The organism is Variovorax endophyticus (assembly GCF_025376855.1).
Taxonomy (GTDB): Bacteria; Pseudomonadota; Gammaproteobacteria; order Burkholderiales; family Burkholderiaceae_C; genus Variovorax.
The window spans coordinates 96,383-137,617 of record NZ_JAHUTH010000025.1 but is presented as its reverse complement, the minus strand read 5'-3'; the positions used below and the strand labels follow the sequence as shown (position 1 = coordinate 137,617).

The 41,235-nt window shown below is 70.3% G+C and carries 41 protein-coding genes; 26 read left to right on the top strand and 15 right to left on the bottom strand.

The features are described 5' to 3' along the window. The 13 genes from KV106_RS28510 to alkB form a co-directional block, all read left to right on the top strand. A partial coding sequence (locus KV106_RS28510) for an aminotransferase class III-fold pyridoxal phosphate-dependent enzyme (RefSeq protein ID WP_261214082.1) occupies window positions 1-523 on the top strand: 523 nt, incomplete at its 5' end. A 39-nt stretch (window positions 524-562) separates the two neighbouring features. Continuing rightward, window positions 563-1,705 carry an ABC transporter ATP-binding protein gene (locus KV106_RS28505; RefSeq protein WP_057591381.1) on the top strand — a complete coding sequence of 381 codons (1,143 nt, stop codon included), beginning with the start codon at window positions 563-565 and terminating at the stop codon, window positions 1,703-1,705. Then, complete coding sequence (locus KV106_RS28500) at window positions 1,702-2,589, top strand: ABC transporter permease (RefSeq protein ID WP_261214080.1); 888 nt, start codon at window positions 1,702-1,704, stop codon at window positions 2,587-2,589. The genes KV106_RS28505 and KV106_RS28500 overlap by 4 nt, the downstream gene beginning before the upstream one ends. Next, on the top strand, window positions 2,586-3,416 hold the full coding sequence (locus KV106_RS28495; RefSeq protein ID WP_261214078.1) for an ABC transporter permease: 831 nt from the start codon (window positions 2,586-2,588) through the stop codon (window positions 3,414-3,416). The genes KV106_RS28500 and KV106_RS28495 overlap by 4 nt, the downstream gene beginning before the upstream one ends. 43 nt (window positions 3,417-3,459) lie before the next feature. After that, window positions 3,460-4,530, top strand: a complete 1,071-nt coding sequence (locus tag KV106_RS28490; RefSeq protein WP_093341086.1) for an extracellular solute-binding protein — start codon at window positions 3,460-3,462, stop codon at window positions 4,528-4,530. Window positions 4,531-4,627: 97 nt separating this feature from the next. Then, entirely contained in the window at window positions 4,628-5,377 is a 750-nt protein-coding gene (locus tag KV106_RS28485) for a GntR family transcriptional regulator (protein ID WP_057591378.1), read from the top strand. Further along, a complete protein-coding gene (locus KV106_RS28480) occupies window positions 5,374-5,712 on the top strand; it encodes a hypothetical protein (protein ID WP_057591377.1) in 339 nt (112 codons plus the stop codon). The genes KV106_RS28485 and KV106_RS28480 overlap by 4 nt, the downstream gene beginning before the upstream one ends. A 22-nt stretch (window positions 5,713-5,734) precedes the next feature. After that, a complete protein-coding gene (locus KV106_RS28475) occupies window positions 5,735-7,984 on the top strand; it encodes a N,N-dimethylformamidase beta subunit family domain-containing protein (RefSeq protein ID WP_261214075.1) in 2,250 nt (749 codons plus the stop codon). An 8-nt stretch (window positions 7,985-7,992) separates the two neighbouring features. Then, window positions 7,993-8,805, top strand: coding sequence for a shikimate dehydrogenase family protein (locus KV106_RS28470; RefSeq protein ID WP_261214073.1), 813 nt, complete (start codon window positions 7,993-7,995; stop codon window positions 8,803-8,805). A gap of 145 nt (window positions 8,806-8,950) precedes the next feature. After that, entirely contained in the window at window positions 8,951-9,511 is a 561-nt protein-coding gene (locus tag KV106_RS28465; protein WP_057591375.1) for a TetR/AcrR family transcriptional regulator, read from the top strand. Window positions 9,512-9,629: 118 nt separating this feature from the next. Further along, entirely contained in the window at window positions 9,630-10,370 is a 741-nt protein-coding gene (locus KV106_RS28460) for an SDR family oxidoreductase (RefSeq protein ID WP_261214070.1), read from the top strand. Between the two features lie 46 nt (window positions 10,371-10,416). Next, on the top strand, window positions 10,417-11,397 hold the full coding sequence (locus tag KV106_RS28455) for an NAD(P)H-dependent flavin oxidoreductase (RefSeq protein WP_261214069.1): 981 nt from the start codon (window positions 10,417-10,419) through the stop codon (window positions 11,395-11,397). An 83-nt stretch (window positions 11,398-11,480) separates the two neighbouring features. Further along, a complete protein-coding gene (alkB, locus tag KV106_RS28450) occupies window positions 11,481-12,134 on the top strand; it encodes a DNA oxidative demethylase AlkB (RefSeq protein WP_261214068.1) in 654 nt (217 codons plus the stop codon). 9 nt (window positions 12,135-12,143) lie between these two features. On the opposite strand, the gene KV106_RS28445 is transcribed toward alkB, so the two are convergent. After that, on the bottom strand, window positions 12,144-12,941 hold the full coding sequence (locus KV106_RS28445; protein ID WP_261214066.1) for a 2-keto-4-pentenoate hydratase: 798 nt from the start codon (window positions 12,939-12,941) through the stop codon (window positions 12,144-12,146). Between the two features lie 115 nt (window positions 12,942-13,056). On the opposite strand from KV106_RS28445, the gene KV106_RS28440 reads away from it, so the two are divergent. After that, the gene (locus KV106_RS28440; protein ID WP_057591370.1) at window positions 13,057-13,578 is read left to right on the top strand and encodes a hypothetical protein; all 522 of its coding nucleotides are present in this window, start codon (window positions 13,057-13,059) and stop codon (window positions 13,576-13,578) included. Between the two features lie 18 nt (window positions 13,579-13,596). Here KV106_RS28440 and ureG read toward each other — a convergent pair whose 3' ends face one another. The 8 genes from ureG to KV106_RS28400 all read right to left on the bottom strand — a co-directional run bounded on the left by ureG (window position 13,597) and on the right by KV106_RS28400 (window position 19,645). After that, window positions 13,597-14,247, bottom strand: a complete 651-nt coding sequence (ureG, locus tag KV106_RS28435) for an urease accessory protein UreG (RefSeq protein ID WP_057591369.1) — start codon at window positions 14,245-14,247, stop codon at window positions 13,597-13,599. 23 nt (window positions 14,248-14,270) lie between these two features. Continuing rightward, window positions 14,271-14,942: an urease accessory protein UreF gene (locus KV106_RS28430; protein WP_261214062.1), complete on the bottom strand. Its 672-nt coding sequence runs from the start codon at window positions 14,940-14,942 to the stop codon at window positions 14,271-14,273. Window positions 14,943-15,274: 332 nt separating this feature from the next. Continuing rightward, window positions 15,275-15,871: an urease accessory protein UreE gene (gene ureE, locus KV106_RS28425; RefSeq protein WP_261214060.1), complete on the bottom strand. Its 597-nt coding sequence runs from the start codon at window positions 15,869-15,871 to the stop codon at window positions 15,275-15,277. 101 nt (window positions 15,872-15,972) lie between these two features. Further along, window positions 15,973-17,691, bottom strand: coding sequence for an urease subunit alpha (ureC, locus tag KV106_RS28420; RefSeq protein ID WP_057591398.1), 1,719 nt, complete (start codon window positions 17,689-17,691; stop codon window positions 15,973-15,975). Continuing rightward, window positions 17,679-18,362 (bottom strand): LysE family translocator, encoded by a 684-nt coding sequence (locus tag KV106_RS28415; RefSeq protein ID WP_261214057.1) that lies wholly within the window; start codon window positions 18,360-18,362, stop codon window positions 17,679-17,681. Before KV106_RS28415 ends, ureC begins: the two co-directional genes overlap by 13 nt. Before the next feature lie 12 nt (window positions 18,363-18,374). Further along, on the bottom strand, window positions 18,375-18,680 hold the full coding sequence (locus KV106_RS28410; protein WP_209541777.1) for an urease subunit beta: 306 nt from the start codon (window positions 18,678-18,680) through the stop codon (window positions 18,375-18,377). 16 nt (window positions 18,681-18,696) lie between these two features. Beyond that, window positions 18,697-19,305: a HupE/UreJ family protein gene (locus KV106_RS28405; RefSeq protein ID WP_261214055.1), complete on the bottom strand. Its 609-nt coding sequence runs from the start codon at window positions 19,303-19,305 to the stop codon at window positions 18,697-18,699. A gap of 37 nt (window positions 19,306-19,342) precedes the next feature. Continuing rightward, the gene (locus KV106_RS28400) at window positions 19,343-19,645 is read right to left on the bottom strand and encodes an urease subunit gamma (RefSeq protein ID WP_203202679.1); all 303 of its coding nucleotides are present in this window, start codon (window positions 19,643-19,645) and stop codon (window positions 19,343-19,345) included. Window positions 19,646-19,770: 125 nt separating this feature from the next. Here KV106_RS28400 and KV106_RS28395 point away from each other — a divergent pair, with 125 nt between their 5' ends. From KV106_RS28395 to KV106_RS28385, 3 genes are all read left to right on the top strand, one after another. After that, window positions 19,771-23,379 carry a hybrid sensor histidine kinase/response regulator gene (locus KV106_RS28395; RefSeq protein WP_261214052.1) on the top strand — a complete coding sequence of 1,203 codons (3,609 nt, stop codon included), beginning with the start codon at window positions 19,771-19,773 and terminating at the stop codon, window positions 23,377-23,379. A gap of 7 nt (window positions 23,380-23,386) precedes the next feature. Continuing rightward, window positions 23,387-24,412: a response regulator transcription factor gene (locus KV106_RS28390; RefSeq protein ID WP_261214051.1), complete on the top strand. Its 1,026-nt coding sequence runs from the start codon at window positions 23,387-23,389 to the stop codon at window positions 24,410-24,412. Window positions 24,413-24,495: 83 nt separating this feature from the next. Further along, complete coding sequence (locus tag KV106_RS28385; RefSeq protein ID WP_261214050.1) at window positions 24,496-25,197, top strand: hypothetical protein; 702 nt, start codon at window positions 24,496-24,498, stop codon at window positions 25,195-25,197. Here the strand turns inward: KV106_RS28385 and KV106_RS28380 are convergent. Beyond that, window positions 25,184-25,816 carry a CGNR zinc finger domain-containing protein gene (locus KV106_RS28380; RefSeq protein WP_261214049.1) on the bottom strand — a complete coding sequence of 211 codons (633 nt, stop codon included), beginning with the start codon at window positions 25,814-25,816 and terminating at the stop codon, window positions 25,184-25,186. The genes KV106_RS28385 and KV106_RS28380 overlap by 14 nt on opposite strands. A gap of 144 nt (window positions 25,817-25,960) precedes the next feature. Here KV106_RS28380 and KV106_RS28375 point away from each other — a divergent pair, with 144 nt between their 5' ends. After that, window positions 25,961-26,827, top strand: coding sequence for an alpha/beta fold hydrolase (locus KV106_RS28375; protein ID WP_261214048.1), 867 nt, complete (start codon window positions 25,961-25,963; stop codon window positions 26,825-26,827). A 4-nt stretch (window positions 26,828-26,831) separates the two neighbouring features. Here the strand turns inward: KV106_RS28375 and KV106_RS28370 are convergent, their stop codons facing one another. After that, entirely contained in the window at window positions 26,832-27,752 is a 921-nt protein-coding gene (locus KV106_RS28370; protein ID WP_261214046.1) for a LysR substrate-binding domain-containing protein, read from the bottom strand. A gap of 74 nt (window positions 27,753-27,826) precedes the next feature. Here KV106_RS28370 and KV106_RS28365 point away from each other — a divergent pair, with 74 nt between their 5' ends. Beyond that, entirely contained in the window at window positions 27,827-29,032 is a 1,206-nt protein-coding gene (locus KV106_RS28365) for a pyridoxal-phosphate dependent enzyme (protein WP_261214044.1), read from the top strand. 43 nt (window positions 29,033-29,075) lie between these two features. Continuing rightward, window positions 29,076-30,053, top strand: coding sequence for a Bug family tripartite tricarboxylate transporter substrate binding protein (locus tag KV106_RS28360; protein ID WP_057591407.1), 978 nt, complete (start codon window positions 29,076-29,078; stop codon window positions 30,051-30,053). Window positions 30,054-30,056: 3 nt separating this feature from the next. Here KV106_RS28360 and KV106_RS28355 read toward each other — a convergent pair whose 3' ends face one another. Next, window positions 30,057-30,683: a helix-turn-helix transcriptional regulator gene (locus KV106_RS28355; protein ID WP_093341052.1), complete on the bottom strand. Its 627-nt coding sequence runs from the start codon at window positions 30,681-30,683 to the stop codon at window positions 30,057-30,059. A gap of 164 nt (window positions 30,684-30,847) precedes the next feature. Between KV106_RS28355 and KV106_RS28350 the strand changes: the two genes are divergently transcribed. Both KV106_RS28350 and KV106_RS28345 read left to right on the top strand, forming a co-directional pair. After that, entirely contained in the window at window positions 30,848-31,756 is a 909-nt protein-coding gene (locus KV106_RS28350; RefSeq protein WP_057591409.1) for an amino acid ABC transporter substrate-binding protein, read from the top strand. 32 nt (window positions 31,757-31,788) lie between these two features. Beyond that, complete coding sequence (locus KV106_RS28345; RefSeq protein WP_057591410.1) at window positions 31,789-32,931, top strand: threonine synthase; 1,143 nt, start codon at window positions 31,789-31,791, stop codon at window positions 32,929-32,931. A 36-nt stretch (window positions 32,932-32,967) separates the two neighbouring features. Here the strand turns inward: KV106_RS28345 and KV106_RS28340 are convergent, their stop codons facing one another. From KV106_RS28340 to KV106_RS28330, 3 genes are all read right to left on the bottom strand, one after another. Beyond that, on the bottom strand, window positions 32,968-34,110 hold the full coding sequence (locus KV106_RS28340; RefSeq protein WP_261214038.1) for a DSD1 family PLP-dependent enzyme: 1,143 nt from the start codon (window positions 34,108-34,110) through the stop codon (window positions 32,968-32,970). Between the two features lie 23 nt (window positions 34,111-34,133). After that, window positions 34,134-35,123 (bottom strand): ornithine cyclodeaminase family protein, encoded by a 990-nt coding sequence (locus KV106_RS28335; protein WP_261214037.1) that lies wholly within the window; start codon window positions 35,121-35,123, stop codon window positions 34,134-34,136. Window positions 35,124-35,189: 66 nt separating this feature from the next. After that, a complete protein-coding gene (locus KV106_RS28330; RefSeq protein ID WP_057592112.1) occupies window positions 35,190-35,498 on the bottom strand; it encodes a hypothetical protein in 309 nt (102 codons plus the stop codon). A gap of 221 nt (window positions 35,499-35,719) precedes the next feature. Here KV106_RS28330 and secA point away from each other — a divergent pair, with 221 nt between their 5' ends. From secA to KV106_RS28310, 4 genes are read left to right on the top strand one after another with little or no spacing between them, the layout of a single operon-like run. Further along, on the top strand, window positions 35,720-38,506 hold the full coding sequence (secA, locus tag KV106_RS28325; RefSeq protein ID WP_261214034.1) for a preprotein translocase subunit SecA: 2,787 nt from the start codon (window positions 35,720-35,722) through the stop codon (window positions 38,504-38,506). A 25-nt stretch (window positions 38,507-38,531) separates the two neighbouring features. Beyond that, window positions 38,532-39,761, top strand: a complete 1,230-nt coding sequence (argJ, locus tag KV106_RS28320) for a bifunctional glutamate N-acetyltransferase/amino-acid acetyltransferase ArgJ (RefSeq protein ID WP_261214032.1) — start codon at window positions 38,532-38,534, stop codon at window positions 39,759-39,761. Window positions 39,762-39,768: 7 nt separating this feature from the next. Beyond that, a complete protein-coding gene (locus KV106_RS28315; protein ID WP_057592109.1) occupies window positions 39,769-40,644 on the top strand; it encodes an ATP-binding protein in 876 nt (291 codons plus the stop codon). After that, on the top strand, window positions 40,641-41,099 hold the full coding sequence (locus KV106_RS28310; protein WP_261214030.1) for an NUDIX domain-containing protein: 459 nt from the start codon (window positions 40,641-40,643) through the stop codon (window positions 41,097-41,099). The genes KV106_RS28315 and KV106_RS28310 overlap by 4 nt, the downstream gene beginning before the upstream one ends. The last annotated feature ends 136 nt before the right edge of the window (window positions 41,100-41,235 follow it).

The window sequence follows — 41,235 nt, the reverse complement described above, 5'->3', positions numbered from 1 at the left end:
CGTGCATGCGGGCGGCAGCTGGGAGACCGTGGGCGTGCGCCCCGACCTCAGTGCCTGGAGCAAGTCGATCGCCAACGGCTACGCGCTCGCGGCCGTGACCGGTGTCGATGCGCTGCGCGAAGCGGCGACGCGCATCTACACCACGGGCTCGTTCTGGTCGGGCGGCGTGGCGATGGCCGCGGGCCTGGCGACGATCGAGGTGGCCGATGCGCAGGACGTGGTGGGCCATGTGCAGGCCATGGGCCAGCGTTTCCGCGACGGCATCGCCGCGCAGGCCGCGAGCCATGGCGTGCCGGTGCGCCAGACGGGCCCGGCGGCGCTGCCGCTGATCCTGTTCGACGAGGACCCGGGCTTCGACAAGGGGGCGGTGTTCACGGTCGAGGCGCTGCGCCGCGGCGTCTACCTGCATCCCAGGCACAACATGTTCCTGTCGCTGGCACACACCGTGCAAGACATCGATCGGGCCCTGCAGGCCACCGACGCGGCCTTCGCCGCCGTCGCAGCGCGCTTCGGCCGGCGCTGACGTCCCCATCTCCCGCACGCACGAAGAGGAATCCGCAGCATGGCATCCACGGCAACCCAACCGCCCGTTGCGGGCTCCGAACGCGTCGGCGGTGCCGGCATCGAGATCCGCGGCCTCGCCAAGCGCTTCGGCGCGGTGCGCGCGGTCGACGATGTGTCGCTGAGCGTGCAACCCGGCGAATTCCTCGCGCTGCTCGGGCCCAGTGGCTCGGGCAAGACCTCGATCCTCATGAGCATCGCGGGCTTCGAGCTGCCCGATGCCGGCAGCATCGCCATCGACGGCCGCGACGTCACCTACCTGCCCGCGAGCCAGCGCAACCTCGGCATGGTGTTCCAGAAGTACACGCTGTTCCCGCATCTCTCGGTGCTCGACAACGTGGCCTTCGGCCTCAAGATGCGCGGCGTGGCGCGCGCCGAGCGGCACCGCCTGGCCGAGCAGGCGCTGGCCACGGTGCGACTCGAAGGCTACGGCAAGCGCATGCCGGCGCAGCTCTCGGGCGGCCAGCAGCAGCGCGTGGCGCTGGCGCGCGCCATCGTCTACAAGCCGAAGGTGCTGCTGATGGACGAGCCGCTGAGCGCGCTCGACAAGAACCTGCGCGAGGAGATGCAGCTCGAGATCAAGCGGCTGCAGTCGCAGCTCGGCATCACGGTGGTCTTCGTCACGCACGACCAGGGCGAGGCGCTGACCATGGCCGACCGCGTGGCGATCCTCAACCAGGGCCGCATCCAGCAGCTCGACGCGCCCAAGGCGCTGTACGAGCGGCCGCGCACGCGCTTCGTCGCGGGCTTCATCGGCGAGACCAACTTCATGCCGGCCGAGATCGGCCCGCTGCGCACCCAGGGCGCGCTGGTGCAACTGCCCGGCGGCGCGAGCCCGCGCGAGGTGCGCACCGATGCGCTGGTGGGCCGCGTCGCCGCCGGCGGCCGCGCGGTGGCCGCGCTGCGCCCCGAGCAGATCGTGATCGGCAGCCCCGAGGATCCGGCCGCGCTGCGCGCCACCGTGAGCGGCGTGATCTACAGCGGCTCCACCGTGCTGTGCATCGCGCAACTGTCCGACGGCACCGAGCTGCGCGCACGGCTGCCCGACCCGAGCCGCGTCGCGCTCGCGGCCGGCGACCGCGTCGGCTTGCTGTGGCCGGCCGATGCGCTGCGCATCTATGGCGAAGAGGTGGCCGCGGCATGAGCACGGCGACATCGCCCTCGGCGTTCTCGCGCCTGTGGCTCGGCGGCCGGCAGCTCAGTGTGGCGGCCTCGGCCGTGCTGCTCGCGCCCTTCTTCGCGCTGCTGCTGCTGGTGTTCCTCTATCCGCTGCTGAGCCTGCTGTCGCTCAGCGTGCTCGAGCCGCATCCCACGCTCGCGAACTACGCGCGCGTGTTCGACAACCCGGTCTACGTGCGCGTGATGCTGCGCACCGGCTGGATCAGCCTGCTGACGACCGTGCTGGCGCTGGTGCTGGGCTTTCCGATCGCCTACATGATGACGCGCGTGAAGGGCGCGGTGGCCGCGCTGCTCACGGCCTGCGTGCTGCTGCCGCTGTGGTCCAGCGTGCTGGTGCGCACGGCGGCCTGGATCGTGCTGCTGCGCCGCGACGGCATCGTCAACAACGCGCTGCAGTGGCTGGGCCTCACGGGCGAGCCCGTGAAGCTGCTCTACACCGAGGGCGCGGTGGTGCTCGCGATGGCGCACGTGCTGCTGCCTTTCCTGATCCTGCCGATCTACTCGGCGCTCAAGAACATCCCCGACGACTACATGCGCGCGGCCGCCATGCTCGGCGCCAACCGACGGCGCGCCTTCTTCGAGGTGCTGCTGCCGATGAGCCGCGCGGGCGTGTGGAGCGGCTGCCTGATGGTCTTCCTCTCGGCGCTGGGCTTCTTCGTCACGCCGGCGCTGGTCGGCAGCCCGCAGGAGCTGATGATCGCCACGCTGGTCTCGCAGCAGGTGCGCGAGATGCTCGACTGGCCCTTCGCGGCCGCGCTGATCGGCGTGCTGATGGTGGTGGTGGCCACGCTGACCATGGTCTTCAACAAGGCCGTGAGCTTCAACCGGCTGATCGGAGGCGGCGCATGAGCAAGAACGAGAACTCCGTGCGCCACCGCGCGCCCTTCGACCTCGGCGCCTTCTCGCTGCGCGCCTACGTCTGGCTGGTGGTGCTGTTCATCATGGTGCCCACGCTGATCATCGTGCCGATGTCCTTCAGCCCGGCCGACTTCCTGGAGTTCCCGCCCAGCGGCTTCACGCTGCACTGGTACCAGGAGTTCTTCGGCGATCCGCAGTGGCAGAAGGCGGCGTTGCTGAGCCTGCAGGTGGCCGCGCTGACCATGGTCTGCTCGGTGGTCATCGGCACCATGGTGTCGTACGCCATCGTGCGCGGCACCGATCGCTTCCGCTCGGCCACGCAGCTGATGGTGATCGGCCCGGTGATCGCGCCGCACATCGCGGTGGCGGTGGCCTGCTACCTGTTCTACCAGCGCCTGGGCGTGGTCGGTTCGCTGGCCGGCTTCGTGGCGGCGCACACGGTGCTGGCGCTGCCCTTCGTGGTGTTCACGGTCTCGGCCGCGCTGTCGCGCGTCGACCCCGACCTCGAATCGGCCGCCATGAGCTGCGGCGCGAGCCGCGCGCGCGCCTTCTTCCATGTGACCCTGCCGCTGATCGTGCCGGGCCTGCTGAGCGGCGCGCTGTTCGCCTTCATCATTTCCTTCGACGAGCCCGTGGTCTCGTTCTTCGTCTCGAGCGTGCGCCAGCGCACGCTGCCGCGGCGCATGTTCGAGGACATCGAGCAGAACCTCACGCCCGTGATCCCGGCCATCGCCACCCTGCTCACGCTGTTGTCGATCGCGGTGCTGATCGCCGTGGCGCTGCTGCGCGTGCTCGAGCGCCGGCGCCGCGCCGAATGAGCGCCCCTCTTTTTTCCTGGTCCTCACTCACAAGGAGTTCGCGATGATGAAATGTCTGGCTCGAAGCAAGGGTGCCGCCCTCGCGCTGCTCGCCTGCGCGGCGTTCACCGGTGCCTCGGCGCAGGGGCTCGAGAAGGAGCTCGTGATCGCCACCACCGGCGGCCTGATGGAGAAGACGCTGGTGCAGTACTTCTACACCCCGTTCTCCAAGGCCAAGGGCGTGGAGGTGGTGCCCGCCGCGATCGAGGTGCCCGACCAGTGGGCCAAGGTGCAGGCCATGTCGCGCAGCGGCGGCATGGAGTTCGACATCGTGACCGCCACCCCGCCCGACCTGGTGCAGAAGAAGGAACTGCTGCAGGCCATCGACTGCAGCAAGCTGCCCAACGTCACCGCCAACGGCGTGAAGGGCGCCTGCACCACCTACGGCGTGATGCGCACCGTGGGCGGCATGCAGATCGGCTACAGCACCGAGGCCTTCAAGGGCGCCAACGTGCCCAAGACCTGGGCCGACTTCTGGGACACGGCCAAGTTCCCCGGCCCGCGCGGCCTGCCAGATACCGGTGACCGCGAATGGTGGGTGCCGGTGGCGGCGCTGCTGGCCGACGGCGTCGCGCCCGACAAGCTGTTCCCGCTCGACCTCGACCGCGCCTACAAGAAGCTCGACAAGCTGCGCCCCAACGTCGCCGTCTGGTGGAAGAGCGGCGACCAGCTGCAGCAGATCATGCGCAACAAGGAAGTGGTCATGAGCATGGGCTACTCGGGCCGCCTGATCTCGCTGATGAACGCCAAGGTGCCGATCGCCGTGTCGTGGGACGGCGCCGTGCGCGACGTCGGCTACATGTCGATCCCCAAGGGCGCGCCGCATCCGAAGGCGGCCATGGCGTACCTCGACTTCTTCTATGCCTCGGCACCCGAGCAGCACGTGAACTTCGTCAATGCCGTGAACTACGACACCGGCAACGGCAAGACCGCGAGCCTGTTCCCGCCCGAGCGCCGCGCCATGCTCGCGACCTCGGCCGAGAACTTCGACAAGCTGATCGTGGCCGACTACGAGTGGATCGGCAATAACCGCCAGATGCTGCGCGACCGCTGGATCGCCTGGCTGGGACGCTGATCCCGATCGCGTGAGTGCCGCTCGCGGGGCCACGGCAGGGCCACAATACGCCGCCGCGCGATTCCCGGCACACACGCAATCAAGGAGAGAGAAGCCCATGGCAACCCCGGTCATCAACGTGGTCGAACGCACCAATCTGGCGAGCCAGATCTACGAGCACCTGCGCGAGCAGCTGATGTCGGCCACCTTCCAGCCGGGCCAGCGCCTGAAGATCCGCGAGCTGGCCAAGACCATGGGCACCAGCGAGACGCCGGTGCGCGAAGCCCTGATCCAGCTCGTGCGCGACCGCGCGCTCGAGATGAAGGAGGGCTACTTCATCCGCGTGCGCCAGCTCACGCTGGCCGAGTACCTCGAGCTGCGCGACATCCGCCTCGCGCTCGAGCCGCTGGCGGCCGAGCGTGCCGTGCCCCTGCTCGACAACGCCACCATCAAGCAGCTCACCGAGAGCCACCGGCTGCTGGTGCGCGCGGAGAAGACCAAGGACTACCGCGCCGCGCTGCAGCACAACTTCGACTTCCACTTCGGCATCTACCGCCATTCGGGCATGCCGCAGCTCACCGAGCTGCTGGACCGCATCTGGGTGCAGGTGGGGCCGATGATGAACTTCCTCTATCCCCACGGCCACCCGACCTACGACACCGAGCACCAGCACGTGAACGTGCTGCGCGGGCTGCAGCAGCGCGACACCGCGATGGTGCGCCACGCCATCGAGCAGGACCTGATCGAGGGCGGCCGCGACTTCGTGCGCGTGCTCGGGGAGATCGATGCCAATCCCGCGCGCGCCGAAGAACTGCTCGCGCTGCGCAACCAGCCGCCACCGACCGGCAGAAAGCCTCCCACCCCATGATGGACCACACCAGCGACCCGAACGCGGCGCGCTACGTACTCGACCCCCAGCGCACCGACCTCGCGCGCGAATTCCGCGGCTGCATCCGCGGCCCGCACAGCGAGGAACTGAAGAAGCTCCTGCATCGCATGCGCTGGGGCGCCTTCCCCGGCCGCTATCTGCTGGTGATGGTCGAGCCGGGCCGCCGCTGGGCGCTGGCGCAGATGCCCGACGAGCGCGGCCAGAAGGTCAAGGTGTTCCACGACGTGGTGTTCGAGTCGCTCGACGACGCCGAGTGGCATGTGTTCGGCCTGCGCTGGAAGGCGCTGACCGGCACCGAGCTGAAGCTGGATTGAAGAAGAACACCGCGAGACGACCATGAGTGCCCCCATCGACACCAATGCCTTCGTCGGCTACCCCGACACCCTCAGCGTGCGCGCCGGCGAACGCATCCGATTCCACCTCAGCAGCGAAGCGAAGCAGCAGGCCGACGTGAAGTTCGTGCGCGTGCGCTGCGCCGACGCCGACGCCACCGGCCCCGGCATCAAGTACCGCGAGCTCGCATCGCCGATCGACGGCGTGCACGCGGTCGCGTTCCACGAGGCGCCCTGCGGCTCCTTCATGTCGGTGCCGGCCGATGCGCGCCTCGCGCCCGAGGGTGCGTTCTCGTTCGGCTGCTACGTCTGGCCGACCCGGCTGCTGGCCACGCCGCAGACCGTGCTCGCGCGCTGGGGCGAGGACAGCGGCCGCGGCTGGGCGCTGCAGCTGTCGCGCGAGGGCCTGAGCCTGCGCGTGGGCGGTGCCGATGGCGCGATCGAGCTGAAGACCGATGCGCCGCTCGAGCAGCGCCGCTGGTACTGGGTGCAGGGCGCGCTCGATGCGACGACCGGCGAGATGGTGCTGTCGCAATGCCGGCTGGCCGATGGCGCGCTGCCCGAGCAGCGCCGCGAGGCCCGCGCGACGAAGCCCGGCGGCTGGCGCCTCGACTCGCAAGGCCCGCTGACCGTGGCCGCGCATGCGCTGTCGGCCACCGGCGGCCGCTGCGGCGCGCACTACGACGGCAAGATCGAGGCACCGCGCATCGCCGAAGGCTTGCTGGGCGTGGATGCACTGCGCCGCTGCGACGACCTCGCGCGCCCGGGCCTGGCCGATGCCGCGCTGATCGCCTGCTGGGACTTCTCGCACGGCATCGACACGCTCGAGGTGCTCGACCGCTCGCCCAACCGCCTCGACGGCCGGCTGCACCAGCTGCCCTGCCGCGGCATGACCGGCGTGCACTGGACCGGCGACGTGCACGACTGGCGGCTGGCGCCGCGCGAGTACGGCGCGATCCATTTCCACAGCGACGACATCTACGACTGCGGCTGGCCCGCGACGCTCGAGCTCGACGTGCCGGCCGACTGGAAGTCGGGCTTCCATGCGCTGCGCCTGCGGCCCGTGGACGGCAGCGCGGCCGAGACCTTCATCACCTTCTTCGTGACGCCCGCGGCCGATGCGAAGCGCGCGCCGCTCGCGGTGCTGGCCGCGAGCATGACCTACATGGCCTACGCCAACAGCGCGCTGCGGCTGCATGCGGTGCACTTCGAGGTGCTGACCGAGCGCCTCCTGATGCTGACCGGCGACGACATCTACCTGCAGGAGCATCCCGAGGTCGGCCAGTCGACCTACGACCACCACATCGACGGCAGCGGCCGCGCCTACAGCTCGTGGCTGCGCCCGGTGCTCAACATGCGGCCGCGCTCGCAGCCCGGCAACCTCGCGATCGACAGCCACTTCCTCGACTGGCTCGAGGAGAAGGGCATCGACTACGACGTGGTGACCGACGTCGAGCTCGACCGCCAGGGCGCGGGCGCGCTCGCGGGCTACCGCGTGCTGGCGACGCTGTCGCATCCCGAGTACTACAGCGAGGCGATGATGAACGGCATCATGGCCTTCCAGAACGCGGGCGGGCGCCACCTCGCGCTCGGCGCCAACGGCTTCTACTGGCGCTGCGCCTTCCATCCGAAGGCGCCGGCCGCGGTCGAGGTGCGGCGCGGCATGGCCGGCACGCGGACCTGGGAATCGCAGCCCGGCGAGGTGCACCTGGCCGGTACCGGCGAGCCCGGCGCGCTGTGGCGCCACAGCGGCTTCGCGCCGCAGAAGCTGATCGGCGTGGGCTTCTCGGCCATGGTCTACGACCACGCGGGCTACTACCTGCTGACGCCCGATGCGGCCGACGCGCGCGTGGCCTTCGCGGTCGAGGGCATCGCGCAGGGCGAGCGCATCGGCGACTACGGCGTGCGCATCGGCGGCGCGGTCGGCATCGAGATCGACCGCTTCGACGTCGGCCTCGGTTCGCCGCCGCATGCCGTGATGCTCGCGACCTCGCACGGCCTGGGCCCGGGCGCGCTGCCCACGCCCGAGGAGTACCGCACCACGGTGCACGGCCTCGACGGCGAGCAGAACGCGCTGGTGCGCGCCGACATGGTGTTCTTCGAGACCGCGAAGGGCGGCGCGGTGTTCTCCACCGGCTCGATCTCCTATGTGCTCTCGCTGAGCCACAACGGCTACGACAACAACGTGAGCCGCATCACCGGCAACGTGCTGCGGCGCTTCCTCGATCCGGCCCCGTTCGAGCTGCCTGCCTGAGCCTCGCCATGACCGAGATGCGCATCACCGGCCGCACCGGCATCATGCTGATGCTGGCCGATCCCGTGGCCCACGTGGTGGGCTCGCTGCGGCTCAACGACCGCTTCGCGGCCGAGGGCCTCGACATCGCGGTGTCGCCGCTGCACGTGGCGCCCGCCGACCTCGCGACCGTGGTCGACGCGCTGCGCCGCATGCGCAACGTGCTCGGCTTCGGCGTGACCATCCCGCACAAGATCGCGGTGCTGCCGCTGCTCGACGCGACCACGCCGCGCGCGGCGCGCATCGGCGCTGTCAACTTCGTGCGGCGCGACGCCGAGGGCCGGCTCACGGGCGACAACCTCGATGGCCGCGGCTTCGTCGACGGGCTCGCGGGGCAGGGCATCGCGCTGCGCGGGCGCCGCGTGCTGCAGCTCGGCGCGGGTGGCGCGGGGCGCGCGGTGGCCTTCGGCATCGCCGAGGCGGGCGCGCGCGAACTGGTGATCCACAACCGCACGAGCGAGCGGGCCGAGGCGCTGGCGGCCGACGTGGCCGCCGCGTACCCGGGCTGCAGCGCACGCGCGGGCACGAACGATCCGAGCGGCTTCGACCTCGTGGTCAACACCACCTCGATGGGCATGCACGAGGGCGATGCGCTGCCGCTCGACGCGGCGCACCTGGAGGCAGGCACCGACGTGGCCGAGATCATCATGACGCCCGCGATCACGCCGCTGCTGGCCGCGGCGCGCTCGCGCGGCTGCCGCGTCTCGCTGGGCACCTCGATGCTCGATGCGCAGTACGTGCTGGTGAAGGAACTGCTCGCGATCGGTGCGCCGGCGGCCTGAAAGAGCCTGCTGCGGCGGGCGCGGGCCTTGCAAGGGACAAGGGAAAACGAGCAGCGATCGGCCACCCGGTGTCAGGATGGCTGAACGATCGTATGTTATTTTTCCCTTCGTCCTGTCCACCGGAATCCCGCGCCGAGGAACCGCCATGCGCTACGCCCCCAACCACAAGGAAGAGACCCGCGAGAAGCTGCTCGAGAGCAGCCGAGCGATCGCCAAGAAGGGGGGCTTCAGCAGCACCGGCGTCGATGCGCTGATGTCGGCCATCGGCCTCACGGGCGGCGCCTTCTACAGCCACTTCGGTTCCAAGGGCGAGCTGTTCGCGGCGCTGATCGAGCGCGAGATGGAAAACAGCGCCGAGATGCTCGCGGGCACGCCCGACTCGCCGCCCGACCACGTGGCGCGCTGCCTCAAGGGCTACCTCAGCAGCGCGCATGCCCTGCACCCCGAGACCGGCTGCGCGCTGCCCGCGCTGGGCGCCGAGATCGCGCGCTCCGACCCGGCCGTGCGCGCGGCGGTCGAGCGCGGCCTGAAGAAGCTGCACAAGGCCTGGAGCCAGCGCCTGGCGGGCGACGACGATGCGGCCTGGGCCGTGATGGCGCAGTGCGTGGGCGCGCTGCTGATGGCGCGCGTGGTCGAGAACGACCGCACGCGCCAGGACATCCTGAACTCGACCCGCCGCGACATCGAGCGCAACCACCTGGACTGAACCGCGCCGCGCGCATGCGCCGCATGCACCGCCGGAATGCTGTCGCGCGCTCGATTGACAGCCCGATGCCTCTCCTTTACCGTGCTTTGGTCCACGAGCGTTCAATCAAGGAGACGACATGAGCCAGGGCAATGCGGGCGCCGGTGTGGCGCTGATCATCGGCGCCGGCGATTCCACCGGCGGGGCGATCGCGAGGCGCTTCGCGGCCGGCGGCTACACCGCCTGCGTGACGCGGCGCGACGCGCAGAAGCTGCAGCCGCTGGTCGAGAGCATCGAGGCGGCCGGCGGCAAGGCCGTGGCCTTCGGCTCCGATGCGCGCAAGGAGGAGGAGGTGATCGCGCTGTTCGAGCAGGTCGAGCGCGAGGTCGGGCCGGTCGAGGTGCTGGTGTTCAACATCGGCGCCAACGTGCCCTCGAGCATCCTCGAGGAGACCGCGCGCAAGTACTTCAAGATCTGGGAGATGGCCTGCTTCGGCGGTTTCCTCAACGGCCGTGAAGCGGCCAGGCGCATGGTGGAGCGCGGCCGCGGCACGATCATCTTCACGGGCGCCACCGCGGCCCTGCGCGGTGCCGCCAACTTCGCGGCCTTCGCGGGCGCCAAGCATGCGCTGCGCGCGCTGGCCCAGAGCATGGCGCGCGAGCTGGGGCCGCGCAACATCCACGTGGCGCACGTGGTGGTCGACGGCGCGATCGACACCGAGTTCATCCGCACCAGCTTCCCCGAGCGCTACGCGCTGAAGTCGGAGGACGGCATCCTGAACCCCGAGCACATCGCCGAGAACTACTGGCACCTGCACGCGCAGCCGCGCGACGCCTGGACCTTCGAGCTCGACCTGCGTCCGTACATGGAACGCTGGTGAGCGACCGCGCCCCGTTTCCCGTCCTCTTCCTCCACCCTCATCGACCATGAAAACTCGCATCACCGAACTCTTCGGCATCCGCCATCCGATCATCCAGGGCGGCATGCACTACGTGGGCTTCGCGGAACTCGCGGCCGCGGTGTCGAATGCCGGCGGCCTCGGCATCATCACCGGGCTCACGCAGAAGACGCCCGAGCTGCTGGCGCGCGAGATCGCGCGCTGCCGCGAGATGACCGACCAGCCGATCGGCGTGAACCTCACCTTCCTGCCGACCTTCTCCAAGCCGCCCTATCCCGAGTACATCGCCGCGCTCATCGAGGGCGGCGTGCGCATCGTCGAGACCGCGGGCCGCAGCCCCGAGGAACACATGCCGGCGCTCAAGGCGGCCGGCGTGAAGGTGATCCACAAGTGCACCTCGGTGCGCCATGCACTGAAGGCCGAGCGCATCGGCTGCGACGCGGTCAGCGTCGACGGCTTCGAGTGCGGCGGCCATCCGGGCGAGGACGACGTGCCCAACATGATCCTGCTGCCGCGCGCGGCCGACGAGCTGCGCATTCCCTTCGTCGCCTCGGGCGGCATGGCCGACGGCCGCAGCCTCGTGGCCGCGCTCGCGCTCGGCGCCGAGGGCATGAACATGGGCACGCGCTTCATCGCCACGCAGGAGGCGCCGGTGCACGAGAACGTGAAGCGCGCGATCGTCGCGGCCAGCGAGCTCGACACGCGGCTGGTGATGCGCGGCCTGCGCAACACCGAGCGCGTGCTCAACAACAAGGGCGTGGAGGAACTGCTGGCGATCGAGCGCGCGAAGGGCGCCGAGCTGCAGATCTCGGACATCCATGACCAGGTGGCGGGCATCTATCCGCGCGTGATGATCGAGGGCGACGTGGACGCGGGCGCCTTCAGCTGCGGCATGGTGGCGGGCCTGATCCACGACGTGCCGACCGTGCGGGAACTGGTCGACCGCATCATGGCCGAGGCCCATGGGCTGATCGCGGCGCGGCTCGCGGGAATGCTCGAGACGGCCTGAGAACCACGGCAGCGGCACCGGATGTCCGGAACCGGCCGGACCCGGTGCGCCGGCTTGCGGTATTTTCGAGGGCCGCATTCGCCATGACCCTCGAGCTCTTCCCCGCCACCGACGAACCGTTTCGCGCACCCGAGCCGCTGGGCCCCGGCGCCTGCGTGCTGCGCGGCTTCGCGCTGCCGTTCGCGAGCGAGCTGCTGGCCGCGCTGCCGCGCATCGAGGGCGTGTCGCCGTTCCGGCACCTGGTCACGCCCGGCGGCTACACCATGTCGGTGGCGATGACGAACTGCGGGCCGCTGGGCTGGGTCAGCGATCGCAGCGGCTACCGCTACGACGCGATCGATCCGTTGTCGCAAAAGCCCTGGCCCGCCATGCCCGCCGCGTTCGCGCGGCTCGCGCGCGAGGCGGCCGAGACGGCGGGCTTCGCGGGCTTCGCGCCCGATGCCTGCCTGGTCAACCGCTACCAGCCCGGCACGCGGCTCTCGCTGCACCAGGACCGCGACGAGCGCGACCATGGCGCGCCGATCGTCTCGGTGTCGCTGGGCATGCCGGCGGTGTTCCAGTTCGGCGGGCTCGCGCGCGGCGACGCGGTCGAGCGCGTGCCGCTCGCGCATGGCGACGTGGTGGTGTGGGGCGGTCCCGACCGGCTGCGCTTCCATGGCGTGCTGCCGCTCAAGGACAAGCCGCATCCGCTGCTGGGCAGCGTGCGCATCAACCTGACCTTCCGCAAGGCCGGCTGAGCCGCGCGCTCAGCGCAGCGTGACTTCGAGGCCGTCGAAGGGCGCGTCGAACTCGCTGCGCCAGACCTGGCCGGGCTCGATCGGCCAGGCGTCGGTCCAGGTGCCGGTGGTGACCACCTCGCCCGGCTGCAGCGCGGGCGCGCCGGGGCAGGCCTGCAGCTCGTGCAGGAAGTGCAAGAGCGCATGCAGCGGGCCGTCGAGCACGTTGGCGCCCGTGCCTTCCTCGATCGGCGTGCCGTCGCGCGACAGGCGCAGGCGCGTGCGCGCGAGCAGCGCGTCGAGCGCCGCGCCGTCGCTCGCGAACTCGCGCGGCGGCCGTTGCCGTCCGACCAGCAGGCGCGCATGCAGCGCGCCATCGGCCACGGTGTCGGCGGCGCCGAACTTCCAGCCTTCGCAGTGCGACTGCACGATCTCGAAGCCCGGCGCGATCCACTCGACGCAGGCGAACAATTGCTCGAGCGTGGCGCCTTGCGGCGGCGTGGCGGCGATGCCGAACACGACCTCGGGCTCGATGCGCGGCTGCACGGTGCCCGCGAGGTCGACGCCGCCCCGGCCGTCGCACAGCGTCAGCGTGGTGTTCCACACCGGGCCCCAGATCGGCGCGAACACCCCGTAGCGTTGCCAGATGGTGCGGTTGGTGAAGCCGACCTTGTAGCCCACGGGCCGTTCGCCGCGCGCGAGCCGCAGGGCGCGCAGCGCGAGCGCGTCGGCGTAGGCGGCGGGCAGGCCGGCGGCAGTGCGGTCGGGGCGATCGGCGGGCCACAGCGTGGCGCGGTCGTAGTGGTCGAGCACGTCCTGGGGAGTCATCGGGCCAGTCTACAAAGGGATGGCGGGCCGTGTATCGGCAGTTACACGGTGCCGTCGTGAACTCGGGGCGATACTGCGGGTCACAGGCCGCTGTCGTCCGTTTCGCCGTCCCCCGATGTTCATTCCTTCCTTCTCTTCACCCGTGGCGCGCCTGCTCGGCGCCGGTGCCCTCTGTCTCGCGAGCCTCGCCGCGCAGGCGCAAGCGCTGCCACCCGGCGTGCGGCTCGGCATGTCGGCCGACGAATTGCGCGCCGCGCTGCCCTCGGCCGAGCGCGTGGCGCGGCCGCAGCGGCTCGCTGGCGGCCTGCTGGGCAGCTGGCATGGCGCGCCCCAGGCGCTGGCGGGGCTGGTGTTCGAGCCGACCTTCTTCTTCGCCGATGCGCAGCTGCGGCGCGTGGAGTACGCGGCCTCGGCGCAAGGCCTGCCCGATGGCGGCGGCGCGGCCTTCGCCGAACTGCTGCAGTGGGGGCGCGGTGCCTTCGGTGCCGAGCTCGCGGCCAACGATCCGGGCAGCGCCTATGCGGCCTGGAGCAGCGGCGAGATGGATGTCTACGTGCAGCGTGTCGGCGACCCGCGCCGCGCCAGCGTTCGCCTGGTCTACAAGCAGCGCCAGCTGCGCGACGGCAGCGAGCTGTGAAGCCGTGAGTTGGCGGCCTCAGGCCGTCTTGAGCATCCCGCGTTCCTCGATGAAGCGCACCACCTCGGCCACGCCGGTCAGGGTCTTGAGGTTGGTCATCACGTAGGGCTTCTGGCGGCGCATGCGCTGCGTGTCCTGCTCCATCACGTCGAGGTTGGCGCCCACGTAGGGCGCGAGGTCGGTCTTGTTGATGACGAACAGGTCGCTCTTGGTGATGCCGGGGCCGCCCTTGCGCGGGATCTTCTCGCCCGCGGCCACGTCGATGACGTAGATCGTGAGGTCCGAGAGCTCGGGGCTGAAGGTGGCCGCGAGGTTGTCGCCGCCCGATTCGACGAACACCACGTCGGCATCGGGAAAGTCCTCGAGCATGCGGTCGATGGCCTCGAGGTTGATCGAGGCATCCTCGCGGATCGCGGTGTGCGGGCAGCCGCCGGTCTCCACGCCCATGATGCGTTCGGCCGGCAGCGCGCCGGCCACGGTCAGCAGGCGCTGGTCTTCCTTGGTATAGATGTCGTTGGTGATCGCGACCAGGTCGTAGCTGTCGCGCATCGACTTGCAGAGCATCTCCAGCAGCGTGGTCTTGCCCGAGCCGACGGGGCCGCCGATGCCCACGCGCAGCGGCGGCAGCTTCTTGGTGCGGTGGGGGATATGGTGCAGGGCGGAGGTCATGGTGGGTGCGTGAAGGGAAAAATCTAGCTGCGGAAGAGCCGCGAGTACTGGGTTTCGTGCCGCGCCGACAGCACGGCCAAGAGCGGCGCGAAGGCCTGCCGATCGTCGTCGGACAGCTGCATCGCATGGTTCACGGCCGCGGGAATCTCCTGCGCGAGCCGCCCGAGGATGCGCTGTCCCGCGCTCTGCCCGAGCGGCACGGCCTTGACCGCGGCCGCGACCATGTTCTCGGCCCAGCCGAAGGCAAAGGCCAGGCAGCCGTCGTGCACCGAAGCACCCGAGCGGTGGGCCGCGAACGCGAAGGCCACGGGATAGCTCGCGGGCAGGCCGGCGAAGACCTCGGCCGTGTCGGCATGGTGCAGCCTGAGCCATTCGACGAAGGAGCGGCCCATCTGTTCGGTCTGCAGGAAGAACTCGGCCGATTCGCGGGTCTGCAGCACCCAGTCGTTGAGCGTGCGGATGCGCTGCGCGTCATCGGCGCGCCAGGCTGCGATGGCTTGCGCGACCAAGGCGAGGTCGCCGCGCGCGAAGCTCAGGTGCAACTGGTCGGACAGCCATTCGGCGGCACTGGCCTCGGCGTCGACGCCGGCCCACTCGACCGCGGCCTCGACGCCTTCGGAGTACGAGAAACCGCCGACCGGGAGGGCGGGGGAGGCTAGCCAGATGAGCTGGAGGAGGCTTTGGGGTTCTGGCATGTCAGTGGGGTGTCGACTTGCCGCATGGCGTGCTGCTGTTCGGGGCGCGTGCACAGGACAGCGGGTACTTCCCTCCGCGAATGTCCCCCGGCCTTCGGCCTCCTCCTTGATTTCGCTGCGGGAAGCACCCACTGCCCTGTGCACGAGAGGCGCAGCGGTGGTGCGGGCTGCTCAACAACGATTGCGTCCAGGCGCACGTCGATGGGGTACTCCCCGCAGCGAAATAAAGGAGGAGCCGAAGGCGGGGGACATTCGCGGAGGGGAGTACCCCATCGGCGTGCGCCCGCCCCCACCGAAACAAGCAGCCTCGAATCGAACAGCCAGTTCCCATTTCAGTGAGAGTGCCCATGGTGACCATGGTCATGCTCATCGAGCAACTCCGGCGCCAGCACCAGCGGCTTCGGCCCCGAGGAATGCGAATGACCATGCGAGTGATCATGGTCATGGCTGTGCCCGCCCCCATGCGAATGCTCGTGCGACCCATAGGCCCCGCCCTCGGGTTCGAAGGCCTCCTCGACCGCCACCACGATCAGGTGCATCGACCGCAGCATGTCGGCCAGCACATGGTCGGGTTCGATCTTCAGGTGGTCGGGCTTGAGCTCGATCGGCACATGACGGTTGCCCAGGTGGTAGGCCGCGCGCGTCAGGTCGAAGGGCGTGCCGTGGGCCGTGCAGTGCGTGATGCGCAGCACCGGCTGTGGCGCCGCGATCACGCGCACCAGCGAACCGTCTTCCGCCACCAGCACGTCGCCGCCGCGCACGGCCGTGCCGCGTGGCAGGAACACGCCGATCTGCCGGCCTTGCGAATCGGTGGCGTCGAAACGGCTTTTCTGGCGCACGTCCCAGTCGAGTTCGATGGTGGCGGCGCGCTTGAGCAGCACGGGCGCGAGGCCGCGGCCCTGGGGCATGAGTTTGTTGGCGGTGAGCATGGTGCGGTGGGACGCGTGGCGCGTCTGAAGACAGGAACGATGGTTTCAAGGATACGCAGCCTGTCAAGCCGGCGTGCCGCGCCGGATTTTCGGGCCTTGTCTCAGAACAGGAAGTAGCGCTGCGCCATCGGCAGCAGCTTTGCCGGTTCGCAGGTCAGCAACTGCCCGTCCGCGCGCACCGCGTAGGTCTGCGCATCGATCTCCATCTTCGGCGCGTAGCCGTTGTGGATCAGGTCCTTCTTGCGCACGTTGCGGATGTTCTTCACCGCCGCCAGGTTCTTCGCCAGCCCGTAGCGCTCCTTGATGCCCGCGGCCAGGCCGGCCTGCGAGACGAAGGTCAGCGAGCCCTTCGCGAGCGAGCCGCCATAGGCGCCGAACATCGGGCGGTAGTGCACCGGCTGCGGCGTCGGGATCGAGGCGTTGGGGTCGCCCATCGCGGCCATCGCGATGCTGCCGCCCTTGATGATGGTGAAGGGCTTCACGCCGAAGAAGGCCGGCTTCCACACCACGATGTCGGCCCACTTGCCGACCTCGATCGAACCCACCTCGTGCGCGATGCCGTGCGCGATCGCGGGATTGATCGTGTACTTGGCCACGTAGCGCTTGGCGCGGAAGTTGTCGTTGCGCGCGCTGTCCTCGGGCAGCGTGCCGCGCTGCAGCTTCATCTTGTGCGCGGTCTGCCAGCAGCGCAGCACCACCTCGCCCACGCGGCCCATGGCCTGGCTGTCGGAGCTGAACATGCTGATCGCGCCGAGGTCGTGCAGCACGTCCTCGGCGGCGATGGTTTCCTTGCGGATGCGCGACTCGGCGAAGGCCAGGTCCTCGGCGATGCCGGCGTCGAGGTGGTGGCACACCATGAGCATGTCGACGTGCTCGTCGAGCGTGTTCACGGTGTAGGGCATGGTGGGGTTGGTCGACGAGGGCAGGAAGTTCGCCTCGCCCACCACGCGCAGGATGTCGGGCGCATGGCCGCCGCCCGCGCCCTCGGTGTGGAAGGCGCAGATCGCGCGGCCGCCCACGGCCGCGATCGTGTTCTCGACGAAGCCCGATTCGTTGAGCGTGTCGCTGTGGATCGCCACCTGCGTGTCGGTGGCATCGGCCACGTCGAGGCAGTTGCTGATCGCCGAGGGCGTGGTGCCCCAGTCCTCGTGCAGCTTGAGGCCGATCACGCCGGCCTCGATCTGCTCGTGCAGCGCGCCGGGCAGGCTGGCGTTGCCCTTGCCCAGGAAGCCGAGGTTCATCGGGAACGCGTCGGCCGCCTGCAGCATGCGCTCGATGTGCCAGGGCCCGGGCGTGGAGGTGGTCGCGAAGGTGCCGGTGGCGGGGCCGGTGCCGCCGCCCAGCATGGTGGTCACGCCCGAGGCCAGCGCCTCCTCGATCTGCTGCGGGCAGATGAAGTGGATGTGGCTGTCGATGCCGCCGGCGGTGACGATGTTGCCCTCGCAGCTGATGATCTCGGTGCCCGGGCCGATCACGATATCGACACCCGGTTGCACGTCGGGATTGCCGGCCTTGCCGATGGCGGCGATGCGGCCGTCCTTCAGGCCGATGTCGGCCTTGACGATGCCCCAGTGGTCGAGGATCAGCGCGTTGGTGAGCACCGTGTCGACGGCGCCCTGCGCGCGCGTGCGCTGCGACTGCGCCATGCCGTCGCGGATCGTCTTGCCGCCGCCGAACTTGACCTCCTCGCCGTAGCCGCCGGCGCGCAGCGTGTAGTCGGCCTCGACCTCGATCAGCAGCTCGGTGTCGGCCAGCCGCACGCGGTCGCCCACCGTGGGGCCGAAGATTTCTGCGTAGGCGCGCCTGCCTATGGTTGCCATGTCGTTCCTTGTCTTGCGGGAGAGGCCGCGGGCCGGTTCTCGGCGGGGCCGGTGAAATTCAGCAGGTCGCGCATCGAGGCGACCGCCAGCGCCATGAACGCGAGGGCGCACAGGCGGTGCGTCACGCCGGCCCAGCGCGATGCCGAGCGGGCGAAGAGCCTGGCGACGAGGCCCGCGCAGAGGAAGCACCAGAGCACGGAGGCCGCCATGAAGCCGGTGAAGAAGACGGCGTAGTGGGCGGTGGTCGGTCGGTCCATGCCGAGGCCGGCCATGGCGCTGCCGAGCGCGGCCCAGTAGGCCAGGTTCTGGGGATTGGTGGCGGAGAGAATCACGCCCGAGCGCAGCGCCCGCCTCGCGGGCACGGCCCGCGCGCGCTCGATGCCGGCATCGCGCTTCGCCGCGCGCCAGCTGTCGACCGCGAGCCAGGCGAGATAGAGCACGCCGGCGATGCCCAGCGGCCAGCGCAGGGCATCGATCTGCATCAGCGCGCCCGCGCCGGCCAGGCCCAGCACGGCCCACAGCGCGTCGCCGACCAGCGAGCCCACCTGGACGGCGAAGGCCGGACGGAAACCGCCCTGCAGTCCCTGGCGCACGGTTTCCGCGAACACGGCCCCCGGCGCGGCGTTGAACACCAGGCCCAGCAGAAAGGCGGAGAGCGCGAGTGACAGCATGCTGGCGCCCGCTCAGAGCTTGCCCTGAACCAGTCCGCGGAAGCCGTAGACGATGCGGTCGCCCGAGAAATCGACCAGCTCGACCGTGCGCTGCTGCCCCGGCTCGAAGCGCACCGCGGCGCCCGAGGCGATGTTCAGGCGCATGCCGCGCGCGGCCTCGCGGTCGAAGCCGAGGGCGCCGTTGGTTTCGGCGAAGTGGTAGTGCGAGCCGACCTGGATCGGCCGGTCGGCCGTGTTCTGCACCACCAGCGTGAGGGTGCGGCGGCCCGGGTTGAGCGTGTGGTCGCCGTCGTCGGTGAGGATTTCGCCGGGGATCATGGACCGGTGCCTCGCCTCAGATGGCCTGCGCCAGCAGCGTGGCGCCGAGGCCGACCACCGCGGCGCCCGCGATGCGCGGCAGCCAGGCGTTGGCATGGCGCAGCGCCCAGCCCAGCGCGATGCCGGCGGCATGCAGCAGCACGGTTGCGCCGACCATGCCGGCGAGGGTGAGGGCGGCGTCGTGCTCGCCCGCGAGCTCGTGGCCGTGCGCCACGCCGTGGAAGACCGCGAACAGGCCGACCACCGCCATCGCCACGCCGGCCGGCAGGTGCACGCGCGCGGCCACGAGCAGACCCAGCACCAGCAGCGAGGCCGCGATCATCGGTTCGACGGCCGGCAGCTGCAGCCCGGCCAGGCCGACCAGCGCGCCCGCCAGCAGCATGCCGGCGAAGGCCAGCGGCGCCCACAGCAGGTCGGGCCAGGCGCGGCGCGCCGACAGCGCGCTCCAGACGCCCACCGCGACCATCGCCGCGAGGTGGTCGGCGCCGGTCAGCGGATGCATGAAGCCGGCCACGAGGCCGTGGTGCAGGCCGCCGTCGACGCCGGTGTGGGCGCTGGCCGCCAGGGGCAGCAGGGTGGCGGCGAGCAGGGCGAGGGTCCTGGAGGAGATGGTGGATGGGCGCATGAGGGCTTGTCCTTGTTCGTTCTGGGTGTGCGGTCGTTCAGACGATGGGCTGGTGCACCGTCACGAGCTTGGTGCCGTCGGGGAAGGTGGCCTCGACCTGGATGTCGGGAATCATCTCGGCGATGCCGTCCATCACGTCGGCGCGGGTCAGCACGTTGCGGCCCTCGCTCATGAGCTCGGCCACGCTCTTGCCGTCGCGCGCGCCTTCCATGACGGCGGCCGAGATCAGGGCGATGGCTTCGGGGTAGTTGAGCTTGAGGCCGCGGGCCTTGCGGCGTTCGGCGAGCAGTGCCGCGGTGAAGATCAGCAGCTTGTCTTTTTCGCGCGGAGTCAGTTCCATGGAGACGGCATCGGGTGGCGGGAGGAGGCGGCCATTATGGGCAGAGCAGGGCTGTTGCAACAGTCGTGCCCTGTTCGCCGAATGCCGTATGGCACCGGGTCCGCGGGGCGCGGGTGGCACGAAAGATGCACCGAAACGGTGTGAACCCTGGCCCGCCCACCGCCGTCCCCCCCACAGAGTCCGACGACGCGCCGCAGCGCATCGTCAAGGTGCGGCGCGACTACAACAGCTGGGTCGCGAGCGAAACCCTCGAGGACTACGCGCTGCGCTACACGCCGCAGCGCTTTCGCAAATGGTCCGAATGGCGGGTCGCCAACACGGCCTTCGGCGCGGCCTCGTTCCTGATCCTGGAGGCGGTGGGCGCCACGCTGCTGGTGCAGTACGGCTTCGCCAACGCCTTCTGGGCCATCCTGGCCACGGGGCTGATCATCTTCCTCGCGGGCCTGCCGATCAGCGTGTACGCGGCGCGCTACGGCGTCGACATGGACCTGCTCACGCGCGGCGCCGGCTTCGGCTACATCGGCTCCACGCTGACCTCGCTGATCTACGCGAGCTTCACCTTCATCTTCTTCGCGCTCGAGGCGGCCGTGATGGCCTACGCGCTCGAGCTGGCGCTGGGCATCCCGCCGGTCTGGGGCTACCTGGTCTGTGCGCTGGTGGTGATCCCGCTGGTCACGCACGGGGTGTCGGCGATCAGCCGGCTGCAGCTGTGGACGCAGCCGCTGTGGCTGCTGATGCTGGTCGTGCCCTTCGGCTATGTGCTGGTGCGCGATCCTGGTGCGTTCGCGGGCATCACGCACTACAACGGCGCCAAGGGTGGTGCGCAAGGATTCAACTTGCACCTGTTCGGTGCCGCCCTCACGGTGGGCATCGCGCTCATCACGCAGATGGGCGAGCAGGCCGACTACCTGCGCTTCATGCCCGCGCGCACCGCGGCCAGCCGCGGCCGCTGGTGGGCCGGGGTGCTGGCCGGCGGGCCGGGCTGGGTGGTGCTGGGCGTGGTCAAGATGCTGGGCGGCGCCGCGCTGGCCTACCTCGCGATCACCCACATGGTGCCGGTGGAGCGCGCGGTCGACCCGAACCAGATGTACCTCGCGGCCTACGAGTACGTGTTCCCCAACTATGGCTGGGCGGTGGCGGCCACCGCGCTGTTCGTGGTGATCTCGCAGCTCAAGATCAACGTCACCAACGCCTACGCGGGCTCGCTGGCCTGGAGCAACTTCTTCTCGCGCGTGGCCCACAGCCATCCGGGGCGCGTGGTGTGGGTGGTGTTCAACGCGCTGATCGCCTTCATGCTGATGGAGATGAACGTGTTCGAGGCGCTGGGCGACGTGCTCGGGCTGTTCGCCAACATCGCCATCGCCTGGATGATGGCCGTGGTGGCCGACCTGGTCATCAACAAGCCGCTGGGCCTCTCGCCGCCGGGCATCGAGTTCAAGCGCGCCCACCTGTGGGACATCAATCCGGTGGGCGTGGGCGCGATGGCGCTGGCCTCGCTGCTGTCGATCACCGCGCACCTGGGTGTGTTCGGGCCGCTGGCGCAGGCCTTCTCGGCGCTGATCGCGCTCGGCACGGCGCTCGTCGCCTCGCCGCTGCTGGCCTGGGCCACGGGCGGGCGCTACTACCTGGCGCGCGGCTCGGTCGAGGGCGCCGCGGTGGCGGCCGGCCGGCCGGTGCAGTGGGCGCGGGTGGAATCCGAAGGCGCCTACCGCCGCCTCGCGGTGCAGCGCTGCGTGATCTGCGAGCGCGAGTACGAAGGCCCCGACATGGCCCACTGCCCGGCCTACCAGGGCGCGATCTGCTCGCTGTGCTGCACGCTCGACGCGCGCTGCGGCGACCTCTGCAAGCCGCACGCGAGCCTGTCGGCGCAGTGGTCGGCGGTGCTGCGCTGGCTGCTGCCGCGGCGCAGCTGGCGCTACCTCGACACCGGCCTGGGCCACTTCCTGCTGCTGATGCTGATCATCGTGCCGCTGCTGGCGGTGGTGTTCGGCGTGCTCTACCAGCAGGAGCTGCGCGCGCTCGGCGAGCGCGCGCTCGAGCTGGCCGCGCAGAGCGAGGTGGCGCAGGCGCTCGCGGCCGCGCAGCAGGCCTCGCTGCGCTCGGGCTTCCTCAAGGCCTACATGGCGCTGCTGGTGATCGCGGGCATCGTGGCCTGGTGGCTGGTGCTGGCGCACCAGAGCCGCAAGGTGGCGCAGGAGGAATCGAACCGCCAGACCCACCTGCTGGTGCGCGAGATCGAGCTGCACCGCGAGACCGACCGCGCGCTGCAGTCGGCCACGCGCACCGCCGAGGAGGCGCGCGAGGTGGCCGAGCAGGCCAAGCTCGCGGCCGAGCAGGCCCGGCGCGCCGCCGACCAGGCCAACCAGGCCAAGAGCCGCTACATCAGCGCCATCAGCCACGAACTGCGCACGCCGCTCAACAGCATCCTCGGCTATGCGCAGCTGATGGGCGAAGACCACTCCGTGCCGCCGCACCGCCAGCAGGCGGTGGCGGTCATCAAGCGCGGCGGCGAGCACCTGCTGTCGCTGATCGAGGGCACCCTGGCGATCGCCCACATCGAGGCCGGCAAGCTCACGCTGCATGCGCGGCCGATGCGCTTCGCCGACACCCTGCGCGAGCTGGCCGACATGTTCGAGCTGCAGGCGGCCGAGAAGGGCCTGGCCTTCCGCTTCGAGGCCGCGGGCACGCTGCCCGAGGTGGTGCGCGCCGACGAGAAGCGGGTCTGCCAGATCCTCATCAACCTGCTGGGCAACGCGATCAAGTTCACGGCCGCCGGCCAGGTCACGCTGCGCCTCGCCTATGCGCGCGAATTCGCCGCGGTGGAGATCGAGGACACCGGCCCGGGCATGACGGCGGCCGAGATCGAGCGCATCTTCGAGCCCTTCGCGCGCGGCGATTCGGCCGGCGTCGCGGCCGCGCCGGGCGCGGGGCTGGGCCTCACCATCGCCAAGATGCTGACCGACCTGATGGGCGGCGAGATGAAGGTCAGCAGCACGCCGGGCGTGGGCTCGCTGTTCTGCGTGCGGCTGTTCCTGCCGCGCGTGCACGAGGCGGTGGCCGGTGCCGGCCGGCCGCAGCCTGTGCAGCGCGCGCGGCGCGGCTACGAGGGTGCGCGCCGCCGGCTGCTGGTGGTCGACAACGAGGAAGCCGATCGCGAGCTGCTGGGCCATGTGCTGGCGCCGCTGGGCTTCGAGCTGCGCAGCGCGGCCAGCGGCCACGATGCGCTCGACCTGATCGCCGCCGGTTACCGGCCCGACGCCATGTTCGTCGACCTCGCGATGCCCGGCATCGACGGCTGGGAGACCATCCGCCGCGCGCGCCGGCTCGGGCTGGCCGAGGCCGCGGTGGCGATCGTCTCGGCCAACGCCTTCGACAAGGGGCTCGACAACGACGTGGAGATCGCGCCCGAGGATTTCTTCGTGAAGCCGGTGCGCCACACCGAGCTGCTCGACTGGCTCGAGCGCCGGCTCGGCCTGCACTGGACCGAAGCGGCCGCGGCGAGCGCGCCGGCGCCGGTGCAGCCGGTGCTGCGCCCGCCCTCGCGCGAGCGGCTGCGCGCGCTCGACGAGGCCGTGAGCCTCGGCTACTTCCGCGGCATCATGAACCAGCTCGACGCCATCGACCGCGAGCAGCCCGAGTGCGCCGCCTGGACCGAGGCGCAGCGCGTGCTGGCGCGGCAGTTCCAGTTCGAGGCCATGGGCCGCGCGCTGGCCGAGGCGGCCCATGCGGGATGACAAACAGATGAATACACCGGTCCCCCCTGTCGAACCCGTGCCGCTCGCGCAGTCGCTGCGCGACAAGAGCGCCAACAGCGACCTGGTGCTGATCGTGGACGACGTGCCCGACAACCTCGCGGTGCTGCACGACGCGCTCGACGAATCGGGCTACACGGTGCTGATTGCCACCAACGGCGAGCAGGCCTTGCAGCGCGCCGCGCAGGCGCGGCCCGACATCGTGCTGCTCGACGCGATGATGCCGGGCATCGACGGCTTCGAGGTCGCGCGTCGGCTCAAGGCCGACGGGATGACGTCGCACATCCCGATCGTCTTCATGACCGGCCTGACCGAGACCGAGCACCTGGTGGCCGCGCTCGAGGCCGGCGGCGTGGACTACGTGACCAAGCCGATCAAGCCCAAGGAGGTGCTGGCGCGCATGAACGTGCACCTGCAGGGCGCCCGGCGCGCGCGCCAGGTGGCGCGCCAGGCCGGCCAGGCGCGCAACGCGCTCGACGCCTTCGGCTACGCCAGCATCACGGTGCGGCTGCCCGAGGGCCGGCTGATCTGGCAGACGGCGCTGGCGCGCGACCTGCTGCAGCGCTACTGCGAGACGCGCGCGCCCGAGACCCCGGCCGCCGTGCTCGACTGGCTGCGCAGCCATGCGCCGGCGGCGCGCCAGCGCGGCGTGGAGCCGCCGGCGCTGTCGATCGCGCAGGGCGCCAGCAGCCTCACGCTGCGGCTGCACCAGCAGACCGGGCACGACGACGACGGCGACGAGTGGATGATCATCATGCGCGAGGTGTCCGACACCGCCGTGATCGAGGCCATGAGCCTGAGCCTCAAGCTCACGGCGCGCGAGGCCGAGGTGCTCTACTGGGTGGTCAAGGGCAAGACCAACAAGGACATCGGCGAGATCCTCGGCAGCAGCCCGGCCACGGCGAAGAAGCACCTCGAGCGCGTCTACGTGAAGCTCGGCGTGGAGACGCGCACGGCCGCGGCCGGCGTGGCGATCAAGCGCATCCGCGAGCTGCAGCCGCAGTTCGAGATCTAGCGTTCCAGCGTTCGGGCGGCGGCGTCACGCCGCCGACTTTCCGCCTGCCTAGAATCGCGCGCCGGTTCACCGGAACGCCCGCGATGAAGAACAAGGAACACGCCACCAGAGGGATGCGCATCGGATGGCTGCTGGCCGCCTGCGGCCTGTGGGCCGGCGCGGGCGCGCACGCGGCCGGCCATTTCGACATCGACGATGCCGCCACCCTCGATCCGGGCCAGTGCCAGTACGAGACCTGGTGGGGCCGCACCGGCCCCGAGCCGGTCATCGGCTTCCACCTGGGCCCGGCCTGCCGCATCGGTCCCGTGGAGCTGGGCTTCAACCTCGACCGGCTGTCGACGCTGGGCGTGCGCACGGTCACCGGCGGGCCGCAGATCAAGTGGAATTTCTTCGGCCCGGCGCCCGATGCCACCTGGAGCGCCGCGATCTCGGCCGGCACGGTGTCGGATTTCCGCACCGGCGGCCGCACGGGCGGGCAGCTCGTGGTGCCGGTCAGCTGGCGCCCTACGCCGGAGCTGCAGATCCACGCCAACCTCGGCGCCGACTGGGCGCCCGGCACCGGCCAGCGCACGGCGCGCGGCGGGCTGGCCTGCGAGTGGGCGCTCAACGACACGCTGTCGCTGATCGCCGAGCGCAGCCGGGTCTCGCGGCTGTGGACCTCGCGCGTGGGGGCGCGGGTCAACCTCACGCCGCTGATCAGCCTCGACCTCAGCGCCTCACGCACCGGGCCACAGGGCGTGCGCGGGGTCGTGATCGGCCTGAACCACGAGTTCAGCTGGAAGTGAGGTTGCGCCGCGCCCGGTGCGCGGCTGCCTTCGCGCGGTTGCCGCACGAGGCCATGCTGCACCAGCGGCGCGAGTGGGTCTTGGTGCGGTCCAGGAACATCAGCGTGCAGGCGTGGCCTTCGCAGGCGCGCACCCATTCGAAACCCTCGTCGCACAGCAGCGCGGCCATGGCCCGCGCGATCGGCTGCAGCAGCTGATCGGGCGTCGAGAAGGGCTCGACGCGGCGCAGCCGCAGGCCGCCGCCCTCGGGGTCGGCCGCGACCTCCACATGGCTGCTGTCCTGCGCGAGCAGGCGGTTCAGGGCCCCGAGCTCGGCCGCCGCCTCCGTGTCGAGCGGCCGGCCCGCATGGCGTTCGGCGAAGTGCCGGAAACCGTCGCGCAGTTCGCGCGCGCGTTGCGCCACCGCATCGAGCGCGGCCGCGCCGCCCTTGGCGGCCCGCAGCCGCTCGGCATCGGCCGGCGCGATCAGCTTCGCCGCCAGCAGCCATTGCAGCAGTGCCGCGCCATCGGCCAGCCATTCGACGCGCACGCCGTCGGGCGTGGCAGTGCTGTTGACGAAATCGAGCGCGAGATGGTCGCCGACGAAGGGCGCGGGCATGGGGGCGGCGGTGGTGGTCATGGCGAAACTCCTGGCGCGATGATAACCGTCAAAAAATAGATTGACAGGTTACTCAACCATGAATAACCTTTAAAAACGTCGTTAGCAGGTTATTCAAGCCCGGGAGTCCCCGGGCGCCGCCATCGGCTTGCAGGAGTCTTCCCCATGGTTCGTTTCCACACCGTCGCCGTCGGCGCGCACAAGGTCTTCTATCGCGAGGCTGGCGATCCCTCGCGGCCCACCTTGCTGCTGCTGCACGGCTTCCCGAGCTCGTCGCACATGTTCCGCAACCTGATTCCGCTGCTGGCGGACCGCTTCCACATCGTCGCGCCCGACCTGCCGGGCTTCGGCTTCACCGAGTCGCCCGCGCGGCCGGCCTTCGCCTACAGCTTCGACAACCTCGCCAAGGTGATCGAAGGCTTCACCGACGCGCTCGGGCTGCATCGCTACGCGCTCTACGTGTTCGACTACGGCGCGCCCGTGGGCTTCCGGCTCGCGCTGTCGCGGCCCGAGCGGGTGAGCGCGATCGTGTCGCAGAACGGCAATGCCTACGAGCAGGGCCTGAGCGAGGGCTGGGGCGTGCTGCGCACCTATTGGCGCGAGCCGAACGCGGCCAACCGCGAGGCCGTGCGCGCGGCCCAGCTCACGCACGAGGCCACGCGCTGGCAGTACGTGCACGGCACGCCCGATCCGCTGCAGGTGGCGCCCGAGGCCTGGGAGCTCGACTGGGCGCTGATGCAGCGGCCCGACAACATCGAGATCCAGCTCGACCTGTTCCTCGACTACGCGAACAACGTGGCGCTGTATCCGAAGTTCCACGACTACTTCCGCAGCCACCGTCCGCCCTTCCTCGCGGTCTGGGGCCGCAACGATCCCTTCTTCCTGCCGCCGGGCGCCGAGGCCTTCAAGACCGACAACCCGAACGCGCAGGTGCGCTTCCTCGACACCGGCCACTTCGCGCTCGAGACGCATGCGGCGGAGATCGGCGCGGCGATCGGCGATTTCCTCGGCCGGCTGCCGGCCGAGGGCTGAAGGCTCAGCGCAGGTAGCGTTGCATGCGCTTCTCGTCGTCGGCCAGTTGCTGGCGCATCACCGAGAGGAAGTCGCGCGCGGTCGACGACAGCACCTTGCCGGCCGGCAGCGCGAGGATGCAGGCGAAGGAGATGTCGACCGACAGCTTGCGCGCCACCAGGCCGCGCTCGGCATAGTCGAGCGCGGTGATCGGATTGACCAGGCCTACGCCGAGCCCGCGCAGCGCCATCTCGCAGACGCTGGCGGCGTAGGGCGTCTGCACCACCATGCGCAGCGCCAGGCTCTTCTGCGCCAGCGCGGCCTCGAGCCGGCGGTGCGAGGGGTCCTCGGGGTTGAGCGCGAGGAAGGGCGCCTCCACCAGCTGCTCGGGCTCGATGCTCCTGAAGCGCGCGAGCGCATGGCCCTGCGGCATCACGACCACGCCCGGGAAATGCGCGAAGGTCGAATGCTCGAGGCCCTCGAGCGAGAGCTCGTCGGCCATCAGGCCGAAGTCGGAGATGCCCATCGAGACCCGGTCGCGCACGTCCTTGGAACTCAGCACCTGCAGCGACACCTGCGGCCAGGCGCTCGCGCCGCGGTGTGCCTTGAAGCGCTCGAGCGCGCGCGGCATGAAGCCCAGCCCGAAGGCCGGGTAGCAGCTGAGCTCGAGCTGGTTGGTGCCGAAGTCGCGCAGGCTGCGCACCCGGTGCTCGATCGCGTCCATGCCGATGAACACGCGCTCCACCTCCACCCACAGCGCACGCGCCTCGGGTGTGGGCACCAGCCGCCCGCCGGTGCGCTGGAACAGCTGCATGCCCGCCTGCGTCTCGAGCCGCTTGAGCGACTGGCTGATCGCCGGTTGCGTCACATGCAGCAGCGCCGCGGCCTTGCGCGTGGAACTGCTGCGCATCAGCGCCCGGAAAGTCTCGATCTCCGCAAATCGCATCGATAAGTTCCGTTATCGGTTGAGTATTTTGGGCATTCTGATTTTATTTCCGAACGCATAAGATTCGGCCCGCCATGACACTCCAAGCGCTCGACATCTTGCCCGCCGACCTTTCCTCCGACGCCGCGGACGAGGCCCTCGCGGCCGATGCCGCGCGGCCGTTGCGCAACCCGCAACTGCGCGGCCTCCAGTGCCTGCGCTGCGAGACGCTCTATCCGGTGACCTCGCTCAACGAAGGCTGCCCGGCCTGCCGCAGCATGGGCATGCACATCGGCCTGCGGGCCAGCTACCTGCCGGGCACCGACGCCGGCCTCCCGATGCCCTACCTGCCGGGCTTCACGCTCGGCGAAGGCAGCACGCCGCTGCGCGAACTGCCCGAACTGGCGCAGCGCCTCGGCGTGGCGCGGCTGGCGCTCAAGGACGAATCGGTCAACCCGACCGGCTCGCACAAGGACCGCATGACCGCCGTCGGCGTGGCGCAGGCGCTGGAAGCCGGCGCCCACACGCTGGTGCTGGCCTCCTCGGGCAATGCCGCGGTCTCGGCGGCCCACTATGCCTGGGCCGCGGGCCTGTCCTGCGAGGTCGCGGGCTACGAGGGCCTGCCGGCGGCCTACGCGCGCCAGCTCGACGCGCTCGGCGCGCGGCGCTACGCCTTCTCCGACAACGCGGGCCGCTGGGCCTTCGTGCGCGAGCGCGCGCAGCACCCGGGCTACTTCGCGCTCACCAACTACCGGCTGCCCGCGCTGGGCAGCGCGCCGCTCGCGATCGAGGGCTACAAACCGATCGCGGCCGAATGCCTGGCCGAGGGTGGCCTGCCCGACCACATCGTGGTGCCGACCGCGCGCGGCGACCTGGCCTGGGGCATCTACGCGGGCTTTCGCGACCTGCTGGCGGCCGGGCGCATCGCGCGGCTGCCGCGGCTGTGGCTGGTGGAGCCGTTCCCGCGGCTGTCGCGCGTGCTCGCGGGCGGCGCCGTCAACGGCAGCTACCCGGGCCACACGGCGCAGTTCTCGACCGCGGGTGCCACCGTCACCTACCTGCAATGGCAGGCCGCCACCGCCACCGCGGGCGGCGCGGTGGTGGTCAGCGACGACGAGGCGCGCGCCGCGCGCCGGCTGCTGACGGCCGCCGGCGTGAGCGCCGAACTCTGCGCGGCCGCGGGCCTGGGCGCGCTGCGGCAGTTGCGCGACAACGGCCTGGTGGCGGCCGATGCGCACGTGGTGCTGATGCTGACCGCGAGCGCCGCCTGCGATCCGAGCTGGCCCGATCCGTCGGTCTGAGACCGGTTCTTTCTTCCTTCGTCCCTCGTTCACGGAGCACGCGATGCGCCGACGTACCTTCCTTGCCGTTTCATCGGCAGGCGCCCTGCTGGGCGCCACCGGCAACGCCCGGGCGGGCGCCTTTCCCGACCGGCCCGTGAAGCTGGTCGTGCCCTGGGCCGCGGGCGGCAGCACCGATGCCATCGCACGCGCCATGGCGCAACGCATGAGCCAGACGCTGGGCCAGTCGGTGATCGTCGACAACCGGCCGGGCGCGGCCGGCCAGATCGGTACCGATGCCGCCGCCAAGGCGCCGCCCGACGGCTACACGCTGGTCATCGTCGAGCTGCCGCATGCCATCGCGCCGGCCGTGACCGCGAAGCTGCCCTACGACCTGCTGCGCGACTTCACGCCGGTGACCATGATCGGCACCTCGCCGCTGGTGCTGTTCGCGGGCATGGACGAGGGCAGCAAGGACTTCCGCAGCTTCATGAAGACGGCCGCCGCCAGCGCCGCGCCGCCCGCGATCGCGCACAGCGGCGCGGGCACCGTGAGCCATCTCGCGGGCGAGCTGCTGGCGCAGCGCTCGAGGATCCGTTTCAACATGGTCCCGTACCGCGGCTCGGCGCCCGCGCTCACCGACGTGGCCGCGGGCACGGTGGCCGGCCATTTCGCGACCCTGGCCAGCGGCTCGAGCCTGGTGGGCGCGCGCCGCATCCGGCCGCTGCTGGTGGCGAGCACGAAGCGCGTGGACATCCCGGGCCTGCAGGGCGTGCCCGCGCTGACCGAGAGCGGCCTCGCGGGCATGGAGATCGACCAGTGGTGGGCGCTGGTCGCGCCCGCCACCACGCCGCTCGACGTGGTCGAGAAGCTGCGCGCCGAAGCCGTCGCGGCGCTGGCCCATGCCTCGGTGAAGGAGCGCATGTCGGCGCTCGGCGTGCAGCTGCGCGGCTCGACCACCGGCGAGCTGCGTGCCTTCATGCGCGCCGAGGCCGAGCGCTGGCAGCGCGTGGCGCGCGAGATCGGGCTGCAGCCGCAGTAGCTTCTAGCGGGCGTCGCTGTAGACGGTGGCGCGCGACACGCCCATGTGCGCGGCCGCGATCTCGGCGCCGCGGCGGATCTCGAGAAAGCCTTCCTTCTTCAGTTCCTGCACCAGCTGCTTGCGGTCGGCCGGCTTGAGCGAGCGCGGCGTGGTCGCGCGCGCGGCCGCGAAGGCGTCGATGCGCGCATGGATGCGCTCGGACTGGCCGCTGCCCGGCTCGAGGTGCTCGCGCACCTCGCTGTCGTCGATGCGCGTGAACTGCGACATCGCGCTCTGGAAGCTCTGGAACAGGGTCAGGTCCACGTTCAGGCACAGCGCGGCCACGTACTCGCCGTGCTCGTCCTTGATGCCGATCGAGGTGCTCTTGACCTTGCGGCCGTCGGGAAAGGCATTGGCGTAGTTCGCGATCACGGCCGGGAATTCGGGATCGCGGATGCGCGCGAGCCCGAGCTCGGTGACCGACTGGCCGACCTGCCGGCCGCTCAGGCCGTTCTCGATCGCATGGATCGCGTTCTCGGGATTGCGCAGGTCGTGCACCACCACCTCGCAGAAGGGCGCGAAGGTCTGGCCCAGGCCCTCGGCGATGTGGTCGAGCATCTCGAGCAGGTGCTTGTCGGACTTCTTCTTCATGCGGGTGAATGTATCCAGGTCTGGACGAAGCATCCAATCGCGTACCAAAACTGTACAAAAAGTACATTAATGGATATATTGTCTGGAACCGCGGTGCCCTCCGGCGGCCGCCTTCGCGGGCGGCGCGCCGACTTCCCTCTTTCTTTCTCTGCTCGGAGAAACCCATGAAGAAGATCCGTCTGGCGTTCCCTGTCCTCGTCCTCTCGCTGCTGGCCGCCGGTGCCGGCCCGGCCTCGGCCGACACCCTGCGCAAGCTCGCCGACAGCGGCCGCATCGCGATGGGCGTGCGCGACTCGGGCGCGCCGCTGTCCTATGCGCTGGGCGCGGGCCGCTACACCGGCTACCACGTCGAGCTCTGCGAGCGCGTGATCGCCGGCCTGCGCGAGGCGCAGCGGCTGCCCGCGCTGGCCATCGACTACCAGCCCGTGACCTCGTCGAACCGCATTCCGCTGGTGCGCAACGGCACGGTCGACCTCGAGTGCGGCACCACCACCAACAACGCGGCGCGCCAGAAGGAGGTGGCGTTCGCGCTCACCACCTACGTCACCGAGGTGCGGCTCGCGGTGGCCGCGAAGTCGGGCATCGCCTCGATCGCGCAGTTGCAGGGCAGGACGGTGGTCGTGACCTCGGGCTCGAGCGCGGTGAAGACCGCGCGGCTGCACAAGAAGGCGGCCGGCGTCGAGTTCCAGGAGGTCTACGGCAAGGACACGGGCGACAGCTTCCTCATGCTGCAGACCGGCCGCGCCGACGCCTGGATCGACGACGACAACATCCTCGCGGGCAACATCGCGAGCGCGCGCACGCCGGGCGACTTCCGCATCGCGGGCGAGACCTTCGCGGTGGAGCCGATCGCGATCATGCTGCGGCGCGACGACCCGGCCTTCAAGGCCGCGGTCGATGCCCAGCTGCGCCGGCTGATGGCCGACGGCGAGCTCGCGAAGCTCTACGACAAGTGGTTCGTGCAGCCGATCCCGCCGCGCAACGCGGCGCTGAACCTGCCGATGAGCGCCGCGCTGCGCCAGGCGATCGCGGCGCCGAACGACAACCCCTCCGAGGCCTACCAGGCCCGCTGAATCCATTCATCAAGCAACGAAGGACCCGATCCATGCCGAACACCCCGCACTACATCGACCCCCGCACCGGCCGCACCCACGGCCTGCTCGAGCGCCGCTGGCGCTCCGACGACGGCCATCCGATGATGATCACGCCGCTGCCCGGCATCTCGCGCGACGACATCGACACGCGCGTGCGCTCGCTGTGGCGCTACCGCGCGGCGCTGCCGGTGGCCATCGAGCAGCCCGCGAGCCTGGGCGAGGGCTGCACGCCGCTCGTGCAGAAGCGCTGGGGCGGGCTCGAGCCCTTCTTCAAGCTCGAGTGGTTCAACCCGACCTGCAGCTTCAAGGACCGCGGCGCGGCCGTGATGATGTCCTTCCTGCGCCAGATCGGCGTCGACGCGGTGCTCGAGGACAGCTCGGGCAATGGCGGCGCCGCGATCGCCGCCTCCGGTGCCGCCGCGGGCCTGCGCGTGAAGGTGCTCGCGCCCGCCTACACGCCCGCGCCCAAGGTGGCGCAGATCCGCGCCTTCGGCGCCGAGGTGCAGCTCGTGCCCGGCCCGCGCGAGGCTTCCGAGGAAGAGGCGGTGCGCCAGTCCTCCGAGATCTTCTACGCGAGCCACAACTGGCACCCGTTCTTTCTGCAGGGCACGAAGACGCTGGCCTACGAGCTCTGGGAGGACCTGGGCTTCGAGGCGCCCGACAACGTGATCATTCCGGCCGGCGCGGGCAGCAACGTGCTGGGTTGCCACATCGGCTTCCAGGAGCTGCTGGCGGCCGGGCAGATCCGCCGGCTGCCGCGCATCTTCGTCGCGCAGCCGCTGAACTGCTCGCCGATCGATGCGAGCTTCACGGCCGGTGTAGAGACGCTGGTCGAGCGCGCGGTGGCGCCGACCATCGCCGAGGGCACGGCGATCAAGCGGCCGGTGCGGCTGCGCGAGATCCTGCAGGCGCTGCGCGAGACGCGCGGCGGCACGGTGGCGCTGACCGAGGAACAGATCGCGGCGGCCGTGCGGCGGCTGGCGGCGACGGGGCTCTATGCCGAGCCGACCTCTTCGTCGGCCGCTGCCGCCATCGAACTGCTGGAGCAGCGCGGCGAGATCCGCGCGGGCGAGAAGACGGTGGTGCTGCTGACCGGCACCGGTCTCAAGTCGACGCAGTTCATGACCGAGCTGTTTGCGGGGGCGGCCGGCTGATCGACCGGGCACCCCGCGCGCAGCGGGGCGCTCGCTTTACCAGCCGTGCAGGCGCGGCCAGGCGCGCAGGCTGCCGTCCTGCGCGAGTGCCTGGTATTCGGGGAACTGGGCACCGGTCGCGCAGGCATGGTTGGGCAGGATGCGCAGCCGCGTGCCGATCGGGAAGCGTTCGACGATGTCCGCGGCCGTGCCGTCCGCCAGCGACAGGATGCCGTGCTCCTGGTTCGCGCCGCTCAGCACATAGCCTTCGATCACGCGGCCCTCGAGGTCGCAGGCCTGGCCGTAGCCGAAGTCGTGCTTCTGCTTCGCGGTGCCGCGGTCGCGGCTCATCGCCATCCAGCCGGCATCGAGGATGGCCCAGCCCTTCTCGGCCTGGTGGCCGATGACGGTGGCCAGCACGCTCAGCGCGATGTCCTCGGGCGCGCAGACGCCGATGTTGTGCATCACGAGGTCGAAGAACACGTAGACGCCGGCGCGCACCTCGGTCACGCCGTCGAGCCGCGCGGCCGACAGCGCGGTGGGCGTGGAGCCCACGCTGACCACCGCGCAGGGCAGGCCGGCCGCGCGCAGCCGCTCGGCGGCCTGCACGCAGCCCGCGCGTTCCTGCTCGGCCATGGCCGCCAGCGCCTCGGGCGTGTCGAGCTCGTAGCTCGAGCCCGCATGCGTGAGCACGCCCGCGAGCCGCATGCCGCCCTCATGCAGCACGCGCCCGACCTCGAGCAGCGCGGCCTCGCCGGGCTTGATGCCCGAGCGGTGGCCGTCGGTGTCGATCTCGATCAGCACCTCGAAGGCCTCGCCCTGCGCGCGGCCGAAATCGGCGATGGCGCGGGCCGAGGCCAGGCTGTCCGTGATGATCTTCAGCCGGCAGCCCGCGCGCCGCAGCGCGAGCGCCTGCGGCAGCTTGGCCGCGGCCATGCCCACCGCGTAGAGGATGTCGTCGATGCCGTCGGCATGGAACTGCGCCGCCTCCTTGAGCGTGGAGACCGTGATGCCCTGCGCGCCCGCCGCGAGCTGCGCCCGTGCGACCGGCGTGCACTTGCTGGTCTTCACGTGCGGACGGAAGCGCACGCCCAGCGCGTTCATGCGCTCTTGCATGCGCGCGATGTTGCGCTGCATGCGCGGCAGGTCGATCAGGGCGGCGGGGGTGTCGAGCTCGGCGAGGGAGGGGGTGGTGGTCATGGCGGGGAGGGACGAGGAGGGAATTACCAGGGCCAGGCGATGCGCGTGCCGGTGCCGGTCGCGGCCGCGCGCCGCTGCAGCATGCGCGCCACGGTCAGGTCCTGCAGCGCGAGGCCGGTCATGTCGAACACGGTGATGTCGTCGGCGGCGCGTTCGAAGGCCGCGCGGCCCGAGAGCAGGTCGCCGAGCTCGATGCTGGCGGTGTCGGGTGCCCACTGGGTCTCGCCGATCTGCCGTGCCTGCACGCGGTCGTCGACGACGAGGCGCACGCGCGGCAGCAGGCCGTCGGGCAGCTCGCGCTTGCCGCGCGTGTCGGCGCCCACGCAGTTCAGATGGGTGCCGGGTTGCACGGCCTCCAGGTCGAACAGCGCGCCGGCGCCGGGCGTGGCGGTGATCACGAGGTCGCTGTGGGCCACGGCCTCGTGGCGGTCGGCCGCCGGCGCTATCGCGCAGCGCGCGGCGAAGGCGGCCTCGAAGTTGGCGTCGCGCCCGCCGCGGGCGCTCACATAGCGCACCTCGGCCAGCGCGGGCAGGGTGCGCAGCGCGAACTCGAGCTGCACCCGCGCCTGCACGCCGGTGCCGAAGACGCAGGCGCGCGTGCTGTTGGGCCGCGCGAGCGTGCGCAGGCCCAGCGCGCCGGCCGCGCCGGTGCGCAGCGTGGTGACCGCGTTGCCGTCGATCAGGCATTGCGGCCGGCCGGTCAGCGGGTCGATCAGCAGGATCGTGGCCTGGTGGGGCTCGCCGCCGCGCGCGCGGTTGGCCGGCCAGAAGCCCGCGGCCTTGAAGCCGAGCAGCCCCTGCGCGGGCACGTCGCCCGACTTGATGCCGAACACGCCGCCGCTGGCCAGCGGCTCGCGCACCACCGGAAACACCCGGCCCTCGCGCGCGCTGTGCAGCACGAAGGCCTCGCGCACGGCCTCGAGCACTCCCTCGGGAGCGAGCAGGGCGTCGACCTGGTGCCGGTCGAGCAGCAGCAGCGAGGCGTCGGCGGGCGACGATGGAGCTTCATTCATCTGGAAATATTATCCAATTCCAGACGAAAAGTAAAATGCAAGGAAGGCGGCCGGCCGCCGCGGGCTTCAGCGTCCGGTCTGTACCTTGATGCGGATGCTGCGGATCTCCCAGCCGCGGTTGCGCAGCCGGGTCACGAGCATCGGTGCCAGCTGGCGCAGCTTGGCGGCCGCGGCGCTGCCCTTGACCAGCAGGCACCATTCGTCGCCCTCGGCCGGACCGGCCTGGATGGCGGGGCGCATCAGCGGCGGGATCAATTCCTCGACCGCGCGCAGCCGGTCGCCGGCGTCGCGCGCACGGGCGATCAGGCTCGCCAGCGTGGGCGAATCCTCGGCCGCCTGCTGCAGCGTGAACGGGGGCGTGGAACGGCGATTCATTCGTAATTCTGTGGGTGAAACAAGACAGCTAAAATGCCCGGTTTGCCGGCGGTCCCGCCGGGAAAATCGTTCAAACCCGATAACCCGACTACCCGATAACCGGCACGGGCTTCCGGCTTCGAAGGCTTGCTTTTGAAGGCGGTGCGCCCAACTGCTCTCACCATATCTTAGGGAATCCGGTCGCAGTGCCTGTCGTGTCAGGTGCCCGCCCACCTCCACCCATGGCCACCAACTTCCTGACCCAGATCTTCGGCAGTCGCAACGATCGGCTGCTCAAGCAGTACCGCAAGACGGTGGCGCGCATCAACGCGCTCGAACCCGAATTCGAAAAACTGAGCGACGACGCGCTGCGCGCCAAGACCCAGGAATTCAAGGACCGCATCGCCAAGGGCGAGAGCCTCGACGACCTGCTGCCCGAAGCCTTCGCCACCGTGCGCGAGGGCTCCAAGCGCGTGATGAAGATGCGCCACTTCGACGTCCAGCTGCTCGGCGGCATGGCGCTGCACAACGGCAAGATCTCCGAAATGCGCACCGGCGAAGGCAAGACGCTGACCGCCACGCTGCCGGTGTACCTGAACGCGCTGTCGGGCCAGGGCGTGCACGTGGTGACGGTCAACGACTACCTGGCCAACCGCGACGCGACCTGGATGGGCCGCCTCTACAACTTCCTCGGCCTCACGGTCGGCATCAACCTGCCGCAGATGCCGCGCGAGGAGAAGCAGGCCGCCTACGGCAGCGACATCACCTACGGCACCAACAACGAGTACGGCTTCGACTACCTGCGCGACAACATGGTCTACGAGCCCGGCGACCGGGTTCAGCGCAAGCTGAACTACGCGATCGTCGACGAGGTGGACTCGATCCTGATCGACGAGGCCCGCACGCCGCTGATCATCAGCGGCCAGGCCGAGGACCACACCGACCTGTACCTCGCGATCAACAAGGTGGTGCCGCTGCTCAAGAAGCAGGAAGGCGAAGCCGACCCGCGCACCGGCGAGGGCGTCACGGTGCCCGGCGACTTCACGGTCGACGAGAAGACGCACCAGGTGTTCCTGACCGAGGACGGCCACGAGAACGCCGAGCGCATCCTCGGCGAATTCAAGCTGCTGCCCGAGGGCGCCTCGCTCTACGACCCGGCCAACATCACGCTGATGCACCACCTGAACGCGGCGCTGCGTGCCCGTCACCTCTACCACCGCGACCAGCACTACGTGGTGCAGCAGGGCGAGGTGGTGATCGTCGACGAGTTCACCGGCCGCCTGATGACCGGGCGCCGCTGGAGCGACGGCCTGCACCAGGCCGTGGAAGCCAAGGAAGGCGTGGAGATCCAGGCCGAGAACCAGACCCTGGCCTCGATCACCTTCCAGAACTACTTCCGCCTGTACGGCAAGCTCGCCGGCATGACCGGCACGGCCGACACCGAGGCCTACGAATTCCAGGAGATCTACGGCCTGGAAACCATGATCATCCCGCCGAACCGCGTGAGCAAGCGCGACGACCAGCTCGACCGCGTCTACAAGACCACGCGCGAGAAGTACGAGGCGGCGATCCAGGACATCCGCGAGTGCTACGAGCGCGGCCAGCCGGTGCTGGTGGGCACCTCCTCGATCGAGAACTCCGAGATCATCGACGGCCTGCTCACGCAGGCGGGCCTGCCGCACCAGGTGCTCAACGCCAAGCAGCATGCGCGCGAGGCCGACATCGTGGCGCAGGCCGGCCGCACCAAGATGATCACGATCGCGACCAACATGGCCGGCCGCGGTACCGACATCGTGCTGGGCGGCAACATCGAGAAGATGATCGAGGCGGTCGAGGCCGACGAAGGCCGCGACGAGGCCGCGAAGAAGGCCGACATCGAGCACATCCGCGCCGAGTGGAACAACGATCACGAGTTCGTGAAGTCGCTCGGCGGCCTGCGCATCATCGCCACCGAGCGCCACGAGTCGCGCCGCATCGACAACCAGCTGCGCGGCCGTTCGGGCCGCCAGGGCGACCCGGGCTCCTCGCGCTTCTACCTGAGCCTGGACGATCCGCTGATGCGCATCTTCGCGGGCGACCGCGTGAAGGCGATCATGGATCGCCTGAAGATGCCCGACGGCGAAGCCATCGAGGCCGGCATCGTCACGCGCAGCATCGAGAGCGCGCAGCGCAAGGTCGAGGCGCGCAACTTCGACATCCGCAAGCAGCTGCTCGAGTACGACGACGTGTCGAACGACCAGCGCAAGGTGATCTACCAGCAGCGCAACGACATCCTCGACGCCGGCGACCTCGGCGCGCAGATCGCGGCGCTGCGCGAAGGCTGCTTCACCGACCTGGTGCGCCAGTACGTGCCGGCCGAGTCGGTGGAAGAGCAGTGGGACATCCCGGCGCTCGAGCAGGCCCTGTTCAACGAGTGGGGCATCGACATGCCGCTCGCGAAGATCGTCGAGGGCTCCGAGGCCATCTCCGACGAGGACATCGTCGAGAAGGTGGTGCAGGCCGCCAACGAGACCTTCGACGCCAAGGTCGCGCTGATCGGCGCCGAGAACTTCACGCAGTTCGAGCGCATGGTGCTGCTGCAGAGCATCGACACCCACTGGCGCGAGCACCTGGCCTCGCTCGACTACCTGCGCCAGGGCATCCACCTGCGCGGCTATGCGCAGAAGCAGCCCAAGCAGGAATACAAGCGCGAGGCCTTCGAGCTGTTCGGCCAGTTGCTCGACTCGGTCAAGAACGAGGTCACGCGCCAGCTCATGACGGTGCGCGTGCAGTCGAGCGAGCAGCTCGATCAGGCGGCCGAGGCGATGGAGAACCGCGGCGAGAACGTCTCGAACATCACCTATTCGGCGCCCACCGAGACCGGCGAGGTCGAGGTGCGCGTCGACGAGGAAAGCCAGCGCCGCATCGCGGCCGCGGGCCTGGGCACGCTGAGCGCCGAGGCGGCCGCCTTCGCGCGCGTCGGCCGCAACGACCCGTGCCCCTGCGGCAGTGGCAAGAAATATAAACATTGCCACGGCAAACTCAGCTGACCCGCAACTCCGAAGAGATACCGCCATGCCCGTGAACCTGTCCGCTCCCGATCCCGCCGCCCTGTTCGCGGTCCCCGGCGTCCGCATCGGCGTGGCCGAAGCGGGCGTGCGCAAGGCCAACCGCAAGGACCTGACGGTCGTGCTGATCGACGAAGGCGCCGCGGTCGGCGGCGTGTTCACGCAGAACCGCTTCTGCGCCGCGCCGGTGCAGGTCTGCCGCGACCACCTCGCGGCCGGCCACGGCATCCGCGCGATGCTGATCAACACCGGCAATGCCAACGCCGGCACCGGCGAGGACGGCCTGGCGCGCACCCGCGCCACCTGCATCGCGCTGGCGCGCCAGCTCGACCTGGCGCCCGAGCAGATCCTGCCGTTCTCGACCGGCGTGATCATGGAGCCGCTGCCGATCGACCGCATCGAGGCCGGCCTGCCCGCCGCGCTGGCCGATGCCGCCGATAACCACTGGGCCCGTGCCGCCGAAGGCATCATGACCACCGACACCGTGCCCAAGGCCTTCAGCCGCCAGGTGCGGATCGGCGACGCCACGGTCAGCGTCACCGGCATCAGCAAGGGCGCCGGCATGATCCACCCGAACATGGCGACCATGCTGGGCTTCATGGCCACCGACGCGAAGATCGACCCGGCGCTGATCCAGCCGCTGGCCAAGCAACTGGCCGACGCTTCGTTCAACCGCGTGACCATCGACGGCGACACCTCGACCAACGATTCCTTCGTGGTCATCGCCACGCAGAAGGCCGCGCACGCGACCATCACCTCGCTCGATTCGGCCGAGGGCCAGGCGCTCGTGGCCGCGATGCAGGACGTGGCGCGCCTGCTCGCGCAGGCCATCGTGCGCGACGGCGAAGGCGCGACCAAGTTCATCGCGGTGCAGATCGACGGCGGCCGCGATGCCGCCGAATGCCGCCAGGTGGCCTATGCGATCGCGCATTCGCCGCTGGTCAAGACCGCCTTCTACGCCAGCGACCCGAACCTCGGCCGCATCCTCGCGGCCGTGGGCTACGCGGGCATCGCCGACCTCGACCAGACCGGCATCGACCTGTTCCTCGACGACGTGCACGTGGCGGTCAAGGGCGGCCGCAACCCGGCCTACCGCGAGGAGGACGGCCAGCGCGTGATGAAGCAAAGCGAGATCACGGTGCGCGTGAACCTCGGCCGCGGCAATGCCAGCGAAACCGTCTGGACCTGCGACTTCAGCCACGACTACGTGTCGATCAACGCCGACTACAGGTCCTGATTTTTCGATGAACGAGCAGTTCCAGAGACTGATCGAGCGCGCCGAGCAGCTCATCAACCGCATCGAATCGATCCTGCCCCAGCCGCTGGCCGAGCCGGCCGACTGGAACGCTTCCATTGCCTGGCGCTACCGCCGCCGCAGCTCGGGCCATGGCGTGCTCGAGCCGGTCAGGCACGTGGCCGCGATGGCGCTCGACTCGCTCAAGGAAATCGACGTCCAGAAGGACAAGATCGAGCGCAACACGCGCCAGTTCGTCGAGGGCAAGCCGGCCAACAACGTGCTGCTGACGGGCGCGCGCGGCACCGGCAAGTCCTCGCTGATCCGCGCCTGCCTGCAGGCCTACGCGCCGCAGGGCCTGCGCCTGATCGAGGTCGACAAGGCCGAACTCACCGACCTGCCCGACATCGTCGAGGTGGTGTCGCAGCGGCCCGAGAAGTTCATCGTCTTCAGCGACGACCTGAGCTTCGACGAGGGCGAGCCGGGCTACAAGGCGCTCAAGTCGATCCTCGACGGCTCGGTCGCCGCGGCCACGCCCAATGTGCTGATCTACGCGACCAGCAACCGGCGCCACCTGCTGCCCGAGTACATGAAGGACAACCTCAGCTACACCCACACCGAAGATGGCGAGGTCCATCCGGGCGAGGTGATCGAGGAGAAGATCTCGCTGTCGGAGCGCTTCGGTCTCTGGGTCAGCTTCTACCCGTTCAGCCAGAACGAGTACCTCACCATCGTGGCCCAGTGGCTGTCCTCGTTCGGTGTCGATGCCGCCGCGATCGAGGCCGCGCGGCCCGAGGCGCTGGTCTGGGCGCTCGAGCGCGGTTCGCGCAGTGGTCGCGTGGCCTACCAGTTCGCGCGCGATTACGCGGGACGGGCCGGCGCATGAGCACGGAGCCGGGTCAGCCGCGCAAGCACACCGAGGTCGCGGTCGGCGTGCTGATCCGCACGGCCGACGATGCGCTGCTGCTGTCGACCCGTCCGCCCGGCAAGCCCTATGCGGGCTACTGGGAGTTTCCGGGCGGCAAGATCGAGGCCGGCGAGACGGTCGAGGAGGCACTGCGGCGCGAGCTGCAGGAAGAGCTCGGCATCACCATCGACGGCGCCACGGTCTGGAAGGTGACCGAGCACGACTACCCGCATGCGCTGGTGCGCCTGCACTGGTGCAAGGTCACGGCCTGGCACGGCGACTTCGAGATGCGCGAAGGCCAGCAGATGGCCTGGCAGCACCTGCCGCTGGACGTGGCGCCGGTGCTGCCCGGCGCGCTGCCGGTGCTCGAATGGCTGGTGCAGGAGCGCGGCCTGCCCGCGTCGGCGGCCCAGGCCGTATCGACCCTGGCCTGAGTGCCGCGGCGTGGCGATGCCTGCGCCGCCCCCAGGACCCCGGCGGCGCGCGCCGCGGGCCTGAGCGAAGAACGAACAAGAGACGGATGCATCCCAAGTACCGCCCCGACATCGATGGCCTGCGCGCCGTGGCCGT

Bases quoted from the DNA above. Each gene is read 5' to 3' on its own strand.
- KV106_RS28505 (WP_057591381.1), top strand. From the start codon at position 563: ATGGCATCCACGGCAACCCAACCGCCCGTTGCGGGCTCCGAACGCGTC.
- KV106_RS28500 (WP_261214080.1), top strand. From the start codon at position 1,702: ATGAGCACGGCGACATCGCCCTCGGCGTTCTCGCGCCTGTGGCTCGGC.
- KV106_RS28495 (WP_261214078.1), top strand. From the start codon at position 2,586: ATGAGCAAGAACGAGAACTCCGTGCGCCACCGCGCGCCCTTCGACCTC.
- KV106_RS28490 (WP_093341086.1), top strand. From the start codon at position 3,460: ATGATGAAATGTCTGGCTCGAAGCAAGGGTGCCGCCCTCGCGCTGCTC.
- KV106_RS28485 (WP_057591378.1), top strand. From the start codon at position 4,628: ATGGCAACCCCGGTCATCAACGTGGTCGAACGCACCAATCTGGCGAGC.
- KV106_RS28480 (WP_057591377.1), top strand. From the start codon at position 5,374: ATGATGGACCACACCAGCGACCCGAACGCGGCGCGCTACGTACTCGAC.
- KV106_RS28475 (WP_261214075.1), top strand. From the start codon at position 5,735: ATGAGTGCCCCCATCGACACCAATGCCTTCGTCGGCTACCCCGACACC.
- KV106_RS28470 (WP_261214073.1), top strand. From the start codon at position 7,993: ATGACCGAGATGCGCATCACCGGCCGCACCGGCATCATGCTGATGCTG.
- KV106_RS28465 (WP_057591375.1), top strand. From the start codon at position 8,951: ATGCGCTACGCCCCCAACCACAAGGAAGAGACCCGCGAGAAGCTGCTC.
- KV106_RS28460 (WP_261214070.1), top strand. From the start codon at position 9,630: ATGAGCCAGGGCAATGCGGGCGCCGGTGTGGCGCTGATCATCGGCGCC.
- KV106_RS28455 (WP_261214069.1), top strand. From the start codon at position 10,417: ATGAAAACTCGCATCACCGAACTCTTCGGCATCCGCCATCCGATCATC.
- alkB (WP_261214068.1), top strand. From the start codon at position 11,481: ATGACCCTCGAGCTCTTCCCCGCCACCGACGAACCGTTTCGCGCACCC.
- KV106_RS28445 (WP_261214066.1), bottom strand. From the start codon at position 12,941: ATGACTCCCCAGGACGTGCTCGACCACTACGACCGCGCCACGCTGTGG.
- KV106_RS28440 (WP_057591370.1), top strand. From the start codon at position 13,057: ATGTTCATTCCTTCCTTCTCTTCACCCGTGGCGCGCCTGCTCGGCGCC.
- ureG (WP_057591369.1), bottom strand. From the start codon at position 14,247: ATGACCTCCGCCCTGCACCATATCCCCCACCGCACCAAGAAGCTGCCG.
- KV106_RS28430 (WP_261214062.1), bottom strand. From the start codon at position 14,942: ATGCCAGAACCCCAAAGCCTCCTCCAGCTCATCTGGCTAGCCTCCCCC.
- ureE (WP_261214060.1), bottom strand. From the start codon at position 15,871: ATGCTCACCGCCAACAAACTCATGCCCCAGGGCCGCGGCCTCGCGCCC.
- ureC (WP_057591398.1), bottom strand. From the start codon at position 17,691: ATGGCAACCATAGGCAGGCGCGCCTACGCAGAAATCTTCGGCCCCACG.
- KV106_RS28415 (WP_261214057.1), bottom strand. From the start codon at position 18,362: ATGCTGTCACTCGCGCTCTCCGCCTTTCTGCTGGGCCTGGTGTTCAAC.
- KV106_RS28410 (WP_209541777.1), bottom strand. From the start codon at position 18,680: ATGATCCCCGGCGAAATCCTCACCGACGACGGCGACCACACGCTCAAC.
- KV106_RS28405 (WP_261214055.1), bottom strand. From the start codon at position 19,305: ATGCGCCCATCCACCATCTCCTCCAGGACCCTCGCCCTGCTCGCCGCC.
- KV106_RS28400 (WP_203202679.1), bottom strand. From the start codon at position 19,645: ATGGAACTGACTCCGCGCGAAAAAGACAAGCTGCTGATCTTCACCGCG.
- KV106_RS28395 (WP_261214052.1), top strand. From the start codon at position 19,771: ATGCACCGAAACGGTGTGAACCCTGGCCCGCCCACCGCCGTCCCCCCC.
- KV106_RS28390 (WP_261214051.1), top strand. From the start codon at position 23,387: ATGAATACACCGGTCCCCCCTGTCGAACCCGTGCCGCTCGCGCAGTCG.
- KV106_RS28385 (WP_261214050.1), top strand. From the start codon at position 24,496: ATGAAGAACAAGGAACACGCCACCAGAGGGATGCGCATCGGATGGCTG.
- KV106_RS28380 (WP_261214049.1), bottom strand. From the start codon at position 25,816: ATGACCACCACCGCCGCCCCCATGCCCGCGCCCTTCGTCGGCGACCAT.
- KV106_RS28375 (WP_261214048.1), top strand. From the start codon at position 25,961: ATGGTTCGTTTCCACACCGTCGCCGTCGGCGCGCACAAGGTCTTCTAT.
- KV106_RS28370 (WP_261214046.1), bottom strand. From the start codon at position 27,752: ATGCGATTTGCGGAGATCGAGACTTTCCGGGCGCTGATGCGCAGCAGT.
- KV106_RS28365 (WP_261214044.1), top strand. From the start codon at position 27,827: ATGACACTCCAAGCGCTCGACATCTTGCCCGCCGACCTTTCCTCCGAC.
- KV106_RS28360 (WP_057591407.1), top strand. From the start codon at position 29,076: ATGCGCCGACGTACCTTCCTTGCCGTTTCATCGGCAGGCGCCCTGCTG.
- KV106_RS28355 (WP_093341052.1), bottom strand. From the start codon at position 30,683: ATGAAGAAGAAGTCCGACAAGCACCTGCTCGAGATGCTCGACCACATC.
- KV106_RS28350 (WP_057591409.1), top strand. From the start codon at position 30,848: ATGAAGAAGATCCGTCTGGCGTTCCCTGTCCTCGTCCTCTCGCTGCTG.
- KV106_RS28345 (WP_057591410.1), top strand. From the start codon at position 31,789: ATGCCGAACACCCCGCACTACATCGACCCCCGCACCGGCCGCACCCAC.
- KV106_RS28340 (WP_261214038.1), bottom strand. From the start codon at position 34,110: ATGACCACCACCCCCTCCCTCGCCGAGCTCGACACCCCCGCCGCCCTG.
- KV106_RS28335 (WP_261214037.1), bottom strand. From the start codon at position 35,123: ATGAATGAAGCTCCATCGTCGCCCGCCGACGCCTCGCTGCTGCTGCTC.
- KV106_RS28330 (WP_057592112.1), bottom strand. From the start codon at position 35,498: ATGAATCGCCGTTCCACGCCCCCGTTCACGCTGCAGCAGGCGGCCGAG.
- secA (WP_261214034.1), top strand. From the start codon at position 35,720: ATGGCCACCAACTTCCTGACCCAGATCTTCGGCAGTCGCAACGATCGG.
- argJ (WP_261214032.1), top strand. From the start codon at position 38,532: ATGCCCGTGAACCTGTCCGCTCCCGATCCCGCCGCCCTGTTCGCGGTC.
- KV106_RS28315 (WP_057592109.1), top strand. From the start codon at position 39,769: ATGAACGAGCAGTTCCAGAGACTGATCGAGCGCGCCGAGCAGCTCATC.
- KV106_RS28310 (WP_261214030.1), top strand. From the start codon at position 40,641: ATGAGCACGGAGCCGGGTCAGCCGCGCAAGCACACCGAGGTCGCGGTC.